General features: G+C 72.9%; 50 protein-coding genes (1 of these 50 only partly in view). 21 read left to right on the top strand and 29 right to left on the bottom strand.

Annotated elements, in window-relative coordinates:
* The 4 genes from sdhC to ACUXPL_RS09630 form a co-directional block, all read left to right on the top strand.
* Positions 1–272: the 3' portion of a succinate dehydrogenase, cytochrome b556 subunit gene (gene sdhC, locus ACUXPL_RS09645; protein WP_010079344.1), read on the top strand. 133 nt of this gene lie to the left of the window's left edge; the window shows 272 of its 405 coding nt (coding positions 134–405); its start codon lies beyond the left edge, outside the window; the stop codon is at positions 270–272.
* Positions 273–275: 3 nt separating this feature from the next.
* Complete coding sequence (locus ACUXPL_RS09640) at positions 276–755, top strand: succinate dehydrogenase hydrophobic membrane anchor subunit (protein WP_049161368.1); 480 nt, start codon at positions 276–278, stop codon at positions 753–755.
* Between the two features lie 77 nt (positions 756–832).
* A complete protein-coding gene (sdhA, locus tag ACUXPL_RS09635) occupies positions 833–2,620 on the top strand; it encodes a succinate dehydrogenase flavoprotein subunit (RefSeq protein WP_100057761.1) in 1,788 nt (595 codons plus the stop codon).
* A complete protein-coding gene (locus tag ACUXPL_RS09630; RefSeq protein ID WP_036381948.1) occupies positions 2,620–3,411 on the top strand; it encodes a succinate dehydrogenase iron-sulfur subunit in 792 nt (263 codons plus the stop codon). The genes sdhA and ACUXPL_RS09630 overlap by 1 nt, the downstream gene beginning before the upstream one ends.
* Positions 3,412–3,583: 172 nt before the next feature.
* On the opposite strand, the gene ACUXPL_RS09625 is transcribed toward ACUXPL_RS09630, so the two are convergent.
* From ACUXPL_RS09625 to ACUXPL_RS09590, 8 genes are all read right to left on the bottom strand, one after another.
* Positions 3,584–4,111 carry a hypothetical protein gene (locus tag ACUXPL_RS09625; RefSeq protein WP_454183498.1) on the bottom strand — a complete coding sequence of 176 codons (528 nt, stop codon included), beginning with the start codon at positions 4,109–4,111 and terminating at the stop codon, positions 3,584–3,586.
* A gap of 7 nt (positions 4,112–4,118) precedes the next feature.
* The gene (locus ACUXPL_RS09620) at positions 4,119–4,733 is read right to left on the bottom strand and encodes a hypothetical protein (RefSeq protein ID WP_180536954.1); all 615 of its coding nucleotides are present in this window, start codon (positions 4,731–4,733) and stop codon (positions 4,119–4,121) included.
* Positions 4,734–4,811: 78 nt separating this feature from the next.
* Entirely contained in the window at positions 4,812–5,417 is a 606-nt protein-coding gene (locus ACUXPL_RS09615; protein ID WP_454183496.1) for a hypothetical protein, read from the bottom strand.
* Between the two features lie 58 nt (positions 5,418–5,475).
* Complete coding sequence (locus ACUXPL_RS09610) at positions 5,476–6,759, bottom strand: ABC transporter permease (protein WP_180536952.1); 1,284 nt, start codon at positions 6,757–6,759, stop codon at positions 5,476–5,478.
* A complete protein-coding gene (locus ACUXPL_RS09605) occupies positions 6,756–7,517 on the bottom strand; it encodes an ABC transporter ATP-binding protein (RefSeq protein ID WP_454183493.1) in 762 nt (253 codons plus the stop codon). Before ACUXPL_RS09605 ends, ACUXPL_RS09610 begins: the two co-directional genes overlap by 4 nt.
* A gap of 181 nt (positions 7,518–7,698) precedes the next feature.
* A complete protein-coding gene (gene trpS / locus ACUXPL_RS09600; RefSeq protein WP_454183733.1) occupies positions 7,699–8,781 on the bottom strand; it encodes a tryptophan--tRNA ligase in 1,083 nt (360 codons plus the stop codon).
* Positions 8,782–8,807: 26 nt separating this feature from the next.
* Positions 8,808–9,734 (bottom strand): exodeoxyribonuclease III, encoded by a 927-nt coding sequence (locus tag ACUXPL_RS09595; RefSeq protein ID WP_454183491.1) that lies wholly within the window; start codon positions 9,732–9,734, stop codon positions 8,808–8,810.
* A complete protein-coding gene (locus tag ACUXPL_RS09590; RefSeq protein WP_454183489.1) occupies positions 9,734–10,297 on the bottom strand; it encodes a hypothetical protein in 564 nt (187 codons plus the stop codon). Before ACUXPL_RS09590 ends, ACUXPL_RS09595 begins: the two co-directional genes overlap by 1 nt.
* Positions 10,298–10,399: 102 nt before the next feature.
* On the opposite strand from ACUXPL_RS09590, the gene ACUXPL_RS09585 reads away from it, so the two are divergent.
* Entirely contained in the window at positions 10,400–11,902 is a 1,503-nt protein-coding gene (locus tag ACUXPL_RS09585) for an MFS transporter (protein WP_454183487.1), read from the top strand.
* 16 nt (positions 11,903–11,918) lie between these two features.
* On the opposite strand, the gene ACUXPL_RS09580 is transcribed toward ACUXPL_RS09585, so the two are convergent.
* From ACUXPL_RS09580 to glyA, 4 genes are all read right to left on the bottom strand, one after another.
* Positions 11,919–13,763 (bottom strand): ABC transporter permease, encoded by a 1,845-nt coding sequence (locus tag ACUXPL_RS09580; RefSeq protein WP_454183485.1) that lies wholly within the window; start codon positions 13,761–13,763, stop codon positions 11,919–11,921.
* Positions 13,764–13,766: 3 nt separating this feature from the next.
* Positions 13,767–14,753 carry an ABC transporter ATP-binding protein gene (locus ACUXPL_RS09575; RefSeq protein ID WP_454183483.1) on the bottom strand — a complete coding sequence of 329 codons (987 nt, stop codon included), beginning with the start codon at positions 14,751–14,753 and terminating at the stop codon, positions 13,767–13,769.
* A 128-nt stretch (positions 14,754–14,881) separates the two neighbouring features.
* A complete protein-coding gene (locus ACUXPL_RS09570) occupies positions 14,882–15,793 on the bottom strand; it encodes a bifunctional methylenetetrahydrofolate dehydrogenase/methenyltetrahydrofolate cyclohydrolase (protein ID WP_180536947.1) in 912 nt (303 codons plus the stop codon).
* A 7-nt stretch (positions 15,794–15,800) separates the two neighbouring features.
* Positions 15,801–17,081: a serine hydroxymethyltransferase gene (gene glyA, locus ACUXPL_RS09565; protein WP_180536946.1), complete on the bottom strand. Its 1,281-nt coding sequence runs from the start codon at positions 17,079–17,081 to the stop codon at positions 15,801–15,803.
* 227 nt (positions 17,082–17,308) lie between these two features.
* On the opposite strand from glyA, the gene ACUXPL_RS09560 reads away from it, so the two are divergent.
* Positions 17,309–18,823, top strand: a complete 1,515-nt coding sequence (locus tag ACUXPL_RS09560) for a catalase (RefSeq protein WP_180536945.1) — start codon at positions 17,309–17,311, stop codon at positions 18,821–18,823.
* Positions 18,824–18,928: 105 nt separating this feature from the next.
* Here ACUXPL_RS09560 and ACUXPL_RS09555 read toward each other — a convergent pair whose 3' ends face one another.
* Positions 18,929–20,473 carry a hypothetical protein gene (locus ACUXPL_RS09555; RefSeq protein WP_454183480.1) on the bottom strand — a complete coding sequence of 515 codons (1,545 nt, stop codon included), beginning with the start codon at positions 20,471–20,473 and terminating at the stop codon, positions 18,929–18,931.
* 178 nt (positions 20,474–20,651) lie between these two features.
* Here ACUXPL_RS09555 and purU point away from each other — a divergent pair, with 178 nt between their 5' ends.
* From purU to ACUXPL_RS09535, 4 genes are read left to right on the top strand one after another with little or no spacing between them, the layout of a single operon-like run.
* Positions 20,652–21,557 (top strand): formyltetrahydrofolate deformylase, encoded by a 906-nt coding sequence (purU, locus tag ACUXPL_RS09550; RefSeq protein WP_036314586.1) that lies wholly within the window; start codon positions 20,652–20,654, stop codon positions 21,555–21,557.
* Positions 21,558–21,612: 55 nt separating this feature from the next.
* Positions 21,613–22,134 (top strand): gamma carbonic anhydrase family protein, encoded by a 522-nt coding sequence (locus tag ACUXPL_RS09545; RefSeq protein ID WP_454183478.1) that lies wholly within the window; start codon positions 21,613–21,615, stop codon positions 22,132–22,134.
* Between the two features lie 33 nt (positions 22,135–22,167).
* Entirely contained in the window at positions 22,168–22,356 is a 189-nt protein-coding gene (locus ACUXPL_RS09540) for a hypothetical protein (protein ID WP_454183476.1), read from the top strand.
* Positions 22,320–23,162, top strand: a complete 843-nt coding sequence (locus ACUXPL_RS09535; protein WP_454183474.1) for a D-isomer specific 2-hydroxyacid dehydrogenase family protein — start codon at positions 22,320–22,322, stop codon at positions 23,160–23,162. The genes ACUXPL_RS09540 and ACUXPL_RS09535 overlap by 37 nt, the downstream gene beginning before the upstream one ends.
* 27 nt (positions 23,163–23,189) lie before the next feature.
* Here the strand turns inward: ACUXPL_RS09535 and ACUXPL_RS09530 are convergent, their stop codons facing one another.
* From ACUXPL_RS09530 to ACUXPL_RS09510, 5 genes are all read right to left on the bottom strand, one after another.
* On the bottom strand, positions 23,190–24,482 hold the full coding sequence (locus tag ACUXPL_RS09530; protein WP_010079369.1) for an ABC transporter ATP-binding protein: 1,293 nt from the start codon (positions 24,480–24,482) through the stop codon (positions 23,190–23,192).
* A 35-nt stretch (positions 24,483–24,517) separates the two neighbouring features.
* On the bottom strand, positions 24,518–25,420 hold the full coding sequence (locus tag ACUXPL_RS09525; protein WP_276529583.1) for a carbohydrate ABC transporter permease: 903 nt from the start codon (positions 25,418–25,420) through the stop codon (positions 24,518–24,520).
* Positions 25,417–26,388 (bottom strand): carbohydrate ABC transporter permease, encoded by a 972-nt coding sequence (locus ACUXPL_RS09520; protein ID WP_180536940.1) that lies wholly within the window; start codon positions 26,386–26,388, stop codon positions 25,417–25,419. Before ACUXPL_RS09520 ends, ACUXPL_RS09525 begins: the two co-directional genes overlap by 4 nt.
* Positions 26,385–27,689 (bottom strand): extracellular solute-binding protein, encoded by a 1,305-nt coding sequence (locus ACUXPL_RS09515; RefSeq protein WP_454183471.1) that lies wholly within the window; start codon positions 27,687–27,689, stop codon positions 26,385–26,387. The genes ACUXPL_RS09520 and ACUXPL_RS09515 overlap by 4 nt, the downstream gene beginning before the upstream one ends.
* 86 nt (positions 27,690–27,775) lie before the next feature.
* Entirely contained in the window at positions 27,776–30,469 is a 2,694-nt protein-coding gene (locus ACUXPL_RS09510) for an ATP-dependent helicase C-terminal domain-containing protein (RefSeq protein ID WP_454183469.1), read from the bottom strand.
* Positions 30,470–30,580: 111 nt separating this feature from the next.
* Between ACUXPL_RS09510 and ACUXPL_RS09505 the strand changes: the two genes are divergently transcribed.
* Entirely contained in the window at positions 30,581–31,420 is an 840-nt protein-coding gene (locus tag ACUXPL_RS09505; RefSeq protein ID WP_454183467.1) for an ATP-grasp fold amidoligase family protein, read from the top strand.
* Positions 31,421–31,532: 112 nt separating this feature from the next.
* Here the strand turns inward: ACUXPL_RS09505 and ACUXPL_RS09500 are convergent, their stop codons facing one another.
* A complete protein-coding gene (locus tag ACUXPL_RS09500) occupies positions 31,533–32,534 on the bottom strand; it encodes a glycosyltransferase (protein ID WP_454183465.1) in 1,002 nt (333 codons plus the stop codon).
* Positions 32,534–34,429 (bottom strand): hypothetical protein, encoded by a 1,896-nt coding sequence (locus ACUXPL_RS09495; RefSeq protein ID WP_454183464.1) that lies wholly within the window; start codon positions 34,427–34,429, stop codon positions 32,534–32,536. Before ACUXPL_RS09495 ends, ACUXPL_RS09500 begins: the two co-directional genes overlap by 1 nt.
* A gap of 168 nt (positions 34,430–34,597) precedes the next feature.
* On the opposite strand from ACUXPL_RS09495, the gene ACUXPL_RS09490 reads away from it, so the two are divergent.
* Complete coding sequence (locus ACUXPL_RS09490) at positions 34,598–36,445, top strand: glutaminase (protein ID WP_454183462.1); 1,848 nt, start codon at positions 34,598–34,600, stop codon at positions 36,443–36,445.
* Between the two features lie 46 nt (positions 36,446–36,491).
* On the opposite strand, the gene ACUXPL_RS09485 is transcribed toward ACUXPL_RS09490, so the two are convergent.
* A complete protein-coding gene (locus ACUXPL_RS09485; protein WP_454183460.1) occupies positions 36,492–38,090 on the bottom strand; it encodes a TIGR01777 family oxidoreductase in 1,599 nt (532 codons plus the stop codon).
* 72 nt (positions 38,091–38,162) lie between these two features.
* On the opposite strand from ACUXPL_RS09485, the gene ACUXPL_RS09480 reads away from it, so the two are divergent.
* The gene (locus ACUXPL_RS09480; protein WP_454183458.1) at positions 38,163–38,756 is read left to right on the top strand and encodes a methylated-DNA--[protein]-cysteine S-methyltransferase; all 594 of its coding nucleotides are present in this window, start codon (positions 38,163–38,165) and stop codon (positions 38,754–38,756) included.
* A 191-nt stretch (positions 38,757–38,947) separates the two neighbouring features.
* On the opposite strand, the gene ACUXPL_RS09475 is transcribed toward ACUXPL_RS09480, so the two are convergent.
* The 3 genes from ACUXPL_RS09475 to purH all read right to left on the bottom strand — a co-directional run bounded on the left by ACUXPL_RS09475 (position 38,948) and on the right by purH (position 43,355).
* The gene (locus ACUXPL_RS09475) at positions 38,948–41,170 is read right to left on the bottom strand and encodes an NADP-dependent isocitrate dehydrogenase (protein ID WP_454183456.1); all 2,223 of its coding nucleotides are present in this window, start codon (positions 41,168–41,170) and stop codon (positions 38,948–38,950) included.
* A 74-nt stretch (positions 41,171–41,244) separates the two neighbouring features.
* Positions 41,245–41,595, bottom strand: coding sequence for a hypothetical protein (locus ACUXPL_RS09470; RefSeq protein ID WP_454183454.1), 351 nt, complete (start codon positions 41,593–41,595; stop codon positions 41,245–41,247).
* Between the two features lie 68 nt (positions 41,596–41,663).
* Positions 41,664–43,355: a bifunctional phosphoribosylaminoimidazolecarboxamide formyltransferase/IMP cyclohydrolase gene (purH, locus tag ACUXPL_RS09465; protein WP_454183452.1), complete on the bottom strand. Its 1,692-nt coding sequence runs from the start codon at positions 43,353–43,355 to the stop codon at positions 41,664–41,666.
* Between the two features lie 119 nt (positions 43,356–43,474).
* Here purH and ACUXPL_RS09460 point away from each other — a divergent pair, with 119 nt between their 5' ends.
* Positions 43,475–44,896 (top strand): MFS transporter, encoded by a 1,422-nt coding sequence (locus ACUXPL_RS09460; protein ID WP_454183450.1) that lies wholly within the window; start codon positions 43,475–43,477, stop codon positions 44,894–44,896.
* Here the strand turns inward: ACUXPL_RS09460 and purN are convergent.
* Positions 44,883–45,446 carry a phosphoribosylglycinamide formyltransferase gene (gene purN / locus ACUXPL_RS09455; protein ID WP_041102979.1) on the bottom strand — a complete coding sequence of 188 codons (564 nt, stop codon included), beginning with the start codon at positions 45,444–45,446 and terminating at the stop codon, positions 44,883–44,885. The genes ACUXPL_RS09460 and purN overlap by 14 nt on opposite strands.
* A 22-nt stretch (positions 45,447–45,468) precedes the next feature.
* On the opposite strand from purN, the gene ACUXPL_RS09450 reads away from it, so the two are divergent.
* A complete protein-coding gene (locus ACUXPL_RS09450; protein ID WP_070709856.1) occupies positions 45,469–45,906 on the top strand; it encodes a hypothetical protein in 438 nt (145 codons plus the stop codon).
* A gap of 10 nt (positions 45,907–45,916) precedes the next feature.
* On the opposite strand, the gene ACUXPL_RS09445 is transcribed toward ACUXPL_RS09450, so the two are convergent.
* Positions 45,917–47,281, bottom strand: a complete 1,365-nt coding sequence (locus ACUXPL_RS09445; protein WP_454183448.1) for a cell division protein PerM — start codon at positions 47,279–47,281, stop codon at positions 45,917–45,919.
* Positions 47,282–47,441: 160 nt separating this feature from the next.
* Here ACUXPL_RS09445 and ACUXPL_RS09440 point away from each other — a divergent pair, with 160 nt between their 5' ends.
* From ACUXPL_RS09440 to ACUXPL_RS09425, 4 genes are all read left to right on the top strand, one after another.
* Positions 47,442–48,659 (top strand): glycosyltransferase family 4 protein, encoded by a 1,218-nt coding sequence (locus tag ACUXPL_RS09440; protein ID WP_387043882.1) that lies wholly within the window; start codon positions 47,442–47,444, stop codon positions 48,657–48,659.
* 74 nt (positions 48,660–48,733) lie between these two features.
* The gene (locus ACUXPL_RS09435; RefSeq protein WP_454183446.1) at positions 48,734–49,792 is read left to right on the top strand and encodes an aldo/keto reductase; all 1,059 of its coding nucleotides are present in this window, start codon (positions 48,734–48,736) and stop codon (positions 49,790–49,792) included.
* A 157-nt stretch (positions 49,793–49,949) separates the two neighbouring features.
* Positions 49,950–51,290 carry an NADP-specific glutamate dehydrogenase gene (gdhA, locus tag ACUXPL_RS09430; protein WP_061866954.1) on the top strand — a complete coding sequence of 447 codons (1,341 nt, stop codon included), beginning with the start codon at positions 49,950–49,952 and terminating at the stop codon, positions 51,288–51,290.
* Positions 51,291–51,487: 197 nt separating this feature from the next.
* Entirely contained in the window at positions 51,488–52,546 is a 1,059-nt protein-coding gene (locus ACUXPL_RS09425) for a hypothetical protein (RefSeq protein WP_180536926.1), read from the top strand.
* 150 nt (positions 52,547–52,696) lie between these two features.
* Here the strand turns inward: ACUXPL_RS09425 and ACUXPL_RS09420 are convergent, their stop codons facing one another.
* Genes ACUXPL_RS09420 through ACUXPL_RS09410 form a run of 3 tightly spaced genes read right to left on the bottom strand, consistent with a single transcriptional unit; the run spans position 52,697 to position 54,836 of the window.
* A complete protein-coding gene (locus tag ACUXPL_RS09420) occupies positions 52,697–53,143 on the bottom strand; it encodes an acyl-CoA thioesterase (protein ID WP_002853740.1) in 447 nt (148 codons plus the stop codon).
* Complete coding sequence (locus tag ACUXPL_RS09415; protein WP_454183443.1) at positions 53,140–54,360, bottom strand: App1 family protein; 1,221 nt, start codon at positions 54,358–54,360, stop codon at positions 53,140–53,142. Before ACUXPL_RS09415 ends, ACUXPL_RS09420 begins: the two co-directional genes overlap by 4 nt.
* 29 nt (positions 54,361–54,389) lie before the next feature.
* Positions 54,390–54,836 carry a DUF6508 domain-containing protein gene (locus ACUXPL_RS09410; protein WP_182488652.1) on the bottom strand — a complete coding sequence of 149 codons (447 nt, stop codon included), beginning with the start codon at positions 54,834–54,836 and terminating at the stop codon, positions 54,390–54,392.
* An 81-nt stretch (positions 54,837–54,917) separates the two neighbouring features.
* Between ACUXPL_RS09410 and ACUXPL_RS09405 the strand changes: the two genes are divergently transcribed.
* Both ACUXPL_RS09405 and ACUXPL_RS09400 read left to right on the top strand, forming a co-directional pair.
* The gene (locus ACUXPL_RS09405) at positions 54,918–55,823 is read left to right on the top strand and encodes an inositol monophosphatase family protein (RefSeq protein ID WP_454183441.1); all 906 of its coding nucleotides are present in this window, start codon (positions 54,918–54,920) and stop codon (positions 55,821–55,823) included.
* 67 nt (positions 55,824–55,890) lie between these two features.
* A complete protein-coding gene (locus ACUXPL_RS09400) occupies positions 55,891–56,415 on the top strand; it encodes a pyridoxamine 5'-phosphate oxidase family protein (protein ID WP_010079391.1) in 525 nt (174 codons plus the stop codon).
* The last annotated feature ends 17 nt before the right edge of the window (positions 56,416–56,432 follow it).

Below are 56,432 nucleotides of genomic sequence, written 5' to 3'. Positions count from 1 at the left end.
TGCTGGACACGGCCCTGGTCCGGGTCTCCCCCGAGGCCTACGACGCCGTGATCGGCTCGTACAAGACGTGGTACTTCGCGCTCGGCGAGGCCGGCCTCGTCGCGGCGATCATCTTCCACGCCCTGAACGGCCTGCGCATCATCCTGGTCGACTTCTGGAAGGGCGGCACCCAGCACCACAAGACCCTGCTGTGGATCGTGCTGGGGCTGTGGGTCGTCCTGACCCTGGGCTTCGCCATCCGTCACTTCAGCCTCGCACTCGGAGGTCACTGAGCCATGAGCACCACCGCTGAGACCACCATCGCGGCGCCCCGCAGCCGCCGTCTGGACCCCAAGTACACGCGCGACGGCGGCGGCCGCGGCAACTTCGAGATGCTCGCCTGGCTGTTCATGCGCATCTCGGGCGTCTTCCTCGTCGTGCTGATCGCCGTGCACCTGACCACCAACCTGCTGGTGGGCGACGGCATCCACGCCGTCGACTTCGGCTTCGTGGCCGGCAAGTGGGCGCACCCGCTGTGGCAGTTCTGGGACCTGGCCCTCCTGTGGTTGGCCATGCTGCACGGCGCCAACGGCGTGCGCACGATCATCAACGACTACACCCGTCGCGGCACCGGCCGGTTCTGGCTGACGATGATCCTGTACATCGCCACGGCCGTGATCATCATCCTCGGCACCCTGGTGATCTTCACCTTCGATCCCTGCATGGTGGACGCCTCCGGCGCCCTGCTCGAGGGCTCCCCGGCCTTCTGCGGCTGACCCCGGAAACGCTCACCCTGCGGTGCGGCCGGCCCGAGCGGCCGCCGCGTCACAGACACCCAGAAAGAGAGACCTGAATGCAGGTGCACAAGTACGACGTGGTGATCGTCGGCGCCGGCGGCGCGGGCATGCGCGCGGCCATCGAGGCCGGTCAGCGCGCGCACACCGCCGTCCTCACCAAGATCTACCCCACGCGTTCCCACACCGGCGCGGCCCAGGGCGGCATGTGCGCGGCCCTCGCCAACGTCGAGGAGGACAACTGGGAGTGGCACACGTTCGACACCGTCAAGGGCGGCGACTACCTGGTGGACCAGGACGCCGCGGAGGTCATGGCCAAGGAGGCCATCGACGCGGTGCTCGACCTCGAGAAGATGGGCCTGCCCTTCAACCGCACCCCCGAGGGCAAGATCGACCAGCGCCGCTTCGGCGGCCACACCCGTGACCACGGCAAGGCGCCCGTGCGCCGCGCCTGCTACGCCGCGGACCGCACCGGCCACATGATCCTCCAGACGCTGTACCAGAACTGCGTCAAGCACAACGTGGAGTTCTACAACGAGTTCTACGTGCTCGACCTGCTGCTGGTGGAGGAGGACGCCGTGCGCGAGGACGGCACCGCCTACAAGCAGAAGCGCACCGCCGGCGTCGTCTCCTACGAGCTGGCCACCGGCGAGATCCACGTCTTCCAGGCCAAGTCGGTCGTCTTCGCCACCGGCGGCGCCGGCAAGGTGTACAAGACCACCTCGAACGCCCACACCCTCACCGGCGACGGCATGGCCATCGCCTACCGCGCGGGCCTGCCGCTCGAGGACATGGAGTTCGTGCAGTTCCACCCGACCGGCCTGGCCGGCCTGGGCATCCTGCTCTCCGAGGCCGCACGCGGCGAGGGCGGCATCCTCCGCAACGCGGACGGCGAGCGCTTCATGGAGCGCTACGCCCCCACCATCAAGGACCTCGCCCCGCGCGACATCGTGGCCCGGTCCATGGCCGAGGAGGTCCGTCAGGGCCGCGGCGCCGGCCCCAACAAGGACTACGTGCTGCTCGACCTGACGCACCTGGAGCCCTCGCACATCGACGAGAAGCTCCCGGACATCACCGAGTTCGCCCGCACGTACCTGGGCGTCGAGCCCTACACGGAGCCGGTGCCGGTGTTCCCCACCTGCCACTACTTCATGGGCGGCATCCCCACGAACATCAAGGCCGAGGTCCTCCAGGACAACGACACCGTCGTGCCGGGCCTGTACGCCGCCGGTGAGGTGGCCTGCGTGTCCGTGCACGGGTCCAACCGCCTGGGCACCAACTCGCTGCTGGACATCAACGTGTTCGGCCGCCGCGCCGGCATCTACGCCGCCGAGTACGCCGCGCAGGCGGACTGGGTGGAGCTGCCCGAGGGCGGCGAGCTGCCGACCGTGGAGCACATCGAGAACCTGCGCTCCGCCACCGGCTCCGAGCGCGTCGCGGACATCCGCGCCGAGCTCCAGGAGTCCATGGACGCGGACATGCAGGTCTTCCGCGACGAGGACTCGATCCGCCGCGCACTGGCCAAGATCGAGGAGCTGCGCGGCCGCTACGAGAACGTGTCCGTCCAGGACAAGGGCCACCGCTTCAACCTCGACCTGCTCGAGGGCATGGAGCTGGGCTACCTCCTGGACATCGCCGAGGCGATGACCCTCGCGGCCCTGGGCCGCAAGGAGTCCCGCGGCGGCCACTACCGCGAGGACTACCCCGATCGCGACGACGAGAACTTCATGGCGCACACCATGATCTACCGTGACGAGACCGCGGAGATGGAGGGCGTCAAGGGCATCCGCTTCGAGACCAAGCCCGTCGTCGTGACCCGTTACCAGCCGATGGAGCGTAAGTACTGATGAGCCACTCAGCAACCGAGACCGAGGCCCCCGTGGCCCAGGCGCAGACCCAGTCCGCCGGCGGCGGCGCAGGCGAGGTCGAGAGCTTCGACATCGTGCTCAAGGTCCGCCGCTACCTCCCGGAGTCCTCCGAGGAGTCCTACTGGGACGAGTGGCGCCTGACCATGTACGGCACCGACCGCGTGCTGGACGCCCTGCACAAGGTCAAGTGGGACCACGACGGCACCCTGTCGTTCCGCCGCTCCTGCGCCCACGGCGTGTGCGGCTCCGACGCCATGCGCATCAACGGCCGCAACCGCCTGGCCTGCAAGACGCTCCTGAAGGACCTCGACCTGTCCAAGCCCATCCTGGTGGAGCCCATCAAGGGCCTGCCGGTGGAGAAGGACCTGATCGTGGACATGGACCCGTTCTTCCAGTCCTACCGCGAGATCATGCCGTTCCTGGTCGCCGAGGGCCACGCGCCCACCAAGGAGCGCTACCAGTCCCAGGCCGACCGGGCGATCTACGACGACACCACGAAGTGCATCCTGTGCGCCGCGTGCACCTCGTCCTGCCCGGTGTTCTGGACGGACGGCCAGTACTTCGGCCCGGCCGCCATCGTCAACGCGCACCGGTTCATCTTCGACTCGCGTGACGAGGCCGGCGACATGCGCCTGGAGATCCTGAACGACAAGGAGGGCGTGTGGCGCTGCCGCACGACCTTCAACTGCACCGACGCGTGCCCCCGCGGCATCCAGGTGACCAAGGCGATCGCCGAGGTGAAGCAGGCCATCCTGGCCCGCCAGTTCTGATCCCCCGCACCACGACGGCGGCCCGTCTCCTCTCTCGAGGAGGCGGGCCGCCGTCGTCGTGGGTGGCGCCCCTCCCGCCGAGGCCCGCAGACACGCCGTCACCGGCCCGGTGTAGCGGCGTGTCTGCGGGCCTCGGCGCGGGGACGGGGGCGGAGGCTGAGGCGGTCCGAGCTCAGGCGTCGAAGGCGGCGCGCGTCTCCCGCCGGTGCGCCACACGCAGCCACACCGCGCTGGACACGAGCATCCCGACGACGGCGCCCAGCACGACCGGCCCCCCTCCCCCGGCCTGCACCATCCGCCCGCCGTCGACCATCCAGAAGGCCGCCGTGAGCATCCCCAGCACCACGAGCACGCTCCCCACGGCGCGCACGGCCCGGATCCGGCGGGTGATGCCGGCCAGCAGCACCAGGGTCAGGACGACCACCGCCGCAGCGGCCACCGGCCACGTCCCCGCCGGGGTGAGGAACGCGGCGACGTCGGCGTCGGTGACCTCGCTCGCGCCCCAGGAGCGCGCCTCGAGCACGGCGCGAACGTAGCCGGGCGTCGACTGCAACGCGAGCACGCCCCCCACACCGGCCGCGCTCAGTGCGCCCGTGACGGCCGTGACGGTCTGGAACAGGCGCAGGGGACGCAGCGCCGCGAGATCGGGGGCGGGGTCGAGGCCCGTGGCGTCATGGGGGTCGTCGTCGAGGGGGTGCATGCCCCCATCATGCCCGGCGGCGCAGGAAGGTCGTCGCGAGGCCGGGATTGAAGGCGCACACGAGCCAGGCCGCGTTCACGAGCGCGAACAGCCCGCCCAGGACCAGGGGCAGCACCACGTCCCCGGCGGGGAAGACGAACAGGCGGATGGTCCCCAGCAGGGTCACGAAGATGGCGATCGAGGCGAACAGGGCGCCCATGATGCGCGCCGTGTTGCTGTGCCGGGTCAGCCCGACGAGGACGATCGCGTAGACCGCCAGGCCCAGCAGCGTCGCGAACCAGACGCTGCCGGTGAGGGCGCCCTCGATCGCCTCGGCGGTCATCGCGGGCGACTGCGGGCTGCCCTCCGGCAGCGAGTCCGCGATGTCCTGGGCCGTGCCCGGGAGGAGGTTGCGCAGGATCGACGCGGCGTAGAGGACCGCGGACGCGACCGTCAGTCCGAGCAGCGCCCGGAACACGCCGGGGGTGCGGGCATCGGGGCGGATCAGCGGGCGGGCGTCCGGACCGGAGTGCCCGGCGATGCGCCGCCGCGCCTCGTCCGGACCCACCACGGGCCGCCCGCCGCCGTCCAGGTCGTCGGGGTCGGGGGACACGGGATGCGGGGGTCGATGATCGGAGGCCATGTCGCCATGGTCTCCGCTGGCCGACGCCGGGGCGAGGGCTGGCGACCCCGGACTCGCCGCCGGCGAACGGCGTCGGGATCAGGCGCGGCGGCCCTGACGGGTGTAGGCCGCGACCTGCGGGTTGAAGGCCTTGACCAGCCACAGGATGTTCACGACCACCAGCGCCAGGCTCAGCACGGAGGCCAGGACGCCGCCGACGCCGGGGTAGGTCACGAAGGAGAAGATGCCGCCGACGGCGCTGAGGGTGCCCAGGATCGCGAAGACGATGCCGAGGATGCGGGCCCAGTTCTTGGCCCCGCGGAGGTTGAAGTACACCAGGGCGTACAGGGCCACGCCGATGAGCAGGACGATGATCATGCCCACCGTCACGGAGGCGCCCACGACGGGTGCGATCTCCTCCACCTGCTCGGGGGTGAGGCCGCTCTGGCGCAGGAAGTCCCGCATGCTCTCGACGCTCTCCTCGCCGCCGAACAGGGCCGGCAGGGACGACAGCACGTACAGCGCGAGCGACGTGAGCGTCAGCGTCAGGAGGGCGGGGAACGTGGCCGGCTCCGGGACGACCCCGTACGGGCTGCCCGGCTGGGCGCCGTAGCCCGGGGCCACGTAGGGCTGCGTGCCGTAGCGGGAGCCCGCGGCGGGATGCTGCTCCGGGTTCGGGTCCTGGTGCGGTCGATCGGTGGTCATGGTGAGCTCCTCGGTGTCGTGGGTGACGGTGGTGGCGGTGACGGGCGCGGCGGCAGGATCACTCGTGCCGCAGTGCCTCGATGGGATCCTTCCGGGCCGCACGCAGGGCGGGCAAGGTGCCGGCGATGAACGCGATGGCCACGATCAGCAGCAGGATCAGCAGCAGGGCGAGGGGGTTGACCGCGAACAGGACCAGGCCGGTGACGCCGCTGAGGGGGCCGGTGGTCAACACCTGGTTCGCGATGAGTCCGACGGCGACGCCCAGGCCGATGCCGATCAGCGAGCCGAGCAGGCCGATCACGACGGCCTCCATGGTGAACAGGCCGAAGATCTTCCCGCCGGTCATGCCGAGGGCCTTCATGAGGCCGATCTCCCGGGTGCGCTCCTGCACCGCCATGAGCAGGGTGTTGATGATGCCGAAGCTGGCGGCGAGCAGTGCGATGAGCGCGAAGCCGGTGAGCACCCACGTGACGGCGTCGATGATGCCGCGGATCACGCCGAGCTGCTCCTCGAGGGTCTGCGCCAGCAGGCCCTGGTCGGCCAGCGCCTGCTTCACGGCGTCCTCGTTCGCCTCCGGGTCCTCCACGATCGCCGTGGCCTGGAAGTAGGTGTCCCGCTGGGACTCCGGCAGGCCCTCCGTCGTGATGTCGTAGATCGCCTGCTCGAGCGACTCCGACGGCGTCGGGGCGGTGCCCGCACCGGACGCGGCCGCCTTCGTCACACCGACCACGGTGGCCTTCACGGACTGCTGCTCCTGCAGCGGGGTCGCCGCCACGACGGTCAGCTCTGTGCCGACCAGGTCCTCGGCGTCGCCGGCGCCCAGGTCCTCCACCCACGACTCGGGCATGACGATCTCCGCGGCGCCGGCCTCGGGGGCACGGCCGGCGGAGAAGGTGAGCATGTCGATCTCACCGGAGCTGCCCATGAAGCCGGTCTGCCACTTGCGGTCGTCCGGGCCCTGGATGTACTCCGGCTCGGCCACCCGATAGGTCTTCACCTCGGTGACGTGCTCGGTGTCCTCGATCGCGGCGAGGTCCTCCTGCGTGAGCAGCGGCATGCCGAACATCTCGCCGCCGGCGGCGTCCTGCTCCGTGTACTCCTGGGGCGAGCCGCTCGCCGCACCGGCCGAGGACATGTCCTGCTGCTTCATCACGGTCAGCTCGCCGGGCTTGCCGAAGCCCTCGACCACGTTGTCCACGTACTTGTTGATGCCCGCGCCGAGCCCCGTGGTGAGGGTCAGCGTGAATGCGCCGATCACGATCGCGACGACGGTGAGGAAGGTGCGCAGCTTGGAGCGCATCGTGTTGGCGAGCGCCGTGCCCGCGACGTCGGTGGCCTTCATGCCCGTGCTCCGTCCCGCTCGGTGCCGACGCGCTCGTCGGCGATGACCACGCCGTCCTGCAGCTCGACGCGACGGTCGCACTTCGCGGCCAGGTCGTCGTCGTGCGTGACCACCACGAGGGTGATGCCCTCGTCGCGGTGCAGGCCGAAGAGGATGTCCTCCACGGCCGCCGAGGTGGCGGAGTCCAGGTTGCCCGTGGGCTCGTCCGCGAACAGCACCGTCGGGTTGTTCACGAGCGCGCGGGCGATGCACACGCGCTGCTTCTGTCCGCCGGAGAGGTCCGTGGCCTTGTTCTTCGCCTTGTCCGCGAGCTCGAGCCGCTCGAGCACCGCCATGCCGCGGCGGGTGCGCTCGGACCGGCCCACGCCGGCGATCTTCAGCGGCAGCACGGTGTTCTCCAGGACCGTCTGGTTCGGGTTCAGGAAGAACTGCTGGAACACGAAGCCGAACCGCTCGTTGCGCAGCTGGGAGATCTCCGCGGCCTTGAGCTGGGAGACGGGACGGCCGTCCATCGCGACGACGCCGGCGGAGGGCTGGTCCAGCAGCGCCAGCAGGTGCATCAGGGTGGACTTGCCGGAGCCGGACTTGCCGACGACAGCCAGGGACTCGCCGCGCTGGATCTGCAGGGTGATGCCCTTCAGCGCGTCGAAGCGGGACGCCCCGCGGCCGTAGACCTTGACGAGGTTCTCCGTCTCCAGGACGGGCTCGGCCCCGGGCGGGACCTCGGCGACCCCGGGGGTCGCGACTGCGGTGGACATGGCTCCGGCACTCCTCTGTCGGTGGGGCTCGCCCCCGCTGCGGCAGGAGCGGAGGCAGTGCCTCCATCCTGTCAGCCGCGCACGTGCCACCGCCTCCACCTCGAGTCGGAGAAACACGACGGCCCGCGTCCCCCGCAGGTCGGGGGCGCGGGCCGTCGTCGGGAGGCCGGTGCGGCCCGGCTCAGCGCAGCGGCGGCAGGAAGCCGACCTTGGCGTAGACGTCCTCGAGCACGGGCGTGGCCACGGCGCGGGCCTTCTCGGCGCCGGCGGCGAGGATGCGGTCCAGCTCGGCGGGGTCGTCCAGCAGCGCGAGGGCGCGCTCGCGCACGGGGGCCAGGCGCTCGACGACGGCGTCCGCCACCGCGACCTTGAGGTGGCCGTACATCTTGCCGACGAACTCCTCCTCGAGCTGCGCGATCGGCGTGCCGGACACCGCGGAGAGGATGGTCAGCAGGTTGGAGACGCCGGGCTTGGCCTCGCGGTCGAAGCGCACCTCGGTGCCGTCGTCGGTGACCGCGGACTTGATCTTCTTGGCGGTCTTCTTCGGCTCCTCGAGGATGTTGATGAGCCCGTTCGGGGACGCCGCGGACTTGGACATCTTCGACGTGGGATCCTGCAGGTCGTAGATGCGCGCGCCGGTCTCCGGGTAGAAGCCGGTGGGCACCACGAACGTCTCGCCGTAGCGGTGGTTGAAGCGCTGGGCGAGGTCGCGGGTGAGCTCCACGTGCTGGCGCTGGTCGTCGCCCACGGGCACGCCGTGCGGCTGGTAGAGCAGGATGTCCGCGGCCATGAGCATGGGGTACGCGAGCAGGCCGACGCCGGCCGCGTCCGCGCCCTGCTTGGCGGACTTGTCCTTGAACTGGGTCATGCGCATGGCCTCGCCCATGCCCGTCATGCAGGTCAGCACCCAGGCCAGCTGCGCGTGCTCGGGGACCTGGGACTGGACGAACAGCGTGGAGCGCTCGGGGTCGATGCCGCCGGCGATGAACTGCGCGGCGGCCACCCGCGTGCGCTCTGCCAGGGCTGCCGGGTCCTGCGGCACGGTGATGGCGTGCAGGTCGGGGATGAAGAAGAACGCCTCGAAGTCGGCCTGGGTGCGCTCCCAGTTCACGAGGGCGCCGAGGTAGTTGCCCAGGTGGAGGGAGTCCGCCGAGGGCTGCATGCCGGAGAGCACGCGGTGCCGGGCGGACGCGCCGGCCAGGTGGGCGGTGGCGTCGGCGTCCTGGGCCAGGACGTCCTGCACGGAGTTCTTCTTCATGGTCATCTCAGCCTCGGGTCTCTCCTGCACGGTCAGAACTGGTAGTCGACCACGAGCGGGGCGTGGTCGGAGAAGCGGGTCCCCCAGCTGGGGGCACGGTCCACGACGGCGGTCGTCGCCCGCTCGGCCAGGCCCGCGGTCGCCATGTGGTAGTCGATGCGCCACCCGGCGTCGTTGTCGAAGGCCTTGCCGCGCATGGACCACCACGTGTACGGGCCCGGCACCGGCCCGGCGAGGGCGCGGTGCACGTCCGTGAAGCGGAGCTCACCGAAGAACCGGTCGAAGTAGGCGCGCTCCTCGGGCAGGAAGCCGGCCTTCTTCACGTTGCCCTTCCAGTTCTTGATGTCCAGCTCGGTGTGGCCCACGTTGAGGTCGCCCGTGACGAGGGCATGCCCCTCCCCCGCGGCCAGCTCGGAGAGGCGGCGGACCATCTCGTCGAGGAAGCGGTACTTGTCCACCTGCTTCGGGGTGTCGACCTCGCCCGAGTGCACGTAGGCGGAGACCACGGTCAGCGGCGAGCCGTCCGGCAGGCGCAGGTCGGCCTCGATCCAGCGGCCGGCGTCGTCGAAGTACCCGTCGGCGTCGGCGATGCCCGTGCGGACCTCGCTGAGCGGGAACCGCGAGGCGATCGCGACGCCGGCCCGCCCCTTGGCGGCGGCCACGGCGTCCGCCAGGTGCACCTCGTCCCAGTCCTCGCCCACGATCTCGCGGACCAGCTGCGCCGTGACGTCCGCGGGGGCGCGCACCTCCTGGAGGGTGAGCACGTCCACCCCGCGGCCGGCGAACCACTCCCGCATGCCCTTGCGGTGCGAGGCGCGGATGCCGTTGACGTTCACGGTGGCCACGCGCACGGCGCCGTCGGCCTTGGGCGCCCCGGCGTTGGCGTGCACCACGGGCTCGCCCTCGGCGGGCTCGGGGTACTTCCCGGTGACGGGGTCCTTCTCGGGCAGCGCGGTCATCAGCCGATCACCGTCCCGCTCACCGGGCCCTCGGCGCCACCGGCCCGGGACTCCTTGATCATGTCGCGGGCGTTGGAGGCCGTGATGTCGATGGTCTCCAGGGCGCGGTCCACCATCTCCCGGTCCATGCCCTCGCCGGCGGCGAGCTGCTCGCGCACCACGCGCACCTGCACCTGGGCGATCTTGAACGAGTGGTCCAGCTTGGTGTCCCGCAGGGGGTCCGCGGCCGGCGCCGGCGGGACCACCGCGGGGGCGGCGGCGTCGGCCTCGCGGCCACGCAGGGCGGCGACGTCGGCGCGGGCGTTCTGCATGGCGGTGTCCACCTTGCGGCCCGCGGCCTGGACGCCGCGGCGCATCTGCAGGTACACGACCACCGCGAACACGAGCCAGCCCGCGGCGACGGCGACCACGAGCCACCCGATCACGTCGTTCTGGTTCGCGGCGAAGATGATCGCCACGATCAGGATGACGATCATCGCGACGAAGCCGAGCGATCCCACGCGCAGGCCGGCGCGGGGGCCGCGGCGCGCGCCGTCGGGACCGGGGGTCAGGGACTGGGACATGGGTGCTCCTCCGGAGGGGCTCGTGGGGTCTGCCCTCCATCATCCCGCATCGCGGGGTGCGCTCCGAATCGGGCGGCCCGCGTCGGCGCCTATCCTGAGGCGATGACCCCCCGCCCCCCGCGCCCCGCCGACCCCGCGTCCGGGGCCTTCACCCCCGACCAGCGCCGCATCCTCACCGCACTGCTCATGCCGCTCTTCCTCGCGCTGATGAGCGTGTCCGTGGTGAACGTGGCGCTGCCGGCCATCGAGTCGGGCCTGGACGCCACGAGCGCGGATCTGCAGTGGGTGCTGGCGGGGTACACGCTGACGTTCGGAACCGTGCTCGTGGCCGCGGGCCGCGCCGGCGACCTGTGGGGCCGCAAGAGCCTGTTCCTGGCGGGCATCACACTGTACATGCTCGGCTCCCTGCTCTCCGGCCTGGCCGGGGACACCCTGCTGCTCAACGCGGGACGCCTGCTCACGGGCCTGGGCGCGGGCGTGTTCAACCCCCAGGTCATCGGGTTCATCCAGTCGAACTTCCACGGCCGCGCCCGCGGGCGGGCCTACGGGCTCTTCGGCACCGTGGTGGGCCTCGGCGTGGCCGTGGGGCCCCTGCTCGGCGGGCTGTTCCTCGGCGCGTTCGGCCCCGAGTGGGGCTGGCGCTCCACGTTCCTCATGAACGTGCCCGTGGGCCTGGCCGCCGTCGCGATGGGCGCCCTCTGGCTGCCGCCGCCCACCCGCGTGCACGGCCTGCCCCCCGCCCCCGGACCACGCGGGATCGCCGCGCTCGACCCGGTGGGCGCCCTGCTGCTCGGCGTCGGCGGGGTGAGCCTCATGGTGCCGTTCATCGTCCCGGGCACCGCCTGGCTGCTGGTGCTCGCCGCCGCGCTCGTGACGGCGTGGTGGCTGTGGGAGAAGCGCGTGAAGGCCCGGGCGTCGGCCACCGGCGTGCAGCCCATGGTGGACCCGGCCCTGTTCCGGCGGCCGTCCTTCACGATCGGCGCGTTGGAGTCCACCATCTACCTGGCCACCATGCCGGCGGTGTTCGCGATCGTGGCGATCTTCCTGCAGCGCGGCATGGGGTTCACGCCGCTCGAGGCCGGCCTCGTGGGCCTGCCCGGCGCCGTCGTCGTCGCGTCCCTGTCCCCGTGGGTGGGCTCGATGGTGCAGCGGCGCGGGCCCGTGCTCGTGCTGCTCGGCGCCCTCGTGGGCCTCGTGTCGCTGGGGGTGCTCGCGCTCGCGTTCGAGCGCAGCGCGGCCGGCGCGTGGTCGCCGTGGATCGTGGGGGTGGGGCTGATCGTGCAGTCGGCCTCGCAGGCCCTGCTGCTCACCAGCACGCAGGTGCTGATGATGGACGACGTCGCCGGCCACGAGGCGGGGGCGGCCGGCGGCGTCGCCCAGACGGCGCAGCGCCTCGGCACCGCCCTGGGCCTGTCCGTGGTGACGGGCGCGTTCTTCGCGGCCCTGTCCGGCGCCGCAGCCGAGAGCGCCGGGCCGCCGTCGGCCGCGGCGTACGCACACGCGGCCTCGACCGCCATGGGCATGGTGGCCGTGTGCTGGGCGCTCACCGCCGCGGTCGCGGCCCTGGACGTGGTCCGGCGGCGCCGCGCGGCGCGCGCGGCCTGACCGGCCCGCGGGGCCCTCAGCGCAGGAACAGCGCGCCGAGCCGACGGGCGGCGAGCCACACCCCGACGCCGGCCATCACCACGAAGTAGAGGACGTGGCCGGCGGTCGCCCAGCTCAGCACGCCCACCGCGAGCGCACGCATCAGCTCCACCGCGTGCCACAGCGGGAACACGCGGATCACCCACTGGATCGGCTCCGGGTAGACCGCGAGCGGGAAGAACGTGGCCGAGAACAGGAACATGGGCATCAGCACGATCTGGATCCAGTCCATGTGCTGGAACGTCTTCATCCAGCTCGTCACCGCCATGCCGAGGGAGGCGAAGCCCAGCGCCACGAGCAGGGCGCCGGGGATCATGAGCAGCGCCGTCCACGAGGTGACGAGCCCGGCCACGGTCATGACGATCAGGAAGCCGACCGCGTAGATCAGCCCGCGCAGCAGCGCCATCGCGATCTCCCCGAGGGCCACGTCCAGTGGGCCCAGCCGGGTGGAGAGCATGGTCTGGTACGTCTTCGCGTAGCGCAGCTTGAAGAACACGTTCCACGTGGAGTCGTAGATGGCGCCGTTCATCGCCGAGACCGCCAGCAGTGCGGGGGCAAGGTACATGCCGTACGGGACGGGGGTGCCGTCCGGGCCGGCCACGTCGCCGACCAGCGCGCCGAGCCCCAGGCCCATGGAGGCCAGGTAGAGCACGGGCTCGAAGAAGCCGGAGAAGAACACCACCCAGTTGTTGGACTTCAGGGAGAGGAACGCCCGCTCCATCACCGCGCGCACGTTGCCCGAGTAGGCGCCGGCCAGCGGGCCGCGGCGCACGGGGATCTCGGGCATGGGCGGCACGGCGACGGCGTGTTCCCGCACCACCGAGGACGACGGCGCGGCCGGCTTTGCCTGCGCGGCGGCGGGTGCGACGTCGGCGCGGGCGGCCCCGGTGTGCGCGGCACGGCGGCCCAGGCGCGGGGCACGGTCCCGGCGGGCGGCCGTGACGGCGTCGCGGTCCGGGGTGCCTCGGATCCAGCCGAGGCGGCGCGTGTAGATCCGCACCGCGAGCCAGGCCCCGCCGAGCGCGAGGGCCAGCAGGAACGCCACGTGCACCACGGTGAGCCAGACCGGCTCGGCCATCCCGTAGGAGAGCACGCGGCCGAGCTGGGCGGCATGCCACTGCGGGGAGAGCCAGCCGATCCAGCGCAGCCACACCGGCAGCGCCTCGAGCGGGTAGAAGGTGGCGGAGAACAGGAACAGGGGCATGACCACGAGCCGCTGCAGGGTGGCGAACTGGCCCTTGTCCTCCTTCAGGGAGGCGGCGAACGCCATGATCGGCGCGCCGACGGCGAGCCCGCCGAGCGTGGCGGTGAGGACCTGCACCCACGCCCACGGGCTCGAGACCACGCCGAACGCCAGCATCACCAGCAGGAACACGGCGGCCTGGAACACGAACCGCAGGCTCACCGCCGCGAGGTGGCCCAGGGCGATCTGCGCCGGAGACAGCGGCGTGGCCTGCGCCGCGTAGTACGTGCGCTGCCACTGGAACCCGCCCATCACCGGGTAGGAGAACTCGACGGACGCGGTCATCAACGCGCCCGAGGCCAGCAGCGCCGGGGCGATGAACGCGACGTAGGAGACGCCGCCCAGGGCGTCCTGCGGCATCCCGCCGCCCATGAGCTGGGCCAGGCCCAGGCCCATGGCCAGCAGGTAGAGCACGGGCTCGCCGAGCGCCCCGACGAGCAGCACCGCGCCGTAGCGACGCATGTTCCGCAGCTGGTGCTCGGCGAAGTACAGGGCGCCGCGGCGCTTCACGCGCTCCGCGGACTCGGCGGCGGTGTGCGGCGGGCGCAGCGGCCCGGCGGGCGTGGTGGGGGACGGCACGGGTCAGTCCACCAGGGTGCGGCCGGTGAGGATGAGGAACACGTCCTCGAGGCTCGCGCGGCGGGTCAGCGTGGTGACGGGGGCGGCCAGGGCGCCCTCGTCGACGAGGCGCTGCACGACGTCGTGCAGGTCGTCCGCGCGTCGGGCGTAGACGAGGACGCGGTCCGGGAGGACCTCGACGCGGTGCACGACGCCGTCACCCACGTGGGCCTGGACGGTGCGGGCCGCGGCCTCGTTGCGGTCCGCGCCGAAGCGCGCCTCGAGGACCTCGCGGGAGGCGTGTTCGCGGATGAGCTCGGCGGGGGTGCCGGCGGCCATGATCTCGCCGCCGTCGACCACGACGAGCCGGTCGCACAGCTGCTCGGCCTCGTCCATGTGGTGCGTGGTCAGCAGCAGCGTGGTGCCGCGTTCCTTGAGCCGGTAGAGGCGGTCCCACAGGATGTGGCGGGCCTGCGGGTCCAGGCCCGTGGTGGGCTCGTCGAGGAGGAAGAGGGCCGGCTCGTTGACCAGGGCGCGGGCGATCACGAGCCGGCGCTTCATGCCGCCGGAGAGGTCGGTGACCTTGGCGTCCGCCTTCTCGGTGAGCTGGGCGAAGGCCAGCAGCTCCTCGGCCTTGGGCCGCAGGTACGAGTAGGGCAGGCCGAAGTAGCGGCCGTAGATCAGGATGTTCTCCCGGGCGGTGAGCTCCTCGTCCAGGTTGTCCTGCTGCGGCACCACGCCCAGGCGCGCACGGACGGCCGGCCCGTCCTCCTCCGGGTCGATGCCCAGGATGGTCAGCTCGCCCGCGGTGCGCTGCGAGGTGCCCGCGAGCATGCGCATGGTGGTGGACTTGCCCGCGCCGTTGGGGCCGAGCAGGCCGAAGCACTCGCCGGGGCGCACGTCCAGGTCGATGCCCTTCACGGCGTGGAAGTCGCCGTACTGCTTGCGCAGCCCACGGGCACGGATGACGGAGGCGGGGGCCGGGGAGGCGGGCAGAGTGGTGTGACTCACAAGGCGACAGCATAGGCGCACCGCCCGCCCGGACGCGTGCCGCCCCTCGGCGGCGAACCCTGCGATATGGCCCCTATCCGGGGTGGATGGGGGCCATATCGCAGGGTTCGTCGCGGGGCGGGGAGAGGTCAGGCTCCGGCCCGCTCCCCCGCCCAGTCCTCGCCGTCGGCGGCGCGCTCGGCGGCCTCGACGACGTTCGCCAGCAGCATGACGCGGGTCATCGGCCCGACGCCGCCCGGGTTCGGCGCCATCCAGGCCGCCTTCTCCTTCACGGCCGGGTCCACGTCGCCCAGGACGCGGGACTTCCCGTCCTCCCCGGTCACGCGGGAGACGCCCACGTCCAGGACGATCACGCCCTCCTTGACCTGTTCCGGCTTCACCATGTGGGCGGAGCCGGCGGCGGCGATCACGACGTCGGCGCTCGCCAGCAGCTCGTCGAGGTTCGTGGTGCCGGTGTGGGCCAAGGTCACGGTGGCGTTGACCTCGCGGCGGGTGAGCACGAGGCCGGCGGGCCGGCCGATGGTCACGCCGCGGCCGATCACGAGCACGTGCTTGCCGGCCAGCTCCACACCGTGGTGGCGCAGCAGCTCGACGCAGCCGGCCGGGGTGCACGGCAGCGGCGAGTCCAGCTCGCCGCCGACCGAGGCCACGAGCCGCCCCAGGTTCATGGGGTGCAGGCCGTCCGCGTCCTTGTCCGGGTCGATGGCCTCGAGCACCTTCTGGGTGTCCACGTGCTTCGGCAGCGGCAGCTGGACGATGTAGCCCGTGCAGGCCGGGTCCTCGTTCAGCTCGCGCACGACGTCGAGGATCTGCTCCTCCGTCGCGTCCGCGGGCAGCTCACGCTGGATGGACTCGATGCCCACCTCGGCGCAGTCGCGGTGCTTGCCCGCCACGTACTTCTGCGAGCCGGCGTCCTCGCCGACGAGCAGGGTGCCGAGGCCCGGGGTGTGCCCGCGCTCGGCGAGGGCGGCCACGCGGCCGCGCAGCTCCTCCTTGATCGCGGCGGCGGTGGCCTTGCCGTCCAGGACCTTCGCGGTCATCGGCGGCTCACCAGCCCTCGAGGCCGTCGTACAGCGGGAAGTCCTCGGTGAGCTTCACGACGCGGGCGCGCAGCGCCTCCACGTCCGGGCTCGGCTTCAGCGCCTCGGCGATGACGTCGGACACCTCGCGGAACTCGGCCTCGCCGAAGCCGCGGGAGGCCAGCGCGGGGGTGCCGATGCGCAGGCCGGAGGTCGTCATCGGCGGACGCGGGTCCCACGGCACCGAGTTGCGGTTCACCGTGATGCCGACCTCGTGCAGGATGTCCTCGCCCTGCCTGCCGTCCAGCTGGGACTCGCGCAGGTCCACCAGGACCAGGTGCACGTCCGTGCCGCCGGTGAGCACCGAGATGCCGTGCTCAGCCATGTCCGGGGCGGTCAGGCGCTCGGCCAGGATCTGCGCGCCGGCCAGGGTGCGCTCCTGCTTCTCCTTGAAGTCCTCGGAGCCCGCGATCTTGAAGGCCACGGCCTTGCCCGCGATCGCGTGCATCAGCGGGCCGCCCTGCTGGCCCGGGAACACGGCGGAGTCGATCTTCTTCTTCAGCTCCTCGGTGGAGAGGATGAAGCCCGAACGGGGGCCGGCGAGGGTCTTGTGCACGGTGGAGGAGACGACGTCGGCGTGCGGCACCGGGTTCGGGTGCAGGCCGGCGGCCACGAGGCCGGCGAAGTGGGCCATGTCCACCCAGAGCCGGGCGCCGACCTCGTCCGCGATCGAGCGGAAGGCGGCGAAGTCGAGCTGACGGGGGTAGGCAGACCAGCCGGCCACGATCACCTTCGGCCGGGCCTCGAGGGCCTTCTCGCGCACCTTGTCCATGTCGATGCGGTGGGTGTCGGGCTCCACCTCGTACGCGGCGATGCTGTAGTTCTTGCCGGAGAAGTTCAGCTTCATGCCGTGTGTCAGGTGGCCGCCGTGCGCCAGGGACAGGCCCATCATCGTGTCCCCGTGGTCCAGCAGCGAGGTCATCACGGCCACGTTGGCCTGGGCGCCCGCGTGCGGCTGGACGTTGGCGTGCTCGGCGCCGAACAGCTCCTTGGCGCGCTGGATGGCCAGGTTCTCGGCCACGTCCACGAACTCGCAGCCGCCGTAGTAGCGGCGGCCCGGGTAGCCCTCCGCGTACTTGTTGGTCAGCACCGAGCCCTGCGTCTCGAGGATGGCGCGCGGCACGAAGTTCTCCGAGGCGATCATCTCGAGCGTGCCCCGCTGGCGGCCGAGCTCGTCCGCGAGCGCCGCGGCGATCTCCGGGTCCACCTCGGCGAGGGGCTGAGTGTTGATGTCGGGCGTCTGCGTCACGGGGGTTCCCTTCGAACGGGGGTCTGTGCGGCCGGAAGGCTCCGGTGCCCTCCATCCTAGTGACCGGGCGCCGTCGTCGGGCCTGCGCGACGGCGGCCCACGGCCCCGGCGGCCGACCCCGGCACACGGTTCTTTTGACTGATTCAGAAATATGCCAAGATCGGGGGTGACGCCGCCCACCGCGCCGATCGGTGCGCGGCCGACGTCGATCGACGAAGGAGAGTTCCATGACGGAGTACCAGAAGACGACCCCGCACGCGACCGGTTCCACCCGCCAGAACGGCGCCCCGGCCGTCAGCGACCGCCAGTCCCTGACCGTGGGCAGCGAGGGGCCCATCGTCCTGCACGACACCCACCTGCTGGAGACCCACCAGCACTTCAACCGCATGAACATCCCGGAGCGCCGCCCGCACGCCAAGGGCTCCGGCGCGTTCGGCGAGTTCGAGGTGACCGAGGACGTGTCGAAGTACACCAAGGCCCTCGTGTTCCAGCCCGGCACGAAGACCGAGACCCTCCTGCGCTTCTCCACCGTGGCCGGCGAGCTCGGCTCCCCGGACACCTGGCGCGACGTGCGCGGCTTCGCGCTGCGCTTCTACACCGAAGAGGGCAACTACGACCTCGTCGGCAACAACACCCCGGTCTTCTTCCTGCGCGACCCGATGAAGTTCACCCACTTCATCCGCTCGCAGAAGCGCCTTCCGGACTCCGGCCTGCGCGACGCCACCATGCAGTGGGACTTCTGGACCAACAACCCCGAGTCCGCGCACCAGGTGACCTACCTGATGGGCCCGCGCGGCCTGCCCCGCACCTGGCGTGAGATGAACGGCTACGGCTCCCACACCTACCTGTGGGTCAACGCCCAGGGCGAGAAGCACTGGGTGAAGTACCACTTCATCTCCCAGCAGGGCGTGCACAACTTCTCGAACGACGAGGCCACCAAGATGGCCGGCGAGAACGCCGACTTCCACCGCCAGGACCTGTTCGAGTCCATCGCCAAGGGCGACCACCCCAAGTGGGACCTCTACATCCAGGCGATCCCCTACGAGGAGGGCAAGACCTACCGGTTCAATCCCTTCGACCTGACGAAGACGATCTCCCAGAAGGACTACCCGCGCATCAAGGTCGGCACGCTGACCCTGAACCGCAACCCGGAGAACCACTTCGCGCAGATCGAGTCCGCCGCGTTCAGCCCGAGCAACACCGTGCCGGGCATCGGCCTCTCCCCGGACCGCATGCTCCTGGGCCGCGCCTTCGCGTACCACGACGCCCAGCTGTACCGCGTGGGCGCCCACGTGAACCAGCTGCCGGTGAACCGCCCGAAGAACGCGGTGCACAACTACGCCTTCGACGGCCAGATGTGGTACGACCACACCGGCGACCGCTCCACCTACGTGCCGAACTCCAACGGTGACTCCTGGTCGGACGAGACCGGCCCGGTGGACGACGGCTGGGAGGCCGACGGCACCCTGACCCGCGAGGCCCAGGCGCTGCGCGCGGACGACGACGACTTCGGCCAGGCCGGCACCCTCGTCCGCGAGGTCTTCTCGGACCAGGAGCGTGACGACTTCGTGGAGACCGTGGCCGGCGCGCTGAAGGGTGTCCGCCAGGACGTCCAGGCCCGCGCCTTCGAGTACTGGAAGAACGTGGACGCCACGATCGGCCAGCGCATCGAGGACGAGGTCAAGCGCCACGAGGGCGACGGCATCCCGGGCGTCGAGGCCGGCGGCGAGGCCCGCATCTGACGGCTCCCTCCCCCGGCGGACGCCCGCGCGCGCTCCGCTGAACGCACGGCGGCCGCTCCCTCACACGAGGGGGCGGCCGCCGTCGTTGTGGGGCGAATGCCTCGGTCAGTGCTTGCCCCAGCGGCGCTCCTGCGCCTGGGCCAGCTTGTCCTTGACCACCTTCACGGCCTTGTCCTTGGCGGGCACGGCCACGTTGTCCCGCAGCGGGATGGCGACCTTGTCACGCACGGTCTCGAACGCGGAGGCCGCCACGGCGCCGGCCTGGGCCAGCTTCGACTCGCCCCCGGCGTCCGATCCCCGGGTCTCGTCGCGGTCCGCCCGCAGATCCGGGAGGGCGGCGCCCTCGGTGTCGTCCTCGGCGGGCTCCTCATCCGTGGGGGCGGAGGAGGTGGAGGTGTCCGGGGCCACCGTCGAGGGCGTCGACGACGTCGGCGCGGTGGTCTCAGCGGTCCCAGCAGTCCCGGCGGCCGCCGCCGACTGGGCGGCGCGGGCCTCCCGGCGGGTCGCCGGGGTGGCGTCCTCCGCGCGGCCGGACGAGGCCGCGGTCGGATCCAGCTCCGGGGCGCCGCCCAGGGGCGTGGCCGGCGTGGTGCCGGCGTGGGTCTCCGGGGCCTCGGCCCGACGGGTGGCCGGGGCGGCCTCGAGGGAAGGGCGCTCGACTGCGGGCTCGACCGCCGCCGGCTGCGCGGCGTCCGCGCGGTGGTCGTCGGTGCGCGCCGGCTCGCGGCCCGCCTCGGCCACGCGACCGGGCACGCCGGGCGTGCCGTCGATGCGCAGGGACCCGGCGGCCGAGCGCTCCGTCCCGTCGGCGCCGTTCTGCTGGGCCTGGTCCGACTCGGTGGCCACGACGGTGACCGAGCCGTGCGCGGTCGTGGCGACCGTGTGCGTCTCGAGGTGCTCGCCCTGCGGAGCGGGGATCGCGTCCGTGGCGAACTCCTTGGTGGGGGTGTGCTCGGCGGCGACCTGGTCGGCGGGGACGGTCCCGGGCACGTGCTCGGGAGCCGGGGTGAGGTGGCTCTGCTGATCCGGTGCCGCGGCGGCCGGTGCCGCCGGGGCGGGGGTCTCGGTCACCGGGGACGGGGAGGCCGGGGTCGCCGGGACGTCGGCCGCGGGCGTCTGCTCATCCAGGGTGACGCCGGAGCCGCCGGCCACACCTGCCGCGCCCAGGCCCACGGTGTCCGCCTCGCGCGCCGTGCTCGGCGGCGCCGCGGCGGGGCGCAGAGTGCCCCGGGTGGCCGGAGTCGCGGTGGGGCGAGAGGTCCCAGCGGTGGCGTCGGTGCGCGGGGCGTCCTGCTGGTCCACGGTCACCCCCGCACCGCCGGCCACACCGGCCACGGACTCGTCGGTCTCGCGGTCCGCCGCGGCGGTCTCGGACGCAGCCGGAGCCCCGGCGGGCTTCACCGCGGCCGCGGGGCGCGCGTCCTCCTCGGCCGCCACCTCGTCCAGGCGGGAGAGGCGGGTCGGGGCCGCGGGGGCGGCCGCCCGCTCACCCGCGGTGTCCGCGCTGACGCCCCGGCGCTCGAGCCGGGTCTCGGCGGCCTCGGCCTCGGCCTCACGACGACGGCGGGAGGCGATCACCGAGAGGATGATCAGGATCAGCAGCACGACGATGATCGCCGCGATGATCCAGTAGAGGGTGGACTGTGGCATGGGGTGCTCCTCGGTCGTCTGGGGCGGCCGGCCGGGCCGGGCGCCGCGTCGTGCCTTCCCCGCCGCCGCGCGGCGGGGAACCTGGTCTTGAGGATGACACGGGGCCCGGCCCCCCGACCAGGGATCAGCCCCGTCATCCCGCGGTTCCGCGCGGCCGGCACCGCCTACCATCGACGCCATGGACACGGCAGCCCTCTCCCCCAGTCCCTCCCCCGCCTCCGGCGCGGAGCACGCCCGCGTGCTCACGCTGGCCTGCACGAACCGCAAGGGCATCGTGCACGCCGTGACGGGCGCCCTGCTGGGCGTGGAGGCGGACATCACCGAGTCGCAGCAGTACGACTCCCCGGACACCGGCGACTTCTTCATGCGCGTGGAGTTCGTGACCCCGGCCACGCGGGAGGACATCGAGCAGGCGCTCGCGCCGGTGCGCGAGGAGTTCGGCATGCGCATGGGCCTGTGGGACGCGGCGCAGCGCATGCGCACCCTCGTGATGTGCTCCAAGGACGGGCACACCCTCAACGACCTGCTCTTCCAGCAGCGCGCCGGCACCCTGCCCATCGAGATCCCCGTGGTGGTCTCGAACCACCTGGACCTGCAGCCGCTCGCCTCCTTCTACGGCGTGCCCTTCATCCACGTGCCCGTCTCCAAGGACCCCTCGAGCCGGGACTCCAAGGAGGCCGCGGAGGACCGGCTGCGCGACCTGATCGCCCAGTTCGACATCGAGCTGGTGGTGCTGGCCCGCTACATGCAGATCCTCTCGGACGAGCTGTGCCGGGACCTGGCCGGGATGGCCATCAACATCCACCACTCGTTCCTGCCCTCCTTCAAGGGCGCCCGCCCCTACCACCAGGCGCACGAACGCGGCGTGAAGCTCATCGGCGCCACCGCCCACTACGTGACCGCCGACCTGGACGAGGGCCCGATCATCGCGCAGTCCGTGCAGCCGGTGACCCACGCCCAGACCGCCGCCGACTTCGTGGCCCGCGGCCGCGACGTCGAGGGCTCCACGCTCGCGCAGGCCGTGCGCTGGCACGCCCAGCACCGCGTCCTCGCGGACGGCCGGCGGACCGTCGTCTTCAGCTGATCCCGGGACGACGGCGCCACGCGGCGCCGTCGTCCGGCCCGCCTAGGCTGGTGGCATGGCCCACATCATCACCGTCGCGGGTGCCACCCCGCGCATCCACGAGTCCGTCTTCCTCGCCCCGACCGCCGCGATCACCGGCGACGTCGAGATGGCCGAGCGCTCCTCGGCCTTCTACGGCGTCTCCGCCCGCGGTGACTCCGCCCCCATCCGCGTCGGGGCGGGCACCAACCTGCAGGACAACGTGGTCCTGCACGCGGACGAGGGCTTCCCATGCACCCTGGGCGCCGGCGTCTCCGTGGGCCACTCCGCCGTGGTGCACGGGGCCACCGTGGAGGACGGCTGCCTGATCGGCATGTCCGCCACGGTGATGAACGGCGCGGTCATCGGCGCCGGTTCGCTCGTGGCCGCCGGCGCCCTGGTGCTCGAGGGGACGCAGGTCCCGGCCGGCTCGCTCGTGGCGGGCGTCCCCGCGAAGGTCCGCCGCCCCCTCACGGACGAGGAGCGGGAGGGCCTCAAGAAGAACGCGGCCACCTACCTGCGGCTGTCCGCCGCGCACCGGGACGCCGTCGCCGGCTGAACCGGGCCCGGAGGATGTGGGACGGTGGGCACCATGCCCACCACTTCCACTCTCCCCCGCACCCGACCCGACGACGTCCCCGAGCGCCTGCTCATCCTCCCCGCGGCGCAGGACGTCGCCGACACCCCCTACGCCCACGCCCGGCGGCTGGCCGAGCAGGCCGTGGCCACGTCGGCGGCACCGCCGTGGCCGAGGGCGACACCTCCGCCACGGCCCTGCTGATGGTCCGCCCGATCCCGGTCGACGCGCTCGCCGCGGCCCTGGCCGCCCACCCCCACGTGAGCTGGGTGCAGCTCCCGTTCGCCGGGATCGAGCCGTTCGTCCCGCTCGTGCGCAGCCGCCCGGACATCGTGTGGACGTCCGCCAAGGGCACGTACGCGCCGCCGGTGGCCGAGCATGCGCTGCTGCTCACCCTGGCCCTGCTGCGGGACCTGCCCGCGCGCGTCCGCGCCACCGCGTGGGGCCCGTCCTCCGGGCGTACCCTGAACGGCCTGAACGCCGTCGTCGTGGGCGGCGGCGGGATCGCACAGGAGTACATCCGCCTGCTCAAGACCTGGGACGTGCGCGTCACCGCGGTCCGCCGACGCGCGGGCGACGTGCCCGGCGCGGACTGCACGGTCACGACCGGCCGCCTTGACGAGGTCCTGCCCAGTGCGCAGGTCGTGATGATCGCCGCGGCGGCCACCGAGGAGACCCGCGGCATGTTCGACGCCGACCGCCTCGCCCTCCTGGACGAGGACGCCGTGCTCGTGAACATCGCCCGCGGGACGCTGGTGGACACGGACGCCGTCGTCCACGCCCTCGCGGCGGGTCGGCTGCACGGCTACGGCACGGACGTCACCGACCCCGAACCGCTGCCGGAGGGCCACCCGCTCTGGACCGAGGAACGGGCCCTCATCACGCCGCACACGGCGGACACCCCGGAGATGTGCGTCCCGCTGCTCCACGCGCGGGTCGAGCGGAACCTGCGGGCCCGCGCGGCCGGGACGGAGCTGGAGGGCCTGGTGGACGCCGAGGGCGGGTACTGACCCGCCCCCAGCGTCCGCGGCGCCGGCTCAGCGGCGCGGCGCGTCCGCCTCGTGCTCGGCGGCGTCACGCTCGGCCGCCATCTCGATCTGGCGGCGGCGCTCCTCGGCGGCCCGGCGGGTCAGCTCGGCGCCGACCTCGGGGTCGCGGGTGAGGTTCTCACCGGTGGTCGGGTCGAACAGGTGCACCCGCGTGGTGTCCACCCACAGGCGGGTCGGCGTGCCCGGCCGGGCGCGGGACTCGCCGGAGAGGGTGGCCACGACGACGGGGCGCAGCTCGTCCGCGTCCAGGTCCTTGGCCAGCGAGGAGAGCATCTCGGCCACGGCCGGGTCCGGATCGAACTCGATGTAGCCGTACTGCTCGTGGCCCAGCCACTCCAGGTGCGTGAGCGTCGCGTCGAAGGTGGAGCCCTGGTCGCGGCGGCTGTCCTCCACGAGCTCGGCGTCCTCGAAGAACTCCGGCCGCAGGCCGAGGAAGACGATGTCCCGCCCCTCGGCGGCGCGGGCCTTCTCGGGCGGCACCGGGATGTCACCGATCGGCGAGGACAGCACGTGGCCGCCCTCCTTCTGCTTCAGCGAGGCGGGCAGGAAGTTCATCGACGGCGAGCCGATGAAGCCGGCCACGAACAGGTTGAGCGGCTGCTCGTAGAGCTCGCGCGGGCTGGCCACCTGCTGCAGCTCGCCCTTCTTGAGCACGGCCACCCGGTCGCCCAGGGTCATGGCCTCGGTCTGGTCGTGCGTCACGTAGACGGAGGTGGTGGCCAGGCGGCGCTGCAGCTGCGAGATCTCCGCGCGCATCTGCCCGCGCAGCTTGGCGTCCAGGTTGGACAGCGGCTCGTCGAAGAGGAACGCGTCCGCCTCGCGCACGATCGCCCGGCCCATGGCCACACGCTGACGCTGGCCGCCGGAGAGGTTGCCGGGCTTGCGCTCGAGGTGGTCCTCGAGCTCGAGCACGCGGGCGGCGTCACGCACCTTGCGGTCGATCTCCTCCTCGGAGGGCTTGTTCTCCTTGATCAGCCGCAGCGGGAAGGCGATGTTCTCGTACACCGTCAGGTGCGGGTACAGCGCGTAGTTCTGGAACACCATCGCGAGGTTGCGGTCCTTGGGGGCCGCCTCGTTCACGCGGCGGCCGTCGATCAGCATCTCGCCGTCGGTGATGTCCTCGAGGCCCACGATCATGCGCAGCAGCGTGGACTTGCCGGAGCCGGAGGGGCCCACGAGGATGACGAACTCGCCGTCCTCGATCTCCAGGTTCACGTCCTTGATGGCGTGGAAGCCGTCGTCGTAGGTCTTGTCGATGTGGTTCAGGGTGATGGAGGCCATCGGGGGATCCTTTCAGGAGGTCTCGTGTGCGGGCCTCAGCCCTTCACCGCGCCGTTGGTCAGGCCGGCCACGATCTGACGCTGGAACGCCAGCACCAGGATCACGATCGGGATGGTCACGATGATCGCGGCCGCCGAGATGGCCCCGGTCGGCGACTCGAACTGCGAGGCGCCGGTGAAGAAGGCCAGGGCGGCGGGCACGGTGCGCGCGGTCTCGGTGGAGGTCAGGGAGATGCCGAACACGAAGTCGTTCCAGGCGATGAAGAAGGCGATGATCGCCGTCGTGAAGACGCCGGGGGCGGCCAGCGGGACGATCACCTTGCGGAACGCCTCGAGCGGGGTGGCGCCGTCCACCTGCGCGGCCTGGTCGAGCTCCCACGGGATCTGGCGGAAGAACGCGGCCAGGGTCCAGATGGAGATCGGCAGGGTCAGGGACAGGTAGGGGATGATCAGGCCGACCCACGTGTCGTACAGCCCGAGGGTGCGCCACATGTTGAACAGCGGCGTCACCAGGGAGATGACGGGGAACATCGAGACCATCAGGGACACCGTGAGCACGATCCGCTTGCCCGGGAAGTCCAGGCGGGCGATCGCGTAGGCGCACAGCGTGGCCAGGATGACGGCGATGATCGTGGCGATCACGGTGATGCCGATCGAGTTGCGCAGCGCCGTGAGGAACAGCTCGCGCGAGCCGCCCACGAAGATCTCCTCGTAGTTCACGGTGGACCACTGGGTGGGCAGCAGCTTGCCGTTGGAGAGGTCGGCGGGCGTCTTGAAGCTGGTTGCGAAGATCGAGAACAGCGGGAAGAGGCACCACACGCCGATCACGACGGTGAGGATCCACCACAGCGCGGTGGCCTTCCCGTTGCCGCGACGGCGGGGCGCGCGGCCCTCAGGCGCGCGGCCCTCGGGGGCGGGAGCGGATGCGGCGGTGCTCACTTGGAACCTCCTCGGTCGGCCAGGTCCACCTTGAAACCCTTGACGGCGATGACCGCCATGAGTGCCACGCACAGGAACAGGATCACGGAGACCGCCGAACCCATGCCGATCTCGAGCCGGCCGATGGACGTGCGGTAGGCCAGCAGCGAGAGGACCTCGGTGCCGTAGGCGCCGTTGGTCATGATGTAGATGGAGTCGAAGATGCGGAACGCGTCCATCGCGCGGAACAGGACGGCCACCATGATCGAGGCCTTCATGTTCGGCAGGATGACCAGCTTCATCCGCTGCCACCACGAGGCGCCGTCGACGGCGGCGGCCTCCGTGAGGTCACCCGGCACCTGGGCCAGGCCGGCCAGCAGGAGCAGGGAGATGAACGGCGTGGTCTTCCAGATCTCGGAGAGCATGATCACGAACAGCGCGGTGCTGCCCTGCGCGAACCAGTTCAGGTCCGCGTCGACGCCCGGCAGCCACTCGAACCAGGCGTTGATGTAGCCCGAGTCGATCGAGAACATGTAGAACCACGCGAACGCGGAGACCACGGTGATGATGCCGTACGGCACCAGGATGATCGTGCGGATCAGGCCGCGGGTCTGCTTGATGGCGTGGTGCATGGCCAGGGCCAGCAGGAAGCCGAGGATGAGCTCGACCACCACGGTCACCACGGTGATCAGCAGGGTCACCCCGAGGTCCTTCCAGAACACGGGGTCCGTGAGGATCACGCCGTAGTTGCCCAGGCCCACGAACTCGCGGTCGCCCGGCGCGGTGAGCCGGTACTTGAACAGCGAGTCGTAGAGGGCCTGCAGGATCGGGTACAGGACCACGAACAGCATCACGAAGAACGCGGGGCCGGCCAGGAGCCAGCCGAGACGCGCCTCGGACTTCGCGCGCTGGGACTTCACCCGGCGGGGGCGGCGGCCCTCGGCGGTGCGCGGGGTGGATGCGGCGGGTGCGGTGTCGACGTGGCTCACAGCAGACGCTCCCCTCTCAGGACTTCCTGGATGAAGTCGTCGGTCTCGGCCGGGGTGGACTCGGAGACGCCCGACGGCGGCGCGTAGCGCTGCTGGATCGCGGTGGAGACCTCGTTGTAGTACGGGGTCTGCGGACGCGGGGCGCCGAGCTCGAGGGACTCCCGGATGGTGTCCGCCATGGGGAACTTCTCGGCGACCTCGGGGGCGTCGTAGGCCGCCGGGTCGGCGGGCGGGTTGCCGTTCTCGACGAAGTACTGGCTCTGATGCTCGGTGGTGGTGATGCAGGAGATCGCGTCCCACGCGAGGTCCTGGTGCTCGGACTTCGCGCCCACGCCCAGGTTGATGCCGCCCACGGGCGGCGCGGCGTCCTTGTCCTCGACGGTGCGGGGGTAGACGGCCCAGCCGATGTCCTCGGGCAGGTCCTTCGGCAGCGAACCCTCCTCCACGGAGCCGAGGGTGGCCGGCCAGACGAACGGCCAGTTGACCATGAACGAGCCGTTCTTGCCCTGGAAGAGCAGCATGGAGGCGTTCTCGTCCTGGGTCGGCAGGCCGGCGCTTCCGAGGCCCTCCTTGCCGATCGTGGAGATGATCCGCGCGGCCGTGCGGCCGGCCTCGGAGTCGAGGTTCGTGGTGACCTCGTCCGTGGGCGCCTCGGCGTTGGGGATGATCTGCTCCCCGCCGCCCTCGATGAGCGCGTTGAGCCACACGGTCATGGACTCGGCACGGGCGCCCTGGACGCCCAGGTCCTTGTCCTGGCTGCGGGCGGCCTCGATCAGCTGGTCCCACGTGACGGGCTGGGACATGTCCAGCCCCGCAGCCTCGGCGACCGACTTGCGGTACCAGAGCAGCTGCGTGTTGGCCCAGAACGGGACCGTGACGAGCTCGTCCTTCCAGCTGGCGGCCGCGAGGGCGCCCTCCAGGGCGTTGTCCTTCGCGTAGGCCTGCATCTCCTCCGGCACGGGGGCCAGGAAGCCGGGCTCGGCGAGCTCGGGGACGAACGGCGGGTCGAGGGACATGATGTCCATCGACGTGTCGCCCGCGGCGAGGCGGCGGGTCAGCTGCTCGCGCTGGGAGGCGGCGTCCGTCGGGAGCATGGACGTCTCGATCCGGTACCGCCCGTTCGCGGCGTCGGTGCACTGGGCGGCGATCTTCGCCTGCCCGCCGTCATCGGGGTTGGTGTACCAGGTCAGGGTGGGCGTCTGCTCGGCCGGGGCACACCCGGCCAGGATGAGCGCGCCCGCAGCGACGGCGCCGGCCAGCGTGGCCCGGCGCCGTTGACGTGCCCGCGTGTCGTGTCTCACAAGTGGAACCTCAATCGATGCGAGTCGGATGTGACGGCCATCATCACGCATCGGAGCGATTCCTGCACGTTTCGCGCGCCCCTTTCTCAACGGGCGCGGCGGTTCGTCCGGGCGGTCGGCTCCGCGGCGGCGGGATCCTCGGGCCAGGGGTGCTTGGGGTACCGCCCGCGGTTCTCGGCGCGGACCTGCGCATAGGGGCCGGCCCAGAAGGACGGCAGGTCGGCGGTCACGGCGAGTGGGCGGCCTGCCGGGGAGAGCAGGTGCAGGACCACCGGCTCACGACCGTCCGTGACAGCGGGGGTGACACGCGCCCCGAAGAACTCCTGCAGCTTGGCGGCGACCACGGGCGGGGTGTCCTCGTGGACGGCCGGATAGTCCACGACGACGGCGCGCCCGCTCGGCACGGGCAGGCGCTCGGGGGCGAGCTCGTCCAGCCGGCCCGCCTCCGGCCAGGGCAGGGCGCCGCGCAGCAGCGCCTCGGCGTCCAAGCGCGTGAGGGACCGCCCCGCGGCCAGGTCGGCCGCGAGCCCGTCGACCAGCGCGTCCAGGCCGGGCAGCGCCGTGTCCGAGAGGTCCGGCCACGGGGCGCCGAGGACGCGGTGGAGCAGGTGCACCCGGCGGCGCAGGTGTTCGGCCCGGCCGCGCGGGTCGAACCGGGCGAGGCCGTCGGCGGCGAGCGCGTCGCGCACGGCCTGCGCGGCGGCGTCGGGGGCGACGGGTGCCGGCGTCTCCGCCAGCACGAGCGCGCCCAGCCGGTCCACGCGGCGGCCGGTGAGCCGGTCCCCGCGCCAGTCGCCGGTGTCCTCGGTGCGCCGCAGGCCCGCGCCGGCGAGTTCGGCGAGCGGCCGGTCGATCGGCGCGGCCGCGCGGATCGCGGCACCCGTGCCGGCCGCGTCCCCGGCCACGCGGGCGACCTCGGCCACGGCCAGCCACTCCTGCCCCGCCAGGCCGCCGCCGACGGCGTCGCGGGGCAGGGCCGCGCGGGTGCCGGAAGCGAGCAGGTATGCCCCCTCCTCCCCCGCGCGTCGGGCGATCCACGCGGGGGAGGCCAGGGCGGCCACGAGGCCGGCGGGGTGCCGCCGCGCGGTGGCCGCCTCGGGCCCGGGCCCGTCCGGCTCCCGCGTCTCCGGGGCGCGGTGCGCGCGCCGACGGGCGAGTCGTTCCAGCCGGTCCGCCTCCCGGCGCCAGCGCCCGGCCTCCGGGTGCCGGCCGTCCCGCAGGGCCGCGACCAGCGCCTCGAGGTCGGCGCCGGAGGCGCGCAGGTCCAGGGCGAGGGCCGCCGTCGCCTCGGCCGCGGGGCGGGGCCCCGTCAGCGGTGCCGCCCGCAGGAGGGCGTGGCCGAGCGGCGGGTCCAGGGGCAGCTCGGCCAGGACGGCGCCGTGCGGGGTGATGCGCCCGTCCGCGTCCACCGCGCCGAGGGAGGCGAGCGTGCGCTCGGCGGCGGTCATCGCGTCGGCCGGCGGGCCCTCGGGCAGGGTCAGCCCTCGGCCGCCCGGGGCGCCCCACGCCGCGAACGCCAGGGCCACCGGTGCGAGGTCGACGACGGCGAGGGCCGGCGTCGGGGCTGCGGGCGCGGTGCCCAGGGCCGCGGCGGTGTGGCAGCGGACCACGGTGCCGGGGCCGAGGCGGGCGGCGCGGCCCGCCCGCTGGCCGGCGGCCGCGCGCGAGGCCTGGACGGTGACGAGCCCGGCCATGCCCCGCCCCCGGTCCCGGCGCGGCTCGCGGGCCAGGCCCGAGTCGATGACGAGGCGCACCCCCGGCACGGTCAGCGAGGACTCGGCGACCGCCGTCGCGACGACGACGCGCGGCACGGCGGGATCGGCGCGGCCGGCGAGCGCGGCGTCCTGGTCGGCGGGTTCCTGGCGGCCGTGCAGGACCCGGACCTCGGTGCCCGGGGCGAGCGCGGCGACGCGCCCCGCGACCGCCTCCACCTCGGCCACGCCGGGCAGGAAGACGAGGGCGTCCACGGTCGGGTCGGCGTCGAGTGCCTCGGCGTGGGCGCGCGCGGCCGTGGCCGCGACGTGGTCGAGGAAGGCCCGGTCCACGCGGCCCTCGGCGGTGAGGCGGTGGCCGCGGAAGGGGGCGTGCTCCTCGCGCAGCGGATGCAGCACGGCCGGGGTGGAGACCACGGGCAGGGGCGCCTCCTCCCCCATGCCGCGGGCCCAGCGGGTGGCCAGGGCCGCCGCGTCCACGGTGGCGGACATGGCCACGAGCATGAGTTCGGGGCGCAGCTGCCGCAGGTCGGCGAGGAGCGCGAAGAGCACGTCCGTGTCCAGGTCCCGCTCGTGGACCTCGTCCAGGACCACCGCGCCCACGCCGTCGAGCCCGGGGTCAGCCAGGAGGCGGCGCAGCAGCAGGCCCGGGGTCACGAACTCGACGGCCGAGGCCCCGCCGCCCGCCGCGTCGCCGCGCACGGCGTAGCCGACGGCGGCGTCCGCGAGCCGAGCCCGCGCGTCGGAGTCGGCGCCGGGCTGCGCGTCGGCCGCGACGGCCAGCACCGCCGTGCGCAGCCGCCGCCAGGCGGCGCGCACCGCGACCCGCCGCGGCTGCGTGACCAGGACGCGCCCACCGCCGTGGTCCGCGCGCCGGACTGCGAGCGCGGGCGGGACCACGGTGGTCTTGCCCGTGCCCGGGGGCGCCTCGACGACGGCCACCCCGCGCGCGTCCAGCGCCGCCTCGAGGTCGGGCAGGGCGGCGGTGAACGTCAGCCCGGCGCCGAGACGGTCGAGGGCGGCGGCGAGGGCGGAGGGGACGGCGACGGGATCGGCGGGGGTGGGCATCGGGTCCATTGTCGCGAAGAACGCCCGGCTGTTTCTCCGCCACGTGACTGGAGTCGCGGGCACGTGTGCTTGACTATCGATGTGACGCAGAGTGCAGACGGGCCGCAGGCCATGGATTACTTCGACAGGATGCAGAATCGCCTGGAGGGACGGGAAGCTGGCGTCCCTGGATGGCTGGGGGCGAAGAACGCGACCCGTCAGTTCGCTGCGCAGATCGGGATCAGGACTCCTGAACAACTCTTCAAGGGGCCGCTGTCCGATCTCGAGCGGTTCGATTTCCCCGAGCGGTGCATCGTCAAGCCTGGCTTCGCCTCCACGTCCATCGGTGTGCATCTGCTCGAACGCCGCGGGGCCGAGCTGTGGGATCTTGTGAAGGACGAGCCTGTGACAGTTTCGGGGCTCATCGAGACGCTGCGCGAGATCGAGGGCAGGTACGACCTGAGCCCCGATGCCGGCGAGTTCCTCGTCGAGGAGCTGCTGAGTGACCGTCGTGGAGTGACTCCGCCGGCCGATGTCCGATGCTACATGTTCCAGGGCGAGTGCGGTTTCGTACTGGTGGAAGACCACATCGCGGGGCCCGCCGCGGCGTCATACTTCAACGGTGACTTCTCACCGATGACGGACGTCCATGACCGATTCGGTGTGCACCCTGGAGTCACTCATCTGGAGTCCATCGTCGACGCGGCAGAACCCCCGGCAGGAGCCGAGGAACTCTTGGCCGTGGCTCGCCGCGTGAGCACAGCGGTGCCTTCGGCGTTCTGCCGCGTGGATCTCTACGACACCCCCGCTGGCCCGGTGCTCGGTGAGATCACGTTCTACCCAGGCACCTTCTTCTATAAGAACCGGAAAGTCATGGCTCCGGAAGAGGCCGCCCGGCTGGGAAAGATGTGGGACGCGGCAGAGAAGCGACTCGCTGGCTCGCTTCTCGTCGATGCGCCGAAGCGCAATTGATCGGGCGGGAACAAGAAATACGGCCATAGCCCCCGGCCCTCCGCTTGGCCCGCAGACCAGGCGGAGGACGGGGACGCTCCAGACGGCGCGCCAAGCGCGCCGTCTGACGCCCTCACCAGGCCGTCGCGGCGCCCGCGGAAACCGGGGCCCCTTCTCGGATGACTCGCACCAGGTCCGCGATGGACCCGCTGGGAACACGATGCACCAGGCCGGAGCCCGCGAAGAGGTCCCAGACCGGAAGGTCCGAGGCAGCCACCCGCAGCCCCGCGTTCGTCGCCTCCGCCACGGCGTAGCCGAAGGACTCCTTGAGCGACGTGGACACCAACCAGCCGTCCGCGTCCCTGACCGAGCGGCAGAACTCCCCCAGCGCCTGTGGAGTGAGGTTCAGGTAGAGACGCACACGCTCCAGGACGCCCAGACCCGCAGCCTCGGCGAAGAATCGCTCCGCACGATGGGGGTCGTCCTCCAGGCTCACCACGACATGCCCCACGTACTCCTGGGGAAGAGCCGCTATGACCCTCAGGAAGTGCGCGTACGCCTTCCCCTGGTCGAACCGCCCGACCCACAGCAGCGGAATCGTGTCCGGCCCATCGCCGAATCCGGAGTCGGCGAGGAACTGCGCCGACCCCTGCCCCGCGAAGGTCTCGACATCCACGAGGTTGGGTTCCACCGCCAGGCGGAACCGGAGTCGACGCGGAAGCAGCGGCTGAATCTCCCGTGCCATGATCTGGGAGGGCACGACGACGGCGGCCAGCCGGTCCAGTTCCAGCGCTCCGAGTTCCTTCTCGATGACGGGGATGCTGGACGAATGGAACTCATACGTCACGGCGACATGGTCCAGTGCCGACAGCACGTTGGCCGAGGCCGGGTGGCTGAGGACAGACACGGACTCATAGTCGAACTGATGGGCCAGGTGCGTCAGATAGGACCCCGACCGACTCTCCTGGATCAGGCGCACGTGGACGTTGTCCATGTCGGAGAACGCGTCCGAGCCCCCTCGGTCGTGAAGGAACACCGCGTCGAACTGGACGTCCGGCTCAGCCTGGGCTCGGCCCCGGATTACGGCGGAGACGCCGCCCTTGGACAGATTGGGGTAGAAGATCAGCTTGCGCATCAGTCGCGTCCCTCCGTCGTGATCCCGTAGTAGGACAGCAGGCGTTCGGCCCGGTCATCCCAGTCGCTCGACTGGACGAAGGACTCCATGGCCTCCCTTTCGCCAGGTGCCCATGGCGTGCTCAGTGCCTCGTCGAGTTTTTCCACGAACTCGTCCACTCCCCGATGGACCCAGGTCGACGGATACGTCTCCACACTCCCCATGGGCGCGGTGACACAACGCAGACCCCATGCGAAGTACTCGTAGATCTTGTTCGGGTCGACCGATCGGGTGAGGGGGATGTCCAGGAACGGGATGAGCCCGACCTTCCAGCCGGTGACGATGTCCGCCAGCTGCTCGTGGGAGCGGGGGCCCAGAAGGTGGACATTGGAAGGCAGTGACATGCCCTGGGGCGCACCGTGACCGATGATCTCGAAGACGGTCTCCGGCATACGCCGGGCTGCTTCAGCGATCAGCGGCCAATCGAACCAGGAGGGCGTCAGGTGCCCGACGTACCCGGCCACCCGCAGGTGTTCACGTCGGTCGAAACTCTCCTCAGTCCTCAGGCCCTCCGACTGGTCGATGACGTGACGGTTGACCGCGTTCGGAATGACCGCGTGGTCGCGCAGGGCCGGCCACATCGACACGAGCTTGGCGTCGAGCGCGGTACTGACGCTGACGACCTTGTCGGCCACGATCAGCATCTGCCGCTCCAATGCGGGCGAATACCACTTGGAGTAGCCCACGCGATTGAACTCCTCCATGTCGTCACGGCACTCGTAGACGACCTGCCAGCCAAGGGTCTTCAACTGCGTGCCAAGGGCGACGGCCGCAATCGACGGAAAGGAGCTGCAGATGTAGGTGTCGCCCATGGACCGCCGTCGGGTGGTCAAGCCGCGCACCAACCGGCCGAAGTCCTTGCGCGCGACCTGGAGGACCCGATCGGACACCCGCGCCGGGAACTCCTGGAGTGAGGAGAACGGCAGGAACACGACCCACATCCCGGCTCTCTCAAAAGCGCGTGCCAGGTTGTTGGGCCGCAGGGACAGCGTCTCGTGTCCGAGCGGAGGTGCGGTGGTGTCGATGACGAGCAGGGTGTCGCCCTCCGGGATCTCCGCGAGGAAGGCGTCGATCTCGGAAGCCGAGGAACGGACCTCCGTCACTTCGATCTCGGCCCGCATCATGACCTCAGAGTTTCCCCACCCGCGTCGGCCCTGGATCCGGACCCACCGAGCCTGCGACGGGACCGCAATCTCGAACCGCGTCTCAAGGGGGCCTTCTGCGGATCCCCGCAGCTGGACGAAAGGTCCGAACGTCGGATTCTGGGGGAGGTCCGACGGCCCGGGAAGGGGACGTCCCGCTTCATCCAGGAAGCCGACGGTGAGGAGCGCCGTGCTCTTCTCGGTCGGCAGGCTCGCATGGATGACCCCTTCCATGGAGGCGGTGCCCGGGCTCACCGGCAGGTGCTGGACGAAGTCCCATACCCGGACGCGCGTGTCCGGGCTGAACGGGGCCGCTGGCGTGTCCAGCGGATGGACGTGGCGCAGGACAATCGGGGCGCCGTTCACGCGCACGGGGAACTCCGGTTTCCACGCGTGGCCCTGCAGCACAAGATGGGCCGCCGAGTCCGGCACCGTGACATCGAAGGCGGTGACGCGCTGGCCTTCACCGGCGGAGAGGTACCGGTACTCTCCCAGGCTCGGCGAGACGTGGGTCCACCCCTCGACCTCGACCCGTTCCCCTGCTGCGTCTTCGAACCTCAGCTGTACCAGCGCCGCCCCTCGCGCATCTGCGTCATTGACGTGCTGGATCGCGATGCTGAGGAGCTCGCCAGGAGCCACTGGAACGTGGTGCGCGAGATCGGAGACGTCGGGCAGGGATTCTCCCGGCCCTTCGGCGTGCTCTAGAAGGATCATCGACCCTGCTTTCCATGAGTTTTCTGGCGAGTGGATGGTGCCGCCCGCGGGCACCATGACTCAACATACGTGACGGAGGGCGAACCCCACTCCCCGGACACGCAATGGTGCTCCACACCGCCTCCGCCACGCTGTCCCGGACCTGCCCCACTGACTAGGCTGTGACCCATGACCACACCCGTCCAGGAGCACCTCGATCGCCTCACGTCGGCCCACGCGGGCGAGGGGGAAGTCCCGGACGGGCTGGGCGTCGCGATGCTCATGGTGGACGGGCACCGCTACGTCTCCGGATCCATGACGTCCGTGCCCCTGGCCACGCTCGCCTCTCCCCTGTTCCATGCGCAGGCCCTCGAGGACCTCGGCGCGGTGCGGGTGGGCGAGCGCGTCGGCGCCGCCCCCGTGCGCGACCTAGACCACCGGGTCGAGGTGGACGCCGTGACGGGTCTGCCCCACAACCCGCTGCAGAACGCGGGCGCGGTGGCCACGGCCTCCTTGGTGAAGGGCCGCGGCGGCCGCGACCGCACCGCACGCATGATGCAGCTGCTCTCCGCCCTGTTCGACCGCGAGGTCACCGTCACGGAGTCGGCCGCCCGCGCGGAGAACCGCGCCCAGCACCACACCCGGTCCGCGGCCTGGCTGATGAAGTCCCTCGACACCCTGGACGCCGACCCCGAGACGCTGCTCGAGGACATCGCCACGGTGCGTGCCGCCGCCGTGACCGTGGAGGACCTCGCCCTGCTCGCCGGCACCCTCGCGCACGGCGGTGTCCACCCCGTCACCGGGGACCGTGTGCTGAGCGAGGAGACGGTCCGCGGTGTGCTCTCCGTGATGGACTCCTGCGGCATGGACACCCGGGACTCCCGATGGGCGTACGACGTCGGTCAGCCCGGGTGGGCGTCCACACGCGGCGGCACGGTGCTCGTGGTGGTGCCGGGCCATCTCGGTCTGGCGCTGCAGTCGGACACGACGGACGAGAACGGGCTCGGCGCCGCGGCGATGGCTGCCCTGCGCACGATCGTCGAGGACTTCGAGCTGCATCCGTCGGTGGTCACCGGCTCCCCGCGCGCGGCCCTGCGCACCCACTACCGGATCGACCAGGCGCCCTCGGGCACGGTGCGCAGCGCCGTCGTCCTGGAGGCGCTCGGGCGGTTCGCGGACACCGTGCACGTGATGGAGCTGGGCGGTCACCTCGGCTTCAGCCAGGTGGACGCGATCGCACGCGTCAGCCGCGGTCTGCCGGAGGCCCTCGAGACGCTCGTGGTGGACATGCGCTCGGTCAGCTCCATCTCCCGTCCGGCCCGCCTGCTGGTGGCCCAGTGGTTCGCCCGCGCGCTGGGCAACGGGCTCGACGTCGTCGTCGTGGACCGGGACGCCGCGGAGATGAAGGAGCTGATGGCGGCCGTCGAGGAGTCCGTGGAGGTGGATCTGCCGGAGCCGCTGCAGGATGAGGCCGAGGGGGTGGACCCCGCCGCCGAGGGCGCGCAGTTCGTGTTCTTCGACTCCCGCTCGCGTGCCGCCCAGTGGGCCGAGCAGCGGCTGCTCTCCCGGCACGCCCCACACCTGCTGCCGCGGGACGCCCAGGAGGCGGCCGTGGCACCCCTGCTGCAGCACCTCTCCGCGGACGACGCGCGCCTGCTCGAGTCCATGATGGACGAGCGGGTCTACTCGGACGGCCAGATCATCCGTCGTGCCGGCCAGCCGTTCGGCGGCATCTACGTGATCGTCTCCGGCACCGTGGAGCTCTCGGGCCAGGGCACGGGCAGCCGTCGCGTGCGCCGCACCCTGCTCACCCCGGGGATGACGTTCGGCGAGATGGCCCTCGGCCAGCCCGGCCGCCAGCCCTCCACCGTCCGCGCGCGCGGGCCGGTCGCGGCGCGCGTCCTCACCGCCCAGGTGATGGTCGCGCTCCAGGAGGGCTTCCCCCAGCTGGCCCTGGCCCTGTGGGAGGCGCTGGCCCGCGACGCGTTCACCGCGCTGAGCCAGCTCATCCGCGAGACCGGCGCACTGCAGGATTGACGACCTGTGGGGGCGGCGTCCCGGTGGGACGTCGCCCCCACCCCCGTCACCGCCCGAGCGCGTGGCGCAACGCGCCCTCCAGCTCGGGGTCGCGCATGTCGTAGCCGGAGGAGAGCAGCCGGTCCGCCACGACCTTCTGGTCGGCCGCGACGGTCTCCACCCGGCCCTCCTCCCCCAGCAGCAGACGCGGGCCGGCGTCGGGCACCGGGATGATCGCGGGCCGGCGCAGCACCCGCCCGAGCACGGTGGCGAACTCCTTTGCCGTGACCGGCTCCGGCGCCACGGCGTTCACCGGGCCGGTGACGCCGTCGTCGAGCACCGCGTGGGCGAAGGCCCCCGCGATGTCATCCGCGCCGATCCAGCTCAGCCACGGGCTGCCGTCGTGGCTCTCCCCGCCCGACGTGGCGACCGGGCCGCCGAGACCCGCGAGGAACAGCGGCAGCACCTGCTGCAGCATGCCCCCGGCCGGGCTCAGGACCACGCCGGTCCGCAGCATCGCGACCCGGATGCCGGACGTCTCGGCACGCCGGGCCTCGGCCTCCCAGTCCGCCACGACCTCGGCGAGGAAGTCGTCCCCGGGCTCCAGATCCTCCACGAGGCCGCTGCCGAACGGGCCCGTGCCCGCGTCCGCCCCGTAGTACCCGATCGCCGAGCCGTTCACGAGCGCCCGCGCCCGCGCGTCGTCCCCCTCCCGTGCGGTGATCCGGGCGAGCGCGTCCACAAGGGTGCGCGTGCCGCGCACGCGCGAGTCGTGCACGGCCTCCTTGTGTGCGTCCGAGAACCGGCCGGCGATGGGCTCGCCCGCCAGGTTCACGACGACGTCGGCCTCGGCCAGGGCGTCCTCATCCACGGTCTCCCGGCCGGGGTCCCACAGCGCCGCGTCCAGTGCACCGGCCTTCTTCGGGCTCCGCACGAGCCGGACGACGCGGTGCCCGCCGGTGGTGAGCAGGGCACAGAGCTGCCGGCCGATCAGTCCGCCGGACCCCGTCACCGCGACCGTGCGGGCCGGTCCGCCGACGAGGGGGCCGGGGTGGGCGGCATGGAAGTCCAGGTCATCGGCCATCACGCGGGCGCGGTAGGCGAACTGGCGTCCCAGCTCCGCCTCGAAGGCCTCATGCGTGCGGTGCGAGGCCGCCGTGCCGAGACCGGGCACGCGGGACACGAGGGACTCCCCCGGCAGGGCGTACTCGATGTGATCCGTCACGACCGTGCCGCGCCGGCCGTCCGCCGTATCCGCCTCACCGGGCGCGGCGTCGTCGAGCAGGTGGGTGTGCCTCCAGGAGGCGAGGGGGCCGGAGACCATCTCGTCCCGGAACATGCGGCCCTCCTCGTAGGCCGTGTGGCGGGCCCGCCACGGCACCGCAGGCACGGCCCCACCGGGAAGGCGGGAGGCGACGGCGTCCGGCAGCAGGCCGGTGAGCATCCCGTGCGCCGCCCCGGCGAACAGGCCGGCAGCCCCGGGGGCCTGAATGCGCAGCCGCGACTCGGAGCCCACGCGGAGGCCGTCCGTCGGTCCCTGGACCACCTCGCCGGCGAAGGGCGGGGTGAGCCGCTCCAGCGCGCCGGGGTTCTCCAGCCAGCGGAAGACGACCTCACGCGGGTGGCGCAGGAGGGTGCGGTGCTCGAAGACGCGGATCTCGGTCATGGACGCCAGCCTGACACAGGGAGCGGACGGGCGAACACCTGTCCGGGCCGGGCCGTGCAGGACAATGAGGGGATGGACCTGCTTCCCGAGCTGCGCTGGACCGCCGCCGCCCTGCCCGCCACCGAGCTGACCCTCGTGGCCGTCTTCTCCCCCGAGGACCAGACGGTGCGCGCCTCCGGCGTGGCCGTGCCGGAGGACTCGGAGCCCCCCGCCGCCGCGATCGGGCGCCTCCTCGAGACGCTCATGGACCGGCTCGTGGCCCTGGACCCGGAGACCGCCGACCGCGAGATGAACCCGCGCCCCGTGGAGCCGCGCCCGGGTGTGTCCCAGCCCGTCGCCGACGCCCTGGCCGCCTACGCCGCGGGGGACGTGGCCGCGCTCGACGCCCTCGACGTCACCCAGCCGGGCACCGCGTTCCGGCAGCGGGCGTGGCGGGAGCTGCGCGGCATCGCCCCCGGCTCCCCCGCCACCTACGGCGGCCTGGCCGAACGGTGCGGGACCCCGCGGGCCGTGCGCGCCGCCGGCGGGGCGTGCGCCGCCAACCTGGTGGCCGTCGTCGTGCCCTGCCACCGCGTGGTGCGCGCCGACGGCGCCGCCGGCCACTACCTCTACGGCACCGCCGCGAAACAGGCCCTGCTGGCCCACGAGGCGGCCCACGCGGGCTGACCACCCCCTCGCCACGGCAACGTCGGTTGAGTTGTCACGGGTCCGGGGCACGCACACCCGTGACAACTCAACCCGCGTTGCGGGCGGGGAGCCGTCTCGGGTGGCCGGTGGCCGGGGGCCGGCGTCGGGGAACGCGAAGGGGCCGGGCCGCGCGCTCCACGCACGCGACCCGGCCCCCGGCGCTCAGCTGCTCAGACGGAGAGCTTGTCCACGATCGCGTTGAGCGTCGCGGACGGACGCATCACGGAGGTGACCTTCTCCAGCTCCGGCCAGTAGTAGCCGCCCAGGTCCACCGGGGAGCCCTGCACGCCGTTGAGCTCGGCCAGGATGGTCTCCTCCTGGGCCTCCAGCTCCTCGGCGATCGGCTTCGCCGCGGCCGCCAGCTCGGCGTCCTCGGTCTGCTTCGCCAGCTCGCGGGCCCAGTACAGCGCCAGGTAGAAGTGGCTGCCGCGGTTGTCCAGCTCGCCGACCTTGCGCTGCGGGGACTTGCCCTCGATCAGCAGGGTGCCGGTGGCGGCGTCCAGGGTGTCCGCCAGGACCCGCGCGCGGTGGTTCTCGTTCGCGACCGCCTCGTGCTCGAAGGACACGGCCAGCGCGAGGAACTCGCCGAGGGAGTCCCAGCGCAGGTGGTTCTCCTCCACCAGCTGCTGCACGTGCTTCGGGGCGGAGCCGCCCGCACCGGTCTCGAACAGGCCGCCGCCGTTGAGCAGCGGGACGACCGAGAGCATCTTCGCGGAGGTGCCCAGCTCGAGGATCGGGAACAGATCCGTGTTGTAGTCACGCAGCACGTTGCCGGTCACGGAGATGGTGTCCTCGCCGCGGCGGATGCGCTCCACCGAGAGCTTGGCGGCCTCGACCGGGGAGAGGATGCGGATGTCCAGGTCCTCGGTGTCGTGCTCCTTGAGGTACTCCTCGACCTTCTTGATGAGCTCACGGTCGTGGGCGCGGGTCTCGTCCAGCCAGAACACGGCCGGGGTCTGGGACGCCCGGGCGCGGGTCACGGCCAGCTTCACCCAGTCGCGCACCGGGACGTCCTTGGTCTGGCAGGCGCGCCAGATGTCGCCGGCCTCGACGTCGTGGGAGAGCAGGGTCTCCCCGGCGGAGTTCTTCACGGCCACGGTGCCCGCGGCGTCCATGATGAACGTCTTGTCGTGCGAGCCGTACTCCTCGGCCTTCTGCGCCATGAGGCCCACGTTCGGGACGGTGCCCATGGTGGTGGGGTCGTAGGCGCCGTTGGCCTTGCAGTCGTCGATCACGGCCTGGTAGACGCCGGCGTAGGAGGAGTCCGGGATGACGGCCAGGGTGTCCTGGGTCTGGTCGTCCTTGTTCCACATGCGGCCGGAGGTGCGGATCATGGCCGGCATGGAGGCGTCCACGATCACGTCGGAGGGCACGTGGAGGTTGGTGATGCCCTTCGCAGAGTTCACCATGGCCACGTCCGGGCCGTTCTCGTAGGCGGCGGCGATGGCGGCGCGCACACCCTCGGCGGTCTCGGCGTCGAGCTTGTCCAGGCCGCCCTCGATCGCGGCGAGGCCGTTGTTCGCGGACAGGCCGGCGGCGGCCAGCTGCTCGCCGTACTTCTCGAACAGCTCGGAGAAGTAGGCCTTCACGACGTGGCCGAAGATCACCGGGTCGGAGACCTTCATCATGGTGGCCTTCAGGTGCGCGGAGAAGAGGATGCCCTCCTCCTTGGCGCGCTTGACCTGCTCGGCGAGGAATGCGTCCAGGGCCTTGGCGGACATGAACGTGCCGTCCACGACCTCGCCCTTGAGGACCTTCAGGCCCTCCTTGAGCACGGTGGTCTTCCCGTCCTCGCCGGTGAACTCGATCGTCAGCACGTCGGCGGCCGGCAGGGTCACGGACTGCTCGTTGGCGCGGAAGTCGTCCGCGCCCATGGTGGCGACGGCGGTCTTGGAGTCCGGGGTCCACTCGCCCATCGAGTGGGGGAAGCGCTTGGCGTACGCCTTCACGGCCTTCGGGGCGCGGCGGTCCGAGTTGCCCTCGCGCAGCACCGGGTTCACGGCGGAGCCCTTGACCGAGTCGTAGCGCGCCTTCGCGTCCTTCTCCTCATCGGTCTTCGGCTCGTCCGGGTACTCCGGCAGCGCGTAGCCGTCCGCCTGCAGCTCCTTGATCGCGGCGCGCAGCTGCGGCACGGACGCGGAGATGTTCGGCAGCTTGATGACGTTCGCCTCGGGGGACTTCACGAGCTCGCCGAGCTCGGCGAGGGCGTCCGTGGTGCGCTGGTCCTCGGGCAGGACGTCCTTGAACGCGGCGAGGATGCGGCCGGCCAGCGAGATGTCACGGGTCTCCAGCTCCACGCCGGCGGTGCCGGCGTAGGCGCGCACGATCGGCAGCAGCGACGCGGTGGCCAGCATGGGCGCCTCGTCCGTGAGCGTGTAGATGATCTTCGACATGCGGATGATCTCTCCTTCTGGCCGCACTCGAGACGCGGCCCTCGTCGGCAGGGAACGGGTGACTCCCCGCCAATCTACCCGGCGCCTCGGACGCGCCACACCGTGTGTGGCTCAGCGTCAGCGTCCGTGGCCGTCGCCGGTGCCCTCGCCGAGGCGGGCCGCGTGCCCCACCTGCTCGGCCTCCCGCCGACGACCGCGGACACCGGTTCTCGCATGATCTCCCCGACGCCAGTCAGGCGCGCCTGCGGGCTCACCACCGGCACGGAGACGATGGCGGCCTGCTCCCGGCCGCCGTGGTCCCGGAGGTTCTCCAGGCCCACGGCCACGGTCCAGTCCTCGCGCAGACGCACCGGCGCCATACGCAGCCGGCGGCCCACCGAGTCCGCCGGGCAGCCCAGGAGCCGGCCGACCTCGCGGCGGGTCATCGCCTCGTCACCTCCTGGGGGTCGCGGGGGCCCGGTCCGGGCCCCCGTCCGGCAACGGCGCGCCGCGCTCAGCCGTGGAAGAAGTGGCGCGCCCCGGTCAGGTACAGGGTCACGCCGGCGGCCTCGGCCGCGGCCACGACCTCCTCGTCCCGGACGGAGCCGCCCGGCTGGACGACGGCCTTCACGCCGGCGTCGATGAGGATCTGCAGCCCGTCCGCGAACGGGAAGAACGCGTCCGAGGCGGCCACGGACCCGCGGGCCCGCTCGGGGGCGCCCTCCCCGGAGACGTTCTCCGCGCCGCCGGCGCTGGTCACGTCCTGCCCGCCGGTCTGCGCGGCGCCCAGGGTGTTGGCGCGCTCGACGGCCAGGCGGCAGGAGTCCAGGCGGTTGACCTGGCCCATGCCCACGCCGACCGTGGCGCCGTCGTGGGCCAGCAGCACCGCGTTGGACTTGGCCGCGCGCACGGCGCGCCACGCGAACGCCAGGTCGGCCAGGACGGCCTCGTCGGCGGCCGGGCCGGCGGCGAGGGTCCAGGTGGCCGGGTCGTCGCCGTCCGCGTCCACCGCGTCCTCGATCTGCAGCAGCATGCCGCCCGAGACCTGCTTGGCCTCCACCGCGTCCCGAAGGAAGCCCTCGGGCAGGCTCAGCAGACGCAGGTTCTTCTTGGCGGAGAGGATCTCCAGGGCCTCGGGCTCGAACGCCGGGGCCACGACGACCTCCGTGAACACGTCCTTCACCTGGGCGGCCATGGCGGCGGTGACGGGGCGGTTGGCCGCGATCACGCCGCCGAACGCGGAGACCGGGTCGCACGCGTGGGCCTTGGCGTGCGCCTGCGCGATGTCCGTGCCCTCGCCCGTGACGGCCACGCCGCACGGGTTGGCGTGCTTGACGATCGCCACGGCCGGGACCGGGTGGTCGAAGGCGGCGCGCACCGCGGCGTCGGCGTCCACGTAGTTGTTGTAGCTCATCGGCTTGCCGTGCAGCAGCTCGGCCTGCGCGATGCCGGGGGCCGCCGAGGAGTCCAGGTACAGTGCCGCGGGCTGGTGCGGGTTCTCGCCGTAGCGCAGGATCTGCGCTCGCTCGAGGGAGAAGCCGGCGTAGGGCGGGAACACGGGGATCTCGTCCGCGTCCGTGTCCTCGCCGAAGTGGGCGGCGGTCCAGGCGGCCACGGCGTTGTCGTACCCGGCGGTGTGGGCGAAGGCCAGGGCGGCCAGGCGCCGGCGGGCGCGCAGGTCGAAGCCGCCGGACTGCGCGGCCTGGACCACCTCGCCGTAGCGGGCCGGGTCCACCACGATCGCCACGGACGCGTGGTTCTTCGCGGCCGCGCGCACCATGGACGGCCCGCCGATGTCGATCTGCTCGACGACGGCGTCCTCCGCGGCGCCCGAGTTCACGGTGTCCACGAACGGGTAGAGGTTCACGACGACGAGGTCGAACGGCTCCACCTCGAGCTCGCGCAGCTGGGTCACGTGGTCCTCACGACGACGGTCCGCCAGGATGCCCGCATGCACGCGCGGGTGCAGCGTCTTCACGCGGCCGTCCAGGCACTCCTGGAACCCGGTGACCTCGGCGACCTCGGTGACGGGCACGCCGGCGGCGGCGATGCGCTGGGCGGTAGAGCCGGTCGAGACGATCTGCACGCCCGCGGCGTGGAGCCCGGTGGCGAGCTCCTCGAGGCCGGTCTTGTCGTACACGGAGATCAGGGCCCGCTTCAGGGGCACCGTGTCCAGGACGGTGGTGGTGGGCTGGGCAGAGGTCACGAGGGGGCGCTCCTTCGAGGGGGTCCGGGTGCGTCCCCCAGCATAGGCCGGGCCGCATAATGGCCCAGGCGTCCGCGTGACGGACCGCCCCCACTCCACCCGACGAACGGGAGCCGACCATGTCCTCCGCCACCCCGCCCCACCCCAGCGCCGACGGCGCGCACCCCGGGCCCGCGCCCGACGGCGGCGCCCCCGACGCCGCCCTGCCCACCGGCGAGGCGGTCGTCCAGGAGCTGCCGTGGCGCTGGTCCGTCCAGGGCCGGATCTTCCTGATCGGCGGCCTGGGCTTCATGTTCGACGCGTGGGACGTCACGCTCAACGGCGTGATGATCCCGCTGCTGCGCGAGGAGTGGGCCCTGGACAAGGCCGACGCCGCGTGGATCGGCACCGCCAACCTCATCGGCATGGCCGTGGGCGCGTTCCTGTGGGGCACCATCGCGGACCGCATCGGCCGCAAGGCGGCGTTCGCGTGGACGCTCGCGATCTTCTCCGTATTCACGATCGCGGGCGCGCTGACGGACTCCCTGCTGTGGTTCGCCCTGTTCCGCTTCGTGGCCGGCATGGGCCTGGGCGGCACGATCCCCGTGGACTACGCGCTCGTGGGCGAGTTCACCCCGCGCCGGCTGCGCGGCCGCGTCCTGGCCGCGATGGACGGCTGGTGGCCCGTCGGCGCCGCGCTGTGCGGCCTCGTCTCCGCCTGGCTCGTGGGCACGTGGGGCGACTGGCGCCTGCCCCTGCTCGCCATGGTCCTGCCGGCCCTGCTCGTGTTCGTCGTGCGCCTGGGCATCCCCGAGTCCCCGCTGTTCCTGATGAGCCGGGGCCGCGAGGCACAGGCCCGCGCCGTCATCGACCGCATGGTGACGGCCACCGGCGCGCCCCGCCGGCCCTACGCGATGCCCCCGGCCGAGCCGGCCCGCTCCGGCGGCGTCGGCGCACAGCTCGCCGCGGTCTGGCAGTTCTCCCCGCGCATCACCGCGGTCGCCTGGGCCCTGTTCGTGGCCATCATGCTCGTCTACTACATCGCGCTGCAGTGGCTGCCGACGTTCCTCATCGACGCCGGCTACGCGGAGGGCCGCGCCTTCATCATGACCTCCGGCATGGCCGCGGCCGGCCTGCTCGGCGTGGTCGTGGCCACCGTGCTGATCGAGGTCACCGGCCGCCGCTGGCTGCTGGCCGTCAGCGCCGTCGTCGCGAGTGCCCTGACCGTCTGGCTGGCGAGTGTGCTGGACGTGCCCGCCGCGGTGCTACCGCTCGTGCTGGCGTTCGGCTTCGTGGTGCAGGTCGCGATCCCGGTGCTCTACACGTACGTCTCCGAGCTGTATCCGACGACGCTGCGCGCCTCCGGCTTCGGCTGGGCGTCGGCGGCCTCGCGGGTGGGCGCGGGCCTGGGCCCGCTGCTCTTCGTGGGCACGCTGGTCCCCGCCCTCGGGCTGCCGGGGGCGTTCGCCGTCACCGGCGGGCTCGTGGTCCTGGCCTGCGCGGCGATGCTGGCGCTGGCTCCGGAGACCCGCGGCCGCGCCCTCGAGGTCAGCGCCGACTGAGCTCGCCGAGCACGCGCAGCAGCAGGGCCCGCTCCTGGACCTTGATGCGCTCGTGCAGCTCGGCCTCGGTGTCCGTGTCCAGCACGGGCACCGCGGCCTGCGCGAGGATCGGGCCGGTATCCACGCCCGCGTCCACCACGTGCACGGTGCAGCCGGTGACCTTCACCCCGTGCGCCAGCGCGTCCCGGACGCCGTGGGCCCCCGGGAACGAGGGCAGCAGGGCCGGGTGGGTGTTGAGGATGCGGCCGTCGAACCGCTCGAGCAGCGGGGCGCCCAGGATCCGCATGAACCCGGAGCACACCACCCAGTCCGGCGCGTAGGCGGCGACGGCGTCCGCGAGCGCCTCGTCCCACGCGCGCCGGTCCGCGTGGTCCTTCGGGGACACCACGAACGTCTCGATCCCGTGGGCGCGGGCGCGCTCCAGTCCTCCGGCGTCGGCGACGTCGGCGCCCACCGCGGCGATCTCCACGTCCAGGGCGCCGGAGGCGACGGCGTCGAGGACGGCCTGCAGGTTGGTGCCGGAACCGGAGACGAGGGCAACGATGCGCATGCGCCCATCGTAGGGTGAGGGGGTGTCCGCCCCCGTTCCCTCCTCCCCGCCCCGCCCGCCGCAGGGCGCCCCGGACCCCGGCCGCGTCCGCACCGGCCGTGCCCTGCTGTGGCAGTCCGTGGCGCTGCTGGGGATGGTGCTCTCCTTCTCCCTCGTGCTGCCGTGGAAGCTGATCGCCCTCGCGCTGGGGCTGGTCGCCCTCGTGCTCGGCGTGCGCGTGTGGGTCACGAGCCGCGGCGCCGAGCGCTCGGGGCTGCCCCGCGCGGTGGCGTCCGCCGGCATGGCGATGGCGCTGATGGGCATGACGACGGCGGCGCTGCCGCTGCTCGCGTGGGACGCGACGGTCCAGCTCGAGCAGTGCGGCGCCTCCGCGCTCACCGTGCGGGCGCAGCAGGCGTGCGCGGACGAGTTCACCCGTCAGGTGGAGGAGCGCACGGGGGTGCCCCAGCTGCGGCCCTGAGCCGCGGGCGTCAGTCCCGCGCCCGGCGCGGGGACGGCCGGTCGCGCAGGCCCGAGACGCGGTCGCCGGACCGCGGCACCGTCGTCGTCCCGTCCCGGTGGCCGGCCACGGCCAGGGCCGTGAGGTAGCCGGCCGCGCAGCCCAGCGCGACCCACCCGGCGACGGCGGCGCACACCGCCCAGACGTGGGAGCCGATGTCCGTCAGCGTGCCGAGCCCGAGCGTCCCGGAGGTGAGGGCCAGCGGCACGAGCAGCAGCAGCCCCGTGAGCAGTCCGGTGAGCACGGCCAGGGCCAGCGTGGACAGCGTCAGGGACACCGCGCGGCTGCCGTGGCGGGTGTGCAGCCAGTCGTCGAGGTGGTTCTCCCCCTCCCGCAGCAGCCACACGCCCGCCACGGCGCCGGCGCCGATCGGCATTGCCAGCAGGAGCAGCTGCCACGGCGACCACGTCCCGGGCAGCGCACCCAGCGCCGGGAGGGCGGGCGCGGTGGCCGGCGTCGCGCCGAACACGGAGTAGAGGCTGTCCGCGCCCACGGAGAACCCCGGTCCCGCCGTCCACGCGATCGACCACGCGGTGAACGTGGGCAGCCAGCCGATCTGCAGCAGCGCCACCAGCAGGCCGCCCAGCGGGCCGCCCCCGATCGCCTCGGCCACGGTGACGACGGCGGCCCACTCGACGGCCAGCCGCCCCGCCACGAGCAGCGCGTTCAGGCCCGTCAGAGCGAGCACGGCGACGACCGCGGCGCGCACCACGGACCACGCGTACGAGCCGGCCCAGCGTTCATACTGCGACCGCCGCGAGATCCGCTCCGTGAGGTCCAGGCCGATCAGGTGCGCCCAGGTGCCGGCCTCGCGCCGCGCCCCCGCGAGGGCGGCGACGCCGAAGAGCAGGGCGGGCAGCAGCGCCGCCGGGGCGGGGTGCGCCGTCAGCTCGTCGGTGCCGGGCAGGAACGCCACGGCCAGCCCCACCAGGGCGTAGGCCCCCACCGCGCCCACGAAGGCCTGCCACGCCTGGTCCCGGTAGGACGCGCGGGCCAGGCGCCGGCCGGCCCGCCAGGACAGTGCGAGCGGGACCAGGGTCAGGCCCCACGGCACGAGCCACGCCGTGCCGGTGATGAGGTGATCCGGCGCGGTGGGCATGGCCGTGGCCACGGTGACGGGCACCGCGTGCAGGGCCAGCCACAGGACGCCGCCCACCTGGACGGCGCCCTCGATGGTCGGCCGCTCGAACCCGCCCGTGGCCCACACCGCGAGGGTGGGGACCGTGACCGCGAGCAGGCTGATCATCGCCGTGACGAGCGCCTCGACCACCCCCTGCAGCCACAGCGGCAGGGGGACGGGGCGCAGCAGGCGGGGCGCAGCGGGGCGGGAACTCACCCGTCCATGGTGCCACCCGACTCCGGGCGGCGCCTGGACGGGGGCGGGCCGCGCGGGCCGGTGCGACGACCGTCACGCGCCCCGAGAGTTCACCGCGGGGTCACCGGGCCGTCGTCGGCGGGTGTCCCGGCCGTGGTCCGGGGTCCTTAGCGTCGGCCACGTGCGTGTCGTCGTGGTCGCCGAATCGTTCCTGCCCCACATGAACGGGGTCACCAACTCCATCCTCCAGGTGCTGCGCCACCTGCGGGAGCGGGGCGACGAGGCGATGGTGATCGCCCCGGCCGCCTCGTGGTCCGCCGGGTGGACCCAACGCGCGGGCGCCGGTGAGGCCCCCCGCGAGGTCGAGGGCTTCCCCGTGCGCACCCTGCCCTCCGTGCCCCTGACCGGGTACGCCTCCGTGCGGGTGGCCGCCGGCACGGTGGGCCGGCTGCGCGGCATGCTCGCCGACTTCGCCCCGGACGTGGTGCACATCGCCTCCCCCTTCGTGCTGGGCTGGCGCGCGGTGCAGGCGGCCGAGGAGCTCGGCATCCCCTCCGTGGCCGTCTATCAGACCGAGGTCCCCGGCTACGCGGCCCGGTACGGCGCCCCGTGGTTGGAGGACGTGCTGTGGAGCCACGTGGCGCGCCTGCACAACATGGCCACGCTGACGCTCGCGCCGTCGTCGTTCACCGTCCGGCAGCTGCACCGCCAGGGGGTGCGACGCGTGCACCTGTGGGGCCGCGGCGTCGACTCCCGCCGATTCCATCCCGCCCAGCGGGACGAGGCGCTGCGCGCCGAGCTCGCCCCGAACGGCGAGAAGCTCGTGGGCTTCGTGGGGCGGCTGGCGCACGAGAAGCAGGTCGGGGACCTGCGGGTGCTCTCGGACCTGCCGGGCACCCGCCTCGTGGTCATCGGCTCCGGGCCGCTGCGCGAACAGCTCGAGCGGGAGCTGCCCGGCGCCCACTTCGCCGGCTTCCAGGGGGGCGAGGACCTCGCGCGCCACGTGGCGAGCCTGGACCTGTTCGTGCACCCCGGCGAGTCCGACACCTTCGGCCAGACGCTGCAGGAGGCGATGGCCTCGGGCGTGCCCGTCGTCGCCGTCGGCCGCGGCGGCCCCCTCGACATCGTGGACGCCTCCCGCACCGGCTGGCTCTACCCGCCCGGCGAGCTGGACGAGCTGCGCCGCCACGTCGCGGACCTCGTGTACGACGACGTCAAGCGGGCCGCGTTCGCCGACGCGGCGTGGGCGTCGGTGCAGGGCCGGACCTGGCCGGTGCTGTGCGAGCAGCTCGTGGGCTACTACGAGAAGGCGATCGCGGTGCAGGAGCGCCGCCGCGTGGAGCTGGCCCGCCGGTTGCTGACGGCGCCGGCGCTGCTGGCCGCGCGCGTGTTCGGCTGAGCGCCGGGGCGGACGACGGGCGGGCGCCCGGCGGTCCGGGTCTCGTGTCCGGAGCCGTGGCTAGGGTGGCGGGCATGGACGCCACCCCGCACCCCCGACCCGCCGAGCCCGGCCCCCTGCCCGATCCCGCCGCGCCCCGCCGCCTCGCCGGCAAGGACGTGCACCCCGTCGGCCTCGGGTGCATGAACGTCGTGCACGGCTACTCCGGATTCCTCGACGACGACGCCGCCGTCGACCTGCTCACCCGCGTGCTCGACGACGGCACCGACCACCTGGACACCGCCACCCTCTACGGCGGCGGCCGCAGCGAGGAGCTCGTGGGGCGGGCGCTCGCCCGGGCGGGGTCGGATGTCCGCGAGCGCGTCCTGCTCGCCTCCAAGGGCGGGCTCGTGCGGGACGGGCAGCGGCGGATCGACGGCCGCCCGGAGACGCTGCGCGCGCACGTGGACGCCTCGCTGCGCCGGCTCGGTCAGGACCGGATCGACCTGTACTACCTGCACCGGCTGGACCCGGAGGTTCCCGTCGAGGAGTCCGTGGGGGCGCTCGCGGAGGCCGTCGCGGACGGCAAGATCGGGGCGATCGGCCTGTCCGAGGTCTCGGCAGCCACCCTGACCCGGGCCGTGGCCGTCCACCCGATCGCGGCCGTGCAGTCCGAGTACTCCCTGGCCACCCGCAACCCCGAGTGGGGCGTGCTCGCGGCGTGCCGCCGCCATGGGACCGCCTTCGTGGCCTTCTCCCCCGTCAGCCGCGGCCTGCTCACGGACGCACCGCCGCGGCTGGGCGGGTTGGACGCGGGAGACCTGCGGCACCGGCTGCCCCGCTTCGCCGAGGGCCACTACGAGGCCAACCTGACGCTGCGCGAGGCGCTCTCGGCCGAGGCCGTCCGGCTCGGGACGAGCACGGCGGGACTCGCCGTCGCCTGGGTCCTGGCCCAGGGCGAGGACGTCCTGGCGATCCCGGGCACCACCTCGTGGGAGCACTGGCTCGAGGACCGGGGCGCGCACGAGGTGCGGCTGACCCCGGCCGACGTCGCCCGGCTGGACGACCTCGTCAACGAGGCGACCGTGGCGGGCCCGCGCTACAGCGAGAGCCAGCAGGCCAGCATCGACACCGAGGCGGCGCCGCCGCGCTGAGCCGAACGCGGGGCCCGGGGTGGCCCGCGTCTCATTTCGGTAACAGAGCGCACTCCCTGTCAGGATGGGCGTCAGGCACCGCGGCCTCCTTCGACCGCGGCGCGCCACGGCGGGGGCACCGCGGGGCGTCTTTATCCCGACGTCCGAGGAGGACACCATGAATGAGTCTCTGGAGACCCTGCGCGACGAAGTGTTCGCGCGCAACCCCGGCGAGGCCGAGTTCCACCAGGCGGTGTCCGAGGTGTTCGAGGCGCTGGGGCCGGTGGTGCAGCGCCACCCCCAGTACGTCGAGGCCGGGGTCATGCACCGCCTCTGCGAGCCGGAGCGCCAGATCATCTTCCGCGTGCCGTGGATCGACGACGCCGGCGTCGTGCAGGTCAACCGCGGGTTCCGCGTGGAGTTCAACTCGGCGCTCGGCCCGTACAAGGGCGGGCTGCGCTTCCACCCCTCCGTGTACCTCGGGATCGTCAAGTTCCTGGGCTTCGAGCAGATCTTCAAGAACTCGCTCACCGGCATGCCGATCGGTGGCGGCAAGGGCGGCTCGGACTTCGACCCCGCCGGCAAGTCCGACCGCGAGATCATGCGGTTCTGCCAGTCCTTCATGACGGAGCTGCATCGCCACATCGGTGAGCACACGGACGTGCCGGCCGGCGACATCGGCGTGGGCGCCCGCGAGATCGGCTACATGTTCGGCCAGTACAAGCGACTGACCAACCGCTTCGAGGCCGGCGCCCTCACCGGCAAGGGCCTGACGTGGGGCGGCTCGCTGGTCCGCACCGAGGCCACCGGCTACGGCGCCGTGATGTTCGTCGACTCCATGCTGCGCACGCGCGGCGAATCCATGGACGGCCAGCAGGTGCTGATCTCCGGCTCCGGCAACGTGGCCATCTACGCCGCGGAGAAGGCCGCCGCGCTCGGGGCCACCGTGCTCACCGCGTCCGATTCCTCGGGCTACATCGTGGACCCGGACGGCCTCGACCTGGACCTGCTCAAGCAGATCAAGGAGGTCGAGCGTGCCCGTATCTCCGAGTACGCCGAGCGCCGCGGCGGGCGGTCCCGCTACGTGACCGGCGGCAGCGTCTGGGACGTCGAGGGGACCGTGGCCCTGCCGTGTGCCACCCAGAACGAGCTCGACGAGTCCGCCGCGCGGACCCTGTTGAAGAACGGGGTGAAGGCCGTGGCCGAGGGCGCGAACATGCCCTGCACCGAGGCGGCCTCCCACCTGTTCGTCGACTCCGGGACGCTGTTCGGCCCGGGCAAGGCCGCCAACGCGGGCGGCGTGGCGACGTCGGCGCTGGAGATGCAGCAGAACGCCTCGCGGGACTCGTGGAACTTCGACTACACCCACGACCGGCTCGAGCAGATCATGCGCGACATCCACGACCGCTGCGTGGAGACCGCCGAGGAGTACGGCACGCCCGGCAACTACGTGGCCGGGGCGAACATCGCCGGGTTCATCAAGGTCGCCGACGCGATGATCGCCCAGGGCGTGGTCTGAGGCTAGGCCCCACCCCGCCCCTCACGGGATCCTCCGCCGCCCTGCGACATCACCGCCGTTCTGACGCGCGGTGATGTCGCAGGGCGGCGGTCGCTCGAGGGCGCCCGACTCCTGCACAGGCCCCCGACGGCGGGTGCCCTCCACCGTCCGCGCGGCGGACCCGTCTCGCCCCGGGCAGGCCCACGACACTGGGCCGCATGACCCTGCTCTCCGACCACTCGCGTGCGCTGCTCCCGGGACGCGGGCCCCTGCTCTGCGCGGCGGACCCTCACGACGGGGCGGCGCGGCGCCGTCTCGAACGCGCCTGGACCCGCGGGGTCCTCGTGCGGCTCTGCCCGCGCGTCTACATCAGCGCCGGCGACTGGGCGGCGCTGCCTCCGTGGGACAGGACGGTCGTGTCCGCCGTCGCCCTCTCGATCGCCCGCCCCGCGACGGTGTTCACGGGCCTGACCGCGGCCCGGTTGCACGGGCTGGGGCCGGCCGTCGAACCGCCCGCGCTCGAGCTGCGCGCCCCCTCACCCGGGCATCACGGCGCTGGTCCGCTGACCCGCCGTCCCTTCGCCCCCTCCGTGGTGGCCCACGACCGCCGGCTTCCCGGTCTGCCACGCCGCCGACCCCGGTGGGGGCTGCCGGAGGCGGCCCAGGCCGCGCCTCAGCCGGTCGAGGCCGTCCTGTCCGACGGGCAGAGCCTCGGGACCGTCCTGGCGGATCCGCTGCCCACGGTGCTGCTGGCCCTCGGGGCGGCCACCCCGTTCCGCGACGCCGTGGCCCCGCTGGACGCGCTCGTCCGAGCCCGGCCCGAGGAGGCCGCACGCTGGGCGAGGCAGGCGGAGAGCCGACTCGGATCGGCGGCCGCCCTCCGCCGATTCGAGCGGGCCTGGCACTTCGCGGACGCGCGGGCGGAATCCGCCGGCGAGTCCTACAGCCGGGCCGTCATCCACGAGCTCGGCTTCGTCCCGCCCACGGCGCTGCAGCATCGCCACCGGGATGCGAACGGACGCGAGGTGGCCCGCACGGACTTCTGGTGGGAGCGGGTGGGGGTGTACGGGGAATTCGACGGGCTGGGCAAGTACGACCTGTCGTTCTTCGACGGTGACGACACGGCCCGCCGCGCCAGCATCCGCCGGGAGAAGGAACGGGAGGTGGCCCTGCAGCTGGTCACCCGGGCGGGTGCGCATTGGACGTGGGGAGACCTCCTGCGGCCGGACCGGCTGGCGCGGATCCTCACCGCCGCGGGTGTCCCCCGCTCGGTCTGATCCACGGCCGTCCCACGGGCCCTGTCTCGACTCGGCGAGCCCGGGCGGTCGACCTCCGCTCTGCGACATCGCAGCCGTGCTGCACGGCGGTGATGTCGCTGGGCGGCTGCCGGCCGGTCAGCAGCCCGCCTCAGCCCACCTCAGCCCACCTCACCCGGCCAGGGCCGCCCGCTGCTCGGGGCTGATGCGCACGGGGCGGCCCGTCTGCCCGTCGACGAACACCATGACGGACGTCGCGGTGGCGCAGAGGGTGTCGTCGACGCCGTCGTGCAGGGCGTAGCCCACGTGCACCGAGGCGGCCTTCACGGCGTCCACGCTCACCACCACGCGCAGCGGCACGGGGCGGTAGGGCATCTGGGCCCGGTACTTCACGGTGTGCTCGGAGATGAACGTCCGCACACCGGGGGCCACCCCCTCGAGCAGGTCGATCGGCGGGGCCTGCCCGCCACCGGCGCCGGTGTTCGCGGGCACGCCGAAGGCCGCCACGCGGGCCTCCTCCAGCAGCTGCACCACGGCGATGTTGTTCACGTGGCCGTAGGCGTCCATGTCCGCCCAGCGCAGCGGGATGCGGACCTCGACGGAGCGCGAGGCGGTCATCGGGCGGCCTCCTCGTCCGTGGACCGACCGTCGCGCTGCGCCGCGGCGTCGAGGGTCGCCGGCGCCTCGTCGTCGCCGAGGATGTCCTCGCGCCAGGCCTCGGGCTGCACGTCCACGAACTCGACGGGCAGGATGCCCAGGTCCTCGAGCTGATTGGACAGCGTGGCCCCGTCCGGGCCGTAGCACCACGGGATGCCCGGGGTGGAACGGCGGGTGTCCTCCGCCCGACCGCCCGCGAGCAGCGCCTGCGAGGGGGTCAGCTGCCGGATGACGATCGCCTTGACCCGGTCGGGGTGGCGCTGCGCGAACTCGGCGTAGATCTCGGGGTCGTGCTGGCCGTCGTCGCCCACCAGGATCCACTGGATGTCCGGGAACTGCTCGGCGAGGCGCTCGAGCTGGACCCTCTTGTGCTCCTGACCGGAGCGGAACCAGCGGTCCTTCGTGGGCCCCCAGCTGGTCAGCAGCAGGGCGCCGAGCGGGTAGAGGTTGCGGCCCAGGAAGCGGGTGAGGGTCTGCGCCACGTTCCACGCGCCCGTGGACAGGTACAGCACGGGGGCCTTCGGCTCGAGCTCGGCGATCCGGCGCAGCAGCACGGCGATCCCCGGGGTGGGCGTGCGGGCGTGCTCGTCGATCACGAACGAGTTCCAGGCCGCCAGCAGGGGGCGGGGCAGCGAGGTGACCACCACGGTGTCGTCGATGTCCGAGACCAGGCCGATCCGCGCGCCCGGTTCGCAGATGTACAGGTCCATGACGGCGTGCTCCTCCTGGCCGCCGACGTGGAGGGTGGCGGTCTGCCAGCCGGGCTCCAGCTCGACGTCCAGCACGACGTCGACGACGCCCATCCGGTCCGTGCGCACCGTGGTGCGCAGGTCCCCCACCTGCACCTCGACCTCGGCGTAGGCCATGGGCGGGGCCACGAAGTTGCGCCAGCCGCGCACGCCGTCCGCCACCACCTTCGACAGCCGACGGCCGTTCATGAACTCCTCGTCGGAGGCGATCACCACACGGGAGAGGATCCGCACCCAGCTGGTGCTGCCGTAGCCCGTGAACGCCATGACCGTCGGCACGTGGCCGGCGCGCAGCGCGCGGGCGCGGTGCCAGCGGTTCCACCCCTCCTGCAGGTGCGTGGCGACGTTCTCCACGGGGGTGGGGTCACCGGGAGGGGCCAGGCGGCCGCGCCGGGGCGCGGGCGTGGGGGCGTCGGAGGCTGCGGGCATGCGCCCAGTATTCCGCACCGCGCGCGCTCTCAGCGGATCTCGGGGACCAGCGCGGCCAGGCGGTCCAGCATGCGGCCGACCTTGCCGTTCTCGATCGCGGCGGCCACGTGCCCGTCCGCGAACCGCTCGCCGCGCACCAGGTAGGTGAACAGCGTGCCGAGGTCGGCCAGGGACGCCTCGGCGATGCCGGCCTCGCTCACCCGGTCCACGTTCCGCAGGTAGTCGACGTCGATGCCCGCCAGCTCCTGCGCGGCCACGAGGCCGGGGAACACGCGGTCGTCGTAGTCCGGGTAGACGCCGCCGAGGGTGCCGGGCGCGGGGGCGCCGTAGGAGGCGATCGGCCGGGCCTCGGTGCCGTAGCCGGCGGCGAGCAGCTCGCGCAGCGCACGCACGGCGGCCACGCGCTGGGGCGTGGGGGTCTGCGGGCCGGTGAGGGTGGCGTCGTCGTCGGGGGTCGGGAGGGGGTGCTCGGTCATGGCGGCTCCTCTGGTCGGGGGGTCGGCCCCATTGTCTCGCGTGTGGTCCGGCGTGTCCGGACCCCCGCCTAGGCTCGGGGCATGAGCCCCGCCCTGCCCTGCCCCGCCGAGCTCCGCGCGATCGCCCTCGACGCCGCCCGCGCGGTCGTCGGCGACCTCGCCGCCGCCTTCCGCTCCCCCGCCGCGACCGGGCCCGAGGCCAAGACCACGCACCACGACCTCGTCACCGTCCACGACCGACGCACCGAGGCCCGGCTCGTCGCCGCGCTCACGACGGCGGTCCCCGGCTCCGGCGTGCTCGGCGAGGAGCTGGGGGCGCAGGCCGGCACCGGCGAGGCCGCCCGACTGACCTGGATCGTCGACCCCATCGACGGCACCTCCAACTTCGCGCACGGCTTCGCGATGTTCTCGGTGTCCCTGGCCGCCGAGGTCGACGGGGAGGTGGTGGCCGGCGTCGTGCTGGACCCCGTGGGCGGGCTGGCGTTCTCCGCCGACGGGGACGGCGCCTACCTCACCCGCGGCGACGGGCCGGAGCGCCCGCTGGCCGAGGTCGCCCGGCCGGCGCCGGCCGGTGGCGAGCGCGCCCAGAACCTCGTGACCTCCTATCCGGCGGGCGAGGCGCTCGCGCGCGAGGGCGACGAGGCGCTGCACCGGTTCGGGCGGCTCGTGACCGCCCACGCGACCGTGCGCCGCACCGTCTCCGGCGCCCTCGAGCTCGCCTTCACGGCGGCGGGCTGGGCCGACGCCGCGCTGTACGTGGACACCAAGCCCTGGGACGTCGCGGCGGGGCAGCTGATCCTGCGCCGCGCCGGGGGCAGGTGGCTCACGCCGGAGCCGACGGCACCGTCGTCGGGCCGGCTCGTCGACGACGGCCCGCGCGCCCACACGTGCCCGTTCGCGCTCGCCGTCGCCCCGGGCCGCGAGGCGCCGACGACGGCAGCGGTGCTGGGCGACATCGTCGCCTCGCGGGCGGCCGACCATGTCTAGAGTGGGTGTGAGCCCGATCTCAGCGCCGCGCCCGACAGCGCCCGTCCCGGCACGCCAGGAGGCCCCGATGACCCCGCAGCACCACGACACCGCCGATGCCCCGTCGATGCAGCGCCCCGATCCCGTCGCGGAGCCCGGGGACCACCTGATGTTCGAGCACCCGGACGGCGAGGCCGTCCTGGTGCTGGACGAGGACCAGGTCTGGCGACTGCTGCGCCGCGTGCGCCACGCGCGCCTCGGGCTGGCCGTGGACGGGCGGCCGGACATCGTGCCGGTGAACGTGCGGGCCCACGACGGCGCCATCTACTTCCGCACCGCGCCCGGCTCGAAGCTCGCCGAGCTCACGGTGAACCCGCGCGTCGTGGTGCAGGCCGACGGGATCCTGGCCGACCAGGCCTGGTCCGTGCTCGTGCACGGGACCGCGCGCCGCCTGGACACGGAGGCGGAGATCGCGGAGGCCGAGTCCCTCGGCATCGAACCGTGGGTGCCGACGCTCAAGGACTTCTACGTCCGCGTGGACGTCCAGCGCGTGTCCGGCCGCCACTTCGTGTTCGGCCCGCACCCCGAGCGCAACGAGTCCCAGACCGACTGAGCCGGTGACCGGGCCGA

The organism is Micrococcus sp. 140720015-1, from assembly GCF_053627595.1.
Note: the sequence above shows the minus strand (reverse complement) of the source record. Positions and strands in the feature narration are given on the sequence as shown.

Coding starts and splice junctions, on each gene's coding strand:
- ACUXPL_RS09640 (WP_049161368.1), top strand. CDS start 276: ATGAGCACCACCGCTGAGACCACCATCGCGGCGCCCCGCAGCCGCCGT.
- sdhA (WP_100057761.1), top strand. CDS start 833: ATGCAGGTGCACAAGTACGACGTGGTGATCGTCGGCGCCGGCGGCGCG.
- ACUXPL_RS09630 (WP_036381948.1), top strand. CDS start 2,620: ATGAGCCACTCAGCAACCGAGACCGAGGCCCCCGTGGCCCAGGCGCAG.
- ACUXPL_RS09625 (WP_454183498.1), bottom strand. CDS start 4,111: ATGCACCCCCTCGACGACGACCCCCATGACGCCACGGGCCTCGACCCC.
- ACUXPL_RS09620 (WP_180536954.1), bottom strand. CDS start 4,733: ATGGCCTCCGATCATCGACCCCCGCATCCCGTGTCCCCCGACCCCGAC.
- ACUXPL_RS09615 (WP_454183496.1), bottom strand. CDS start 5,417: ATGACCACCGATCGACCGCACCAGGACCCGAACCCGGAGCAGCATCCC.
- ACUXPL_RS09610 (WP_180536952.1), bottom strand. CDS start 6,759: ATGAAGGCCACCGACGTCGCGGGCACGGCGCTCGCCAACACGATGCGC.
- ACUXPL_RS09605 (WP_454183493.1), bottom strand. CDS start 7,517: ATGTCCACCGCAGTCGCGACCCCCGGGGTCGCCGAGGTCCCGCCCGGG.
- trpS (WP_454183733.1), bottom strand. CDS start 8,781: ATGACCATGAAGAAGAACTCCGTGCAGGACGTCCTGGCCCAGGACGCC.
- ACUXPL_RS09595 (WP_454183491.1), bottom strand. CDS start 9,734: ATGACCGCGCTGCCCGAGAAGGACCCCGTCACCGGGAAGTACCCCGAG.
- ACUXPL_RS09590 (WP_454183489.1), bottom strand. CDS start 10,297: ATGTCCCAGTCCCTGACCCCCGGTCCCGACGGCGCGCGCCGCGGCCCC.
- ACUXPL_RS09585 (WP_454183487.1), top strand. CDS start 10,400: ATGACCCCCCGCCCCCCGCGCCCCGCCGACCCCGCGTCCGGGGCCTTC.
- ACUXPL_RS09570 (WP_180536947.1), bottom strand. CDS start 15,793: ATGACCGCGAAGGTCCTGGACGGCAAGGCCACCGCCGCCGCGATCAAG.
- ACUXPL_RS09560 (WP_180536945.1), top strand. CDS start 17,309: ATGACGGAGTACCAGAAGACGACCCCGCACGCGACCGGTTCCACCCGC.
- ACUXPL_RS09555 (WP_454183480.1), bottom strand. CDS start 20,473: ATGCCACAGTCCACCCTCTACTGGATCATCGCGGCGATCATCGTCGTG.
- purU (WP_036314586.1), top strand. CDS start 20,652: ATGGACACGGCAGCCCTCTCCCCCAGTCCCTCCCCCGCCTCCGGCGCG.
- ACUXPL_RS09545 (WP_454183478.1), top strand. CDS start 21,613: ATGGCCCACATCATCACCGTCGCGGGTGCCACCCCGCGCATCCACGAG.
- ACUXPL_RS09540 (WP_454183476.1), top strand. CDS start 22,168: ATGCCCACCACTTCCACTCTCCCCCGCACCCGACCCGACGACGTCCCC.
- ACUXPL_RS09530 (WP_010079369.1), bottom strand. CDS start 24,482: ATGGCCTCCATCACCCTGAACCACATCGACAAGACCTACGACGACGGC.
- ACUXPL_RS09510 (WP_454183469.1), bottom strand. CDS start 30,469: ATGCCCACCCCCGCCGATCCCGTCGCCGTCCCCTCCGCCCTCGCCGCC.
- ACUXPL_RS09505 (WP_454183467.1), top strand. CDS start 30,581: ATGGATTACTTCGACAGGATGCAGAATCGCCTGGAGGGACGGGAAGCT.
- ACUXPL_RS09500 (WP_454183465.1), bottom strand. CDS start 32,534: ATGCGCAAGCTGATCTTCTACCCCAATCTGTCCAAGGGCGGCGTCTCC.
- ACUXPL_RS09495 (WP_454183464.1), bottom strand. CDS start 34,429: ATGATCCTTCTAGAGCACGCCGAAGGGCCGGGAGAATCCCTGCCCGAC.
- ACUXPL_RS09490 (WP_454183462.1), top strand. CDS start 34,598: ATGACCACACCCGTCCAGGAGCACCTCGATCGCCTCACGTCGGCCCAC.
- ACUXPL_RS09485 (WP_454183460.1), bottom strand. CDS start 38,090: ATGACCGAGATCCGCGTCTTCGAGCACCGCACCCTCCTGCGCCACCCG.
- ACUXPL_RS09480 (WP_454183458.1), top strand. CDS start 38,163: ATGGACCTGCTTCCCGAGCTGCGCTGGACCGCCGCCGCCCTGCCCGCC.
- ACUXPL_RS09475 (WP_454183456.1), bottom strand. CDS start 41,170: ATGTCGAAGATCATCTACACGCTCACGGACGAGGCGCCCATGCTGGCC.
- ACUXPL_RS09470 (WP_454183454.1), bottom strand. CDS start 41,595: ATGACCCGCCGCGAGGTCGGCCGGCTCCTGGGCTGCCCGGCGGACTCG.
- ACUXPL_RS09460 (WP_454183450.1), top strand. CDS start 43,475: ATGTCCTCCGCCACCCCGCCCCACCCCAGCGCCGACGGCGCGCACCCC.
- purN (WP_041102979.1), bottom strand. CDS start 45,446: ATGCGCATCGTTGCCCTCGTCTCCGGTTCCGGCACCAACCTGCAGGCC.
- ACUXPL_RS09435 (WP_454183446.1), top strand. CDS start 48,734: ATGGACGCCACCCCGCACCCCCGACCCGCCGAGCCCGGCCCCCTGCCC.
- gdhA (WP_061866954.1), top strand. CDS start 49,950: ATGAATGAGTCTCTGGAGACCCTGCGCGACGAAGTGTTCGCGCGCAAC.
- ACUXPL_RS09425 (WP_180536926.1), top strand. CDS start 51,488: ATGACCCTGCTCTCCGACCACTCGCGTGCGCTGCTCCCGGGACGCGGG.
- ACUXPL_RS09420 (WP_002853740.1), bottom strand. CDS start 53,143: ATGACCGCCTCGCGCTCCGTCGAGGTCCGCATCCCGCTGCGCTGGGCG.
- ACUXPL_RS09415 (WP_454183443.1), bottom strand. CDS start 54,360: ATGCCCGCAGCCTCCGACGCCCCCACGCCCGCGCCCCGGCGCGGCCGC.
- ACUXPL_RS09410 (WP_182488652.1), bottom strand. CDS start 54,836: ATGACCGAGCACCCCCTCCCGACCCCCGACGACGACGCCACCCTCACC.
- ACUXPL_RS09405 (WP_454183441.1), top strand. CDS start 54,918: ATGAGCCCCGCCCTGCCCTGCCCCGCCGAGCTCCGCGCGATCGCCCTC.
- ACUXPL_RS09400 (WP_010079391.1), top strand. CDS start 55,891: ATGACCCCGCAGCACCACGACACCGCCGATGCCCCGTCGATGCAGCGC.